Raw genomic sequence first — 56916 nt, 5'->3', positions numbered from 1 at the left:
AAAGTGGTCGAAGGCAAGACAGAGTTCCTGATTTCCAATATCGCTCTGCAGGCTGAACAACATAATCCCTTGATCCTCGATTGCACCCGTCTGGAACGTGTGGAATTTGGTGCCTCGGCGCAATTGCTGAATGGCCTTGCGCCTATCGCCAGCAAAGCTGGTATGAATATACGCTTTGAAGGCGTCAATTATCTGGTCATGATGTTGTTCAATGCCATGGGCCTGAAAAACATCGCCAGCATCATCCCCCGCAAGCATTAATAACCTGTAAGCAACTCGGTATTTCCTTGTCACAGGTGCTGCATGCACCATGTTTGATGACGCTTGCAATTCAGAAAAAACACCCCACTTTCAACAAAACAGGCAATTTGGCCTGCTTTCACTGCCCCTTACTGGCACTGGCCTATGGCTGTATCGCCTGGCAGGAATAGCACTATTTTCTGAGGTTCATATGGAACAATTTCACGGCACCACCATTTTGACGGTGCGACGCGGCAATCTGGTTGCCCTGGGCGGCGATGGTCAGGTAACTCTGGGCAATATCGTCATGAAGGGCACTGCCCGCAAGGTGCGCAAGCTGTATCACAACAAGGTACTGGCTGGTTTTGCTGGCGGTACGGCTGACGCTTTCACGCTAATAGAACGTTTTGAATCCAAGCTGGAAAAACACCAGGGCCATCTGATGCGCGCCTCGGTAGAACTAGCAAAAGACTGGCGCACTGACCGTATGCTGCGCCGCCTGGAAGCCATGCTGCTGGTGGCTGACAAGGATACGACACTGGTTATCACCGGTAATGGCGATGTACTGGAACCCAACCAGGGTATAGGCGCAATCGGCTCTGGTGGCACCTTCGCCCAGTCTGCAGCGATTGCCCTGTTTGAAAATACCGATTTGTCACCTGTCGACATCGTCAGGAAATCCCTGACTATTGCTGGCGAGTTGTGCATTTATACCAACTTGTCACACACCATAGAAACACTGGAATAAATTGGAATAATCATGAACATGACCCCGCAAGAGATCGTCTCTGAACTTGATAAACATGTGGTTGGCCAGTCCAAGGCCAAGCGCGCCGTTGCCATCGCCCTGCGTAACCGCTGGCGTCGTCAACAGGTGCAGGAACCGCTGCGCCATGAAATTACGCCCAAGAATATCCTGATGATAGGCCCGACAGGCGTTGGCAAAACCGAAATCGCCCGTCGCCTGGCCAAGCTGGCTGATGCGCCCTTTATCAAGATCGAAGCCACCAAATTCACTGAAGTTGGTTATGTAGGCCGCGATGTGGATACCATCATCCGCGACCTGGTCGATATCGGCATCAAGCAAACCCGCGAGACTGCTACCCGCAAGGTACGTGCCCGTGCCGAAGATGCGGCTGAAGACCGCATACTCGATATCCTGTTGCCGCCTGCGCGCGACTTTGGCTTCCAGCCTAGTGAAACCGAGACTGCAACGCCTGATAACACCACTCGCCAGACTTTCCGCAAGCGTCTGCGTGAAGGTGCGCTGGATGACAAGGAAGTTGAAATCGAAGTAGCCGAAGGCGTGACTCATATGGAAATCATGGCCCCACCTGGCATGGAAGAAATGACCGAGCAGATCAAGACTATGTTCTCGGGCATGGGCAATGGCCGCAAGAAATCACGCAAGCTGAAAATCAAGGAAGCAATGAAGTTCCTGATTGAAGAAGAAGCAGGCAAGCTGGTCAATGAAGAAGAACTGAAACAGGATGCGATCCGCAATGTAGAGCAAAACGGCATCGTCTTCCTCGATGAGATTGACAAGATCGCTTCACGTTCAGAAACTGGTGGCGCTGAAGTCTCACGAGCAGGTGTCCAGCGTGACTTGCTGCCACTGGTAGAAGGTACGACGGTGAATACCAAGTATGGCATGGTCAAGACTGACCATATCCTGTTCATTGCATCTGGCGCTTTCCACCTGGCCAAGCCGTCTGACCTGATCCCTGAGTTGCAGGGCCGTTTCCCTATCCGCGTGGAGCTGGAATCTTTGTCCATCGCTGATTTTGAACGTATTCTGACAGGCACAGATGCCTGCCTGACACGTCAATACCAGGCCTTGCTGGCAACAGAAGAAGTACAGATAGACTTCACGCCTGAAGGCGTAGAACGCCTGGCCGGTATCGCTTATTCTGTCAATGAAACGACAGAAAATATCGGCGCCCGTCGTCTCTACACCGTCATGGAAAAGCTGCTGGAAGAAATTTCCTTCGATGCCCACCAGAATAGCGGCAAGACTGTCACCATCGATGCTGCCTACGTCAATGAACGTCTGGAAGCCTTGTCGGTGAATGAAGATCTGTCACGCTACGTGCTGTAATTTGTAATATGTGAATCCGGGGTTCAAGATGGCTAACAAGGCACTGGCAACAAGACAACGCATGCAGTTTCGCGTTGAACCATCTCAAATCCCGGCCCATGGGAAGAATAATAAGGCAAGGAAAGTCTTGCCTGATTACCTGACTGCGAAAAGAAAACCCAAACCTCTATCTACACCTGCTACTGCCACCCAAAAACCGGACAGTCAGGAAGAAAATTAAAAACTCTCCAGGAACGCCCATGTTTGTTACCCCTGCTGCCAGCGATAAACCCGATTACCCCATGCTGGCGCGCCAGCTGGCCAGCGTACTAGAAGGTGAACGCAATCTCATCACCAATGCAGCCCAGTTTTCTGCCTTCATCTATAGCAGCATCACTGATTTGAACTGGGCAGGTTTTTACCTGTGCGCCCCAGCCAGCAAGCCGGATGCAGAGTTTCCCAATGATCTGTTGTTAGGGCCATTCCAGGGCAAGGTTGCCTGCACCCGCATCCCTTTCAAGCGTGGCGTATGTGGAACTGCGGCAGCGGAAAGACGTACCGTGCTGGTGGAAGACGTGCATGCATTCCCTGGCCATATCGCCTGTGATTCTGCCTCGAATTCTGAAATCGTCATCCCCTTGATCAAGGATGGTGAAATTTACGGTGTGTTTGATATCGACAGCCCGCGCCTGAAACGCTTTGATGCAGAAGACCAGTTGGGTCTGGAAAACCTTCTTGCCATCTTTACAGCAGCAACAGATTTAAAATAATAGCAATACCAGTGCCCTGTGGAATCAGCCAGAATGTGGCGAGGGGCAGACAAAGACCATGGCGCTCATGGTCTTTTTTGTTAAGCTATGTCAAAACTGCCTAATTCCTGTCTTTGCCCGCTCTTTGTCGTTCTACACTGAGTTTATTGAAACTGAGCAAAACTCAGAAGACCCAGGGAGATGGCATCATGGCAGGATGCAGACGCCGGAAAATGCTACACATGCACAGGCAGCCTTTGCGCAGGCGTGATGTACTGACACGCTTCATGGTCGACCTTGGCATCCATTATCTTGAAGTTATGGGCATTGCCAAGGCCATGCATTTTTTACGCAGGCACCATGTGCCTGATACTGTCATCACCCGCGTCTTGCATTCACCAGACTTTCGTCGGCGCTATTAAAACCTGTCTATGATCTTAAGCGCGAGCGCAATCGAAATTAAAGCGGGGTTCATGCGCTGCTCAAAATGCTCATGTACTAGAGTACATTCCGCTTTTTGCGCTGCGTTTTAGTTACGCTGACCCCGCTGACACTCGCTCGCTACAGATCATAAACAGGTTTTGGATCCATTAATGCGTTTCCTAATGTGTTTCCTGTTTTGCATCCCTGGCCAATAGACGACTGATCATTTCCTGCAGGGATATGCCGTCAAACAAGACGCCTGCCACTGCATCGGTAATCGGCATTTGTATGCTCTTGCTTTGCGCCAGGGTATGCACTGCCTGGGCACAGCGTACACCTTCGGCGACATGACCCAGCTCCTGGACGATAACATCCAGTGATTTACCCTGGGCCAGTGCCAGGCCTACTTTGCGGTTACGCGACAGGTCACCGGTACAGGTCAAAATCAAGTCACCTACACCTGTCAGGCCCATCAGGGTTTCTGAACGGCCACCGAGAGCCACACCCAGACGGCTGATTTCTGCCAGGCCACGGGTAATCAGTGCCGCACGCGCATTCAGGCCCAGGCCCAGGCCATCGGCCACGCCTGTGGCAATCGCCAGAATATTTTTGACAGCACCACCAACCTCGACACCAACAACGTCATCGCTGGAATACACACGCATGGCATTCACATGCAGGGCTTGTACTACCAGTTGACTGAGATCTTTCGATTTCGAGGCTATCGTCAGTGCACATGGCAGCCCCCTGGCGACTTCCTGCGCAAACGAGGGACCAGACAGAGCACCGAAAGCCACGCCCTGCCCCAGCACCTGTTCTGCCACCTGATGCGGCAATAACTGAGTGGACTCTTCAAAGCCCTTACACAGCCAGATGATGTTATTCGGCTGGTAGGCACGGCAGGCTTCCAGCGTGGGGCGCAAACCCGAAACGGAGGTGGCAATCACCAGCAAACCATCGGGGCCGGCAGCATGTGCCATGGCGGCAGCAAAATCAGCCGTGACTTGCAGGCTGTCAGGGAAAGGAAAGCCATGTAAATAATCATTATTTTGCCTTGCTGTCTGCATGGCAGACATGGCGGCCTGATTACGCCCCCACAGCAGGACATTATTTTTTGCTGCAAAGGCAATTGCCATTGCCGTGCCCCAGGCACCTGCACCCAATACACTGATATTCATGCTTATCCCTGACTCCTGCTTATCTGATATAACCGGGTAGATGTAAAAAAAGGACAGCAGGCTGTCCTTTTTTGCAAACTGTCATCTGCCTATACATTCAGTCCAGGCACTACAAACCCCAGACTTCATTGACTTTGACGAAACCAAGCTGGCCATCACGGTGTTTCACTTTGACCCAGCCAGCGACTGCAGGCTCGGCCATTTCCAGCAAGACATGCTTGTCGGCACTGAACACCAGGGCAGACGACTCATCTGCAGCTGCCCTGACCTTGGCATTGGCGGCACGAACGATGAGGCTGCGACGGGTGATCAAGTCTTTTGACTCGACCCAGCTCATGTCGCCGCTGACATCACGGACTTTACTCCATGCGCCGGAAGTAAATACTACTTCCACCGGCATGCCACGAGGTGCCACTGCCAGCTTACCGCCTTTGACAGACGGGGCATCGTACAGTATCACCGGTGAAGCACCGATAGCGCGAAACTCCAGAGCCTGTGCAGCACTACTCGCAAGCAGCGTCAATAACAGCAGAGGCAAGGGCGTCAGCAGGCGTCGCATGGATATCCTTCTCATGCCAATCCGGCGCTAGCCGGATCAGTATCAATTAATTACTGAATTGTCGTAGGCGCTTCAGTGTTGGCATTTGCCTGTTCAGCAGCAATTGTCAAACGTTGTGCATAGAAAGCTTCGAAATTGATTTCCGACAGGTGGATAGGAGGGAAACCAGCACGTGTGATCGCATCCGCTACGTTGGAACGCAGGTATGGATAAACGATGTTCGGGCAGCCGATACCCAGCAGAGGATCGAGTTGATCTTCAGGGATATTGCGCGCTTCGAAAATACCAGCTTGCTTGCCTTCAACCAGGAAAGCCACTTTTTCGCCGACTTTTGCAGTAACAGTCACTGTTACTGTGGCTTCGTAGATGCCATCTGCCAGTTTTTCAGAGCCGACATCAACGGACACTTCTATGCCAGGCGCTTCTTGTTCCAGGAAAATTGCTGGAGAATTAGGCTGTTCAAGCGACAAATCTTTCAGATAAACGCGTTGAATTTGGAATACGGGCTGCAGATTTTCGTCAGACATGTGAAACTTTCTAAAATTCTAAAAGATTAATAATGAACAGCGAGACTGGCAGATAAGGCCGTTTCCAGCCATTTCAAGATCGCAGCGCGCTATTGTAGCAAGTAGTCTGCAAAAACAGCAATTTACCTCGCAATGCCGTAGAAAATCCGGCAAAAACCTGCTTTTAATCAACTGGATTTAGCAAAGGGTCGAGTTTACCCGCCCTGTCGAGGGCAGAAATATCATCGAAACCACCTACGTGGGTGTCGCCTATATAGATTTGTGGCACGGTGCGGCGACCGGTTTTCTTCATCATCGCTTCGCGCACTCCCGGTTCGAGATCAACCCGGATTTTTTCAATCTCGTCCACACCCTTGGACTTCAACAGACGTTCAGCCATGGTGCAATAGGGGCAAACGGCTGTGGTATACATGATTACATGGGCTTTCATGGCGCTCTCCTGCTTCACTTTACGGTTGGCAAGCCTTGCGACTTCCAGGCATCTATACCACCATCGAGACTAAATACCTGAGCGAAACCAGCTTTGCTCAGCAGACCGGCAGCGCTGGAAGAACGTACGCCAGAAGCGCACACAGTAATGACAACATTGTTTTTTGACTTTTCTATCTCTTTCAGGCGATCGTTCAGCTCTGCCAGGGGGATATGTTTGGCATTTGGCAAGTGTCCTGCTGCAAATTCGTCTGCATTACGCACGTCCAGCACCAGGGTTTTACCTTGATTCATGTATTGTGTCGCTTGAAAATGCGATACTTTGGCACCACGTCTTTGTAAAGCAGGTATCAGCAATGCGCCGCCAGAGATGATGGCGAGACCTATCCAGAATATATTGTCAAGAATGAATTTCACAGGATTCCAGTAGTAAGAATGGTTATCAGAAGCGCGTCATTATAAAATAGATGGCGCAATCGCATACTAATTCACTTATTTCACCCTATTTTCAGCTTATTTCTCACCTTACTCTCACACTATTCACCTTCTAGCCCACTATGTACAAAATCGTTTTAATGCGCCACGGCGAATCTACCTGGAACCTGGACAACCGCTTTACCGGCTGGACAGATGTTGACCTGACTGCAAAAGGTGTGGCTGAAGCTACCCAGGCAGGCAAGCTGCTCAAAGAAGCCGGTCTGACTTTTGACCTGGCCTATACCTCGGTACTGAAACGTGCAGTTCGTACATTGTGGGGCACGCTCGATGAAATGGATTTGATGTGGTTGCCAGTGATCCATGACTGGCGTCTGAATGAACGACATTACGGCGCGCTGCAGGGCTTGAACAAGGCTGAGACAGCAGCAAAATATGGTGACGAGCAAGTGCTGGTATGGCGTCGCAGTTATGACACGCCACCTTTGCCACTGGCCGAAGATGATGAGCGCACATCCTTCAATGACCCGCGCTACGCAGGTCTGGAACGCAGCCAGATCCCGCTGACTGAATGCCTGAAAGACACTGTAGCCCGCGTCATCCCAGCCTGGGATGACAGCATTGCCCCGGCAATACGCTCTGGCAAACGCATCCTGATTTCTGCTCATGGCAACAGCCTGCGCGCCCTGATCAAAATGCTCGACGGTATCAGCGATGACGACATCGTCAACCTGAATATCCCGAATGGCCAGCCACTGGTGTATGAACTTGATGCTGACCTGAAGCCTATCAAACACTATTATCTGGGTGACCAGGAGGCGATTGCCGCAGCCCTGCAAGCTGTTGCCAGCCAGGGTAAGTCCAAATAATAAATATTGAATGCCATTTAATAAAACCAAGTCTTCAGGGTTTTTCATCGCGGCCTTGCTGAGCCTGTCACTGGCAGGTACAGCAACGCCTGCCATGGCCGCCAGCAATGCCCGCGCCCAGCAAAAAACCAAGGCAGAAGCTGACCGGGCTGAGTTGCAAAACCGCCTGAAAGCACTCAAGACCGATATCAATAAAACCGAAACGGCCAAGGACAATGCCAGCGATGCCCTGGCTGAATCTGAAAAATCCATTTCTGAAGCCAACCGTTCTTTGCGTGACTTACAGGCCGAACAGGCGCAGACTGAAGCGAAAGTAAAGCAACTGACAGAGCAGCAGCAAGCCCTTGCAGACAAGGTGGAAAAGCAAAAAACCCAGTTATCGAATTTTTTACGCCGCCAGTATATGCGCGGTGACAGCGACCGTATCAAATTGCTCTTGTCCGGTGATAACCCCAACCGTATCAACCGTGAGTTGCAGTACATGGGCTATGTTTCGCAAACCCAGGCCAAACTGATAGATGGCTTGCGTGTCAGCTTGCAGGCAGTGGAAAAAAATGCAGAAGACGCCAAAGAAGCCAAGGCTGAACTCGATGAAATAGCCGATGAAGAAAAAAGTCATAAGCTGGCACTGGAAAAAGAGAAAAAACGTCATGCCACATTAGTAAGTCAGTTGGCAGAAAAATTATATGTACAAAAAAAACAGGCTGATAGTCTTGAAAAAGATGAACAAAGACTCGCAAATCTGGTCTCACAATTAAATAAACTAATTGAAGAGCAGGCCAAGGCAGATGCAGCCAGGGCGGCACTGGAAGAAAAACAACGCCAGGAAAGAATTGCAGCAGCACAAAAAGAAAGAGCCAAACAGGCAGCGCAGGGCAAAAAGCCAGCGAAAATCACCAATCCCAATGCGATTGATGATGACGAACCACCAAAACAGGCTAGGGCCACGACCCCGCCTGCAGGTGAGTTTGACAAGCTTAAAGGGCAATTGCGCTTGCCGGTAAAAGGAGAAATCCTCGCCAGATTTGGTAGCAAACGTACTGATGGACCTAGCTGGAAAGGCATGTTCATCAAGGCCAATGAAGGTGCAGAAATCAAGACCATCGCCCCCGGCAAAATTATTTTTGCCGACTGGTGGAAGGGTTATGGAAATATGGTGATTGTTGACCATGGCGGCAGTTACTGGAGCCTGTATGGCAATAATCAGGCAGTATTGAAGCATGTCGGCGATGTGGTAAAAACCGGTGATGTCATTGCCAGTGCCGGAAACAGCGGCGGTAATGAAGAATCAGGTTTATACTTTGAAGTACGTCATCAGGGGCGTGTATTTGATCCCCTCAACTGGATCGTTAAATAGGTTTTAGGTGAATCACATGGGCAGCAAATTCAAGAATTTTGGCTTAATCGGCCTCGGTATGGTTGCCGGCGTGGCAGTTTCCATGCAGTTTTCCGCGGTAGCGCAAAAAGCCACGACGGGTAGTTCTCTGCCGGTAGAGGAATTGCGACAGCTCGCCGATGTCTTCGGCCTTATCAAGTCGGATTATGTCGAGCCGGTGGAAGACAATAAGCTGCTGACGGAAGCGATTTCCGGCATGGTGGCTTCACTGGACCCGCATTCTGCGTATCTGGACAAGAAATCATTTAAAGAATTAAAAGAAGGCACACAAGGCAAGTTTGTTGGCCTGGGTATCGAAGTCGGTATGGAAGATGGCTATGTCAAGATCATCTCCCCTATCGAAGATTCTCCTGCCTATCGTGCTGGCTTGAAGCCTGGTGATCTGATCACCCGTCTTGACTCCCAGCCAGTCAAAGGCTTGACGCTGGATGAAGCCGTCAAGCGCATGCGCGGCGAACCAAATACCAAGATCACCCTGACCATCGCCCGTAAAAGTGAAGACAAGCCCATCGTCGTCACGATTACCCGCGAACTGATCAAACAGCAAAGCGTCAAGGCCAAGATCGTTGAACCTGGTTATGCCTGGGTAAGAATCGCCCAGTTCCAGGAACCAACGGTCGAAGACATGGCCAAGAAAATCCAGACCCTGTATGCCCAGGACCCTGCCATCAAAGGCCTTGTGCTGGACTTACGCAATGACCCAGGTGGTGTCTTGCCAGGTGCTATCGGTGTTTCTGCCGCTTTCTTGCCGAAAGACGTACCGGTAGTGTCCACCAATGGCCAGTTGCCTGATTCCAAAGCCACTTTCTATGCCCGCCGTGAATACTATTCTGGCCGCACTTTGAGTGACCCACTGGCGAAATTGCCAGAAGCGATCAAGAACGTGCCCATGGTGGTTCTCATCAACACTGGTTCGGCTTCTGCTTCTGAAATCGTCGCAGGTGCCCTGCAGGATTACAAACGTGCCACCATCCTGGGCACACAAAGCTTTGGCAAGGGTTCGGTACAAACCATACGCCAGATTTCTGCTGATACCGCAGTCAAGCTGACTACGGCCCGTTATTACACGCCAAATGGTCGCTCTATACAGGCCAAGGGCATCGTCCCTGACCTGAATGTAGAAGAAACCGCCGATGGCGATGGCTTCAATGGCTTGCGCGCGCGCGAAGCTGATTTGCAAAAGCATCTGAGCAACGACAAGGAAAAAGAAGTTGCCCGCCCTAAAGTCGATGAAGTCGAAGAAGAGCAGCGTTTGATCGCCCTGGCGAAAAAGAGCAAGCCACTGGAATACGGTGGTGCAGAAGACTTCCAGCTGGCCCAGGCCCTGAATCACCTGAAAGGCTTGCCAGTAAAAATTACTGAAGCCAAGGTCGTCGATAAAGAAACCAAAGACGGCAAGGATGCTGACAAAGCCGGTAAAGCTGACAAGACTGAACACAAAACCGACAGCAAAAAGAAGTAAAACCCTGAATCAACTTTGATAAAAAGAAAAGGCCGCTCACATCAATAGCGGCCTTTTTTACGACGATGAACGATCAGCAACTCTTACGCTATTCCCGTCATATCCTGCTCGACCAGATAGGGATAGAAGGTCAGCAAAAAATCACCGAGGCGCGCGCCCTCATCATCGGTGCCGGTGGCCTGGGTTCACCGGCGGCGCTGTATCTGGCCAGTGCCGGCGTCGGTCATATTACCCTGGTCGACAATGACAGCGTAGACCTGACCAATCTGCAAAGACAGATCATGCATACCACGGCCGCCGTGGGCATGGCCAAGGTCAGCTCGGGCAAGCACACGCTGGAAGCCATCAACCCCGAAATAGCCATCATTGCACTGCAAGAGAGAGCGGCCGATGCGCGCCTGGAAGAACTGGTCAGCCAGGCCAGTATCGTTCTCGATTGCTGCGACAATTTTGCCACCCGCCATGCCGTCAATGCCGCCTGCGTCAAATTTGGCATACCGCTGGTATCTGGCGCGGCAATCAGCTTTGATGGCCAGATCAGTGTGTTTGACAGCCGCGATGCTGCGTCGCCCTGCTATGCCTGCCTGTTCCCGCCTGACCAGCCCTTTGAAGAAGTGCTGTGCTCCAGCATGGGCGTGTTTTCCCCTCTGGTGGGCATCATAGGCAGCATGCAGGCCGCCGAAGCCCTGAAAGTCATCATGGGCATAGGCCAGGCACTGAGCGGCCGCCTGCTCTTGCTGGATGCCTTGCGCATGGACTGGACCAGCATAGGCATCAGCAAAAACCAGCAATGCCTGGTTTGCGGACAGCAGCACCAGAATTAAGCATCAGAACCAAGCACTAAGACTAAACACTATTGCGATAAAACTCATCAAGGACAAAACATGTACACCCTGTATTACTGCCCCGGCACAGCCAGCATGGTCATACACCTGGCTTTATTGGAAATTGGTGCCGCGCATGAATTGAAACTGGTTGATGTAGAAAAGAAGCAGCAAAAAGATCCTGAGTACCTGCGCCTGAATCCGAATGGTGTCGTACCCACCCTGGTTATAGATGGCCGCCCTTATCTGGAATCAGCGGCCTTGCTGATGCTCTTGTCCGAACGCCATCCTGAAGCAGGGATGATACCAGCCGCAGGCACAGTGGAACGCGATCAATGGCGGCAATGGATCATCTTCATCAGCGGCAGCCTGCAATCCGCCTTCCGCGCCTGGTTTTATCCATCTGAACTGGGCTTTGAAGAACATAGCGAAGCAACCCGTGCAGCCCTGCAGCAACGTATCGCTGCCATCTGGGATCAACTGGACCTGCATCTGAGCAAGAACGGCCCCTACCTGCTGGGTGAGACATTTTCTGCGGTCGACTTGCAACTGACCATGCTGATGCGCTGGTCACGCAATATGCCGCGCCCGGCGACTGAATGGCCTGCCCTGAGCAAGCTGGCACAACTGATCACTGCCCGCCCCAGCTGGCAAAAAATGATGGAAATCGAAGCCCTGGATGTATGGCCGAAAGCCAGGAATTAATGCTTGAGAAGCTCATGCAAAAAATGGGGCTGAATTTATACAAGACGACACAGGCAGCCAGCACAGAACTGCCTGAAGTAACCATTGCCGAGCATCTTGGTGTGCGCACCCTGCATTTGTCCTCGGACGCCATACAGGGTGCCATGCGCATGGGCATGCCCGACCAGATAGAACTGGAATACGTACAGCAAATGATGATGTGGATGCTGTTTAAAACAGCACCGCAACACATAGTCCAGCTCGGCCTGGGTGCCGCATCGCTGACCAAGTTTTGCTACCGCAATTTTGCAGATGCCAGGGTGACAGCAGTCGAACTCAACCCCAGGGTCATCGCCACCTGCCACCAGCATTTCAAACTGCCAGTGAATGACAAACGCCTGCAAGTGCTGTGCATGAATGCGCTGGATTACGTCAACGACAGCGCCAACCACGGCAAGGCAGATGTCTTGCAGATTGATTTATATGACGCCGCTGCCGAAGCCCCGGCACTGAGCAGCACAGCCTTTTATCAGGCCTGCGCCGACACCCTCAATGAGGATGGCATGCTGACTGTCAACCTGTTTGGCAACCCACAGAATTACCGCGCCAACTGCAATGCCAATCTGGCCGCCCTGCAAGAAGCATTTGACGCCGTTGTCTGGCTGCCACTGGTACACGATGCCAATACCGTCGCGATCGCTTTCAAACAAGCCCCCGCCGTAGATTTTGAAGACTTGTATGAACGTGCAACGGCGATACGACTGGCCTATAAATTACCTGCGGCGAAATGGGTGAATGGTCTGAAAGCCTGGATGGCGGAACAAGCCTGAATCCTGAATATCATTTACATCATTCACTCTTCCACATGATGGCAACACACACACAGCTTGTTGCCATCAGGGTCGCGGAAATACGCGCCATAATAATTGGGGTGATAGTTCAGACGCAGGCCAGGCGGGCCTTCGCAGGTGCCACCGTTTGCCAGCGCCGCTTCATAGGCACGTCTTACTGTTGCGCGTGATGCCGCCAGCAAAGCCACCATCTGGCCATTGCCATGTTGTGCTGGTTCGCCATTGAAAGGCTTGCCAATGACGAACAGCGGGCGCGGCTGGTCAGCGGCCATCCAGCCTGCCCAGGGTTCAGCGGCGTCCTTGAATTTCAGGACCAGGCCCAGTTCATTCATCAGTGCAGAATAAAACGCATAAGATTTGTCGAAATCGTGTATACCTATGGATACATGGGAAATCATGGTTTTTCCTTCGCCGCTGTTACTACAGTTATTACTACATCTATTGCTGCGTCTGCTATTCTGCGTCTTCTATTGCGTGAAAATCCTGACCGGTATCTGTGCTTGCTCAGCAAGTGTTACAGCATGCTGCGTGCCGCGGGCGCAACCGGACTTGCCATAGTCAGCATGAAATGCCAGCACCATATCTATGCCTGTCGCCAGCATCCGGACATTCAAGCCCTTCCATCCCTCACCAGGAAAAGCGCGGTAATCAGCATTGGTCTTTTTCATGGCCTCAACAGCAAATCCAAATTCCAGTGCGACTACCTTGGCATGGGCGTCTATGCCCGGTGTATCGCCGGTAACGATGGTGGTATGCGCTGGCAGCCTGGAAAGTTCGCGGCGTATCGCTGCCTCGCTGTCCCACTTGGTGGCACCTGTGATTAATACTCTCATACTAAAAAGTTTAACACAGCCAGATCAGTGATTCTTTTTTGCCAGGCCCAAGTAAGTATCTATCACGCGCTGGTCATTCGCCAGTTCTGCGGCATCACCTTCGAGCGCAATCTGCCCTGTTTCCAGCACATAGGCATAGTCAGCCACCTGCAAGGCAGCGCGGGCGTTTTGTTCTACCAGTAAAATCGCGACGCCGGTTTGCTTGAGGCGCTGAATGATATGGAAAATTTCCTTGACGATCAGCGGCGCGAGACCCAGGCTGGGTTCATCCAGCATCAGCAATTGTGGCTTGGCCATGAGGGCGCGGCCTACTGCCAGCATCTGGCGTTCACCACCGGACAAGGTCCCTGCTTCCTGGGTACGTCTTTCCTTGAGGCGCGGGAACAGATCAAACACCACGTCGAGCTGGTCAGCATAGTTTTTTTCACCGGCCTGGTAGCGGCGATAACTGCCCAGCAAGAGATTGTCTTCCACCTTCATGCTGGCAAACAATTCGCGTTTTTCTGGCACTAGTGACATGCCCTGGGCGACGCGGTTTTCTATGCTGACACTGGCGAGGTTTTTATCAGCTAATAATATCTGGCCGCGCATGCTGCCTGTCGCCGGCAATGCGCCAGCGATGGCATTGAGCATGGTGGATTTGCCAGCTCCATTTGGACCAATGACGGTTACGATTTGCCCGGCACCTACACGTATATTGGCTGGCTGCAAAGCCTCTACCTTGCCGTAAAATACTTGCAGGTCTTTGGTGTACAGCAAAGCCGGTTCGGACAGGGATGTGTTTGCCAAAACCGCTGGAGTATTTTTTTGAATATCTACCGTCATCAGTCTATCCCACCCAGATAAGCTTCCAGCACTGCCGGATTTTGTTGTACTTCTTGTGGCAAGCCTTCGGCAATCTTGGTGCCAAACTCCATGACCACCAGTTGATCTGTCAGGTTCATGACGAAGTCCATGTCATGCTCGACCAGCAGGATGCTCATGCCTTCGGCACGCAGTTTGCGCAAGAGTTCGGCCAGTTCCTGTTTTTCTTTATAGCGCAAACCAGCGGCTGGCTCATCAAGTAACAGCAAACTAGGATCGCAACACAGCGCCCTGGCGATTTCCAAAATGCGTTGCTGGCCCAGTGCAAGGCTGCCTGCTTCTTCATTGATCAGATGCGCCAGGCCTACCCGCTCCAACTGCCTTTTCGCTTCTGCCAGCAAGGAATTTTCTACCTTACCGTCGCGGCGCAAAATACTGGCGATGACTTCCATGACATCACCACCCTTGGTACGCAGATGGCCGCCTATGGCGACGTTTTCCAATACTGTCATGCTCGCCAGCAAACGTACATGCTGGAAGCTGCGGCCTATGCCGAGCTTGACGATTTCACGCGATGGCAGGTTGGCGATATCCTGCAGTTTGCCGTCCTTATAAAAACGCACGGCACCGCTGGTTAGCGGCAGCACACCAGTGACCAGATTGAACATCGTCGATTTGCCTGCACCATTCGGTCCTATCAGGCCAACGATCTGGCCTGCGCTGACAGTGAACTGCATGTCATTGACAGCAACCAGGCCACCAAATTGCTTGCGGGCCTTGTCGATTTCAAGGATGACTGTATCGACTGCCGGTTTGGCGCGCACTGGCAATACCGCCGCATCTGTGGCGACCTGTATGCCTTTGTCTTCTGGTAGCCATTTGGCAAACAGACGCTTGCTAAAGCTGGCCAGATAAGGCCAGACACCGTCACGCGCACGTTGCAGCAGCAAGACCAGCAATACGCCAAACACGATGACTTCAAAATTGCCATTCGCGCCCAGCAATGCAGGCAGGATGCTTTGCAGTTTGTCTTTCAGCAGAGTAAGCAGGGCCGAACCCAGCAAGGCACCCCAGACATGGCCTGCCCCACCCACCACAGCCATGAACAGGTATTCGATGCCTTGATTCAAACCAAAAGGTGTAGGGTTGACTGCACGTTGCATATGCGCATACAGCCAGCCTGAAACACTGGCCAGCATGGCAGCGATAACAAAGATGATGACCTTCATGCGCGCTGTATTGACACCCATGGCTTCTGCCATGACACCGCCACCCTTGAGTGCACGGATGGCGCGGCCAGGGCGCGATTGCAACAGGTTCTGGATAGCGACGATGGATAGCAGCAGTATGATCCAGATCAGCGCAAACATGCTGCGTCCGCTATCGAGTTTATAGCCGGCGATTTGTATGGCTGGTATGCCATTGAGGCCATCGTATTTGCCAAGGAATTCCAGATTGCCGAACAGGAAAAACAGCGACAGGCCCCAGGCGATCGTACCCAGTGGCAGATAGTGACCAGACAGGCGCATGGTAATCAGACCTATCGCCAGCGCCGCCGCCATGGTCAGCACCAGGCCTGCCAGCAAACCAACCCAGGGGGAATAGCCCAGGGCAGTGCTCAGGTAAGCAGTTGAGTAAGCACCCAGACCGACGAAAGCTGCCTGGCCAAATGAGGTCATGCCACCTACCCCGGTCAGCAATACCAGGCCAAGCGCGACGATCGCATACAGGCCTATGTAGTTGGCCAGGGTAATCCAGAATTCAGGTACTGGTAATAGCGGGAACAGCAGGACCAGCGCCAGCAATACCCATTTACCGTGTTTGATGCCGTTGGTGATGAGTGTCTTCATTATTCTTCATCCTCATCATTATGTTTGCTGGACAGTGAGCGCCACAGCAAGACCGGGATAATCAGGGTAAATACGATAACCTCCTTATAGGCACTGGCCCAGTAAGATGAATACGATTCCAGCAAACCCACCAGCAGAGCACCCGCTGCCGCTACCGGATAAGACACCAGGCCACCGACGATGGCACCGACAAAGCCTTTCAGGCCTATCAAAAAGCCGCCGTCGTAATACACGGTCGTCATCGGGGCGATCAATACGCCACACAATGCACCCATGGCTGCGGCCAGGGTGAATGCCAGACGACCCGCCTGTATAGTACCGATACCCACCAGTTGCGCACCCAGACGATTGACCGCAGTAGCCCGCAAAGCCTTGCCAGACAGGCTGCGTTCAAAATAGAAATACAGGGCAGCTATCAACAGAGCAGAGACGGCAATCACCACCAGGCTTTGGCCAGATATCTGCATTGCACCCAGTTCAAAACGGGCATCGCTGAACGCGGTAGTGCGTGAACCCTCGGCACCGAACATGACCAGGCCCATGCCCGTCAGGGCAAAGTGCACACCAACAGAAACAATCAGCAAGACCAGGGTGCTGGCTTCTGCGAGGGGTTGATAAGCCAGGCGATAAATCATCGGCCCCATGGGTACGACTATTGCCAGCGCCAATAAGACTTGTGCAAACAAGGACCATTCCTGGACAGCGACATTACGCGCCAGCAACCAGACAGCCACAGGAAACAGCAGCAGCTTGCCAGCGGACAAAGCCAGCGCCCTGGCATTCACAGGCTGTTTGCTGCGCACCTGCAAATACACTTCCTTGCCCAGACACAACAAGCCAAAAGCCAGGAGCAGGCTGGCAGAGTGCGGGAATTTGCCAGACTGTATGGCAGCCAGGCTGAGGGCACCAAAGGCGACAAACTCGCCTTGCGGTATAAAGATGATCCGCGTGACGGAAAACACCAGCACCAGCGCCAATGCCAGCAAGGCATAGATGGCACCACTGGTAATACCATCCTGGGCGAGGATGGCGGCAATTGAAAAATCCATGTAAACCTGACTTTCTTGCGTACTAGTTCAAGCATGGCCCTCTATACTTTGGGCCGAACAAAAAGGGAGCCGCAGCTCCCTTGATCACTTCATCAATACATCAGTTAGCCTGACCGATCAACTTCCACTTGCCATTGACGATTTGTACCATGACACGAGAACGCTGGTCGAAGCCCAGATGGTCAGTGTCCGTCATATTCACGATGCCATGCGAGACTGGCAGGTTGACCGTATTTTCCAGCGCAGTACGCAAGGCAGCGCGGAATTCCTTGCTACCTGGCTGGGCCTTTTTCAAAGCCACTGTCGCTGCAGATTCCAGCAACAGGCTGGCGTCCCAGGCATGACCGCCAAAGGTGGAAACAGAACCCACACCATATTCTTTTTCATAGGCCTTGACATAGCGCATGGCAGATTTCTTGACTGGATTTTCGTTAGGCAATTGCTCAGCTACCAGCAGAGGGCCTGCTGGTAACCAGGTGCCTTCACAATCCTTGCCGCAAACGCGCAGGAAGTCATTATTGGCGACACCGTGAGTTTGATAAATTTTGCCCTTGTAGCCGCGCTCTTTCAGCGTTTTTTGTGGCAGGGCGGCTGGCGTACCAGCACCGGCGATCAGGACTGCATCAGGATTTGTCGCCAGGATTTTGAGGATCTGGCCAGTGACAGAAGTGTCACTGCGGGCAAAGCGTTCATTGGCAACTACCTTGAGTTTGCGCAATTCCGCAATCTTGGAGAATTCCTTGTACCAGCCTTCACCGTAGGCATCAGCAAAGCCTATGAAGGCGACTGTTTTTACGCCAGCATCATTCATGTGACCGGTGATCGCGGTAGACATATGCGAATCATTTTGCGGTGTCTTGAATACCCAGTAACGCTTGGAGTCGATAGGAGAAATAATGGCAGAAGACGCCGCCATGGATATCATCGGTGTTTCGCTTTCCGCTGCCACGTCTATCATGGCCAGGGAATTAGGCGTGATAGTAGAACCGATAAGGATATCGACCTTGTCTTCAGCAATCAGCTTGCGGGCATTTTTGACCGCTGTAGTGGTATCGGATGCATCATCGAGGACAATGTATTCAATCTTTTTGCCAGCGATTTCTTTTGGCAACAGGGCAAAGGTATTTTTTTCAGGGATGCCCAAAGAAGCTGCGGGGCCGGTAGCGGATACGTTGACGCCAACCTTGATCTGGGCATGGGCATTGCCTGCCAATACCAGCGATAACATGGCAGGCAAAGCCGCCAGTAAAAACCGTTTCTTCATGGGTAATCTCCTGTTTTGCAATTATCTGCTATTTATATTTGATGCATTAATAAACATGCAATTTACCAACCGAGCGGTCGGTTAATTTTTTCTCAGTGTAACCTTTCCTTCGTGCAGGCACAATATTTAAGCAAGATCAATTTTCTCGCCCAAGGTGGAATCCATCTTTATACTTCAGATAGGCAAGTTTAGTCAGCTTTGCTTGCATATGATTGAACAAATCAACAACACAATTCAACAATACAGCTCAGCACAATAGATCAACAACAAATGCACCACGCAGGGAATTGCACAGCATGATTTGCTCTGCTGCCCGCACATCTGCCAGCGTCAGGACTTGTTCTGTCAACTGGTAGCGTCTGTCTTCCAGCAAAATCGCCCGCATGATGCCAGGGAGCACACCGTCTTCCAGTGGCGGTGTCAGCCATCTGCCGTCCAGCTTCAGCAAGACTGTACTGCGCCCGCCTTCGGTCAAATGCCCGCGTTCGTTAAAAAACAACATGTCAAATGCGCCTTGCTGCTCAGCCGCCTGCCAGGCAGCGTCATATTGCTGACGCAAGCTGCTTTTGTGGCGCAGGAACAAATTGCGGCTATCACTGGCAGTGCTGGCCAGCATAACTTTGGGATGCTCTGGCATGGAACTCAGCACTGCAGTACGCACTTCCAGTTCACCATCCGGCTTTAATGCCAGGCGCAGCCTGTGTGGTGTGGCGGAAGGCAAGGCATCACAGACTTGCTGTAATGTTAATTTGATTTGCTCATGATCCCAGGCAAAGCCGAAATACTGCGCCGATGCATGCAGGCGCTGCAAATGTCGCGATTGATGACGGCAACCCTCCTCCAGCGTTGCATGCATGGTTTCAAACAATTCAAACTGCGGCAGCAAGCCAGTCAAAAAGCGCGCTTTTAAATGACACTCTGCATATTCTTCCTGCGCCACGCTGTCATAGACTATGCCTGCACCTACACCCAGCACGCCACGACGTACTGCAGGCTGCGCATCATGCTCAGGTGCCTGCAATTGCAGGGTACGTATCGGTACCGACAAACAAAAATCTCCCGGTGCGCCTGCCTGTGCTGGCGGATCAAACCAGCCTATGGCACCGGTGTAGAGGCCGCGCGGTCCGGTCTCCAGCTCACGGATGATTTGCATGGTGCGGTGTTTGGGTGCGCCAGTAATCGAGCCACACGGGAACAGGGCTGTCAGTATCTGCCCCAGGTCCAGGCCGTCCTGCAAGTCAGCTTCTACCGTCGAAGTCATTTGCAGTACGCTGGAAAAGCGGTTGACTTCAAAGAGTTTGGGAACCCTGACTGTGCCTGTCCTGGCAATGCGCCCGAGGTCATTGCGCAGCAAGTCAACAATCATTAGGTTTTCGGCGCGGTTTTTTGTGTCGGCAGCGAGTCCGGCTGCCAGAAGTTTATCCTGCTCAGCATCCCCAGTCGCGGCTGCCGTTCCCTTCATGGGGCGGGCCAGCAATTTGCCCTGCTGCTGACGCACGAATAATTCTGGTGAGAGCGAGACGATGGCCTCGCCACCGGGCAGGCAGATCAGTGCGCCATAGGGCACGGGTTGCCGCTGGCGCAAGCGGCTGTAAAGCGCTATTGGCGTGCCGTAACTGTCGAAATGCAAACGATAGGTGTAATTGACCTGATAGGTGTCGCCTGCGGCGATGTATTCCCTGACGCTGGCTATGCCAGCCTCAAACTGGCTGGCGTCGACACTGGCCTGTATGTTCGCTATGCCTGAAACTTCTTCTGCTGTTGTCTGCGACTGCAAAAATGCAGCGACTTGCTGGCTGTCCAGGATATGGCATTGCCTGAACAAAAGTATGCGTGACACCGCTGGCGCAGCGTGGGCGGTAATGCCTTGCAATTGCGCCCCGGTTTCATAGGACAGCAGGGCCAGGGCAAAGCTGCCTTGCTGCAAAGCCGCTTCGGCATCGCGCCACAAGGCTGGCCATTCCTGTGCGGTGCTGCAAACCAGCACGCTGTGCAAATCGCAGTAAAAACGCGATTGCGCCTCTTGCGCATGGGCGTCATCAAGCAGGGCAAAACACTCCCCAGGCTGAGGCAGGGAAAATGGCAAAACAGGGCTGTTGGAAAAATCTGACACGCGGATTCAGGCTAACATAGAGATGTGCGGCAGTTTACTCGCAGATGCAAGATTCTGCATAAAGTATGCAGGCATTGAATTCAGGCACTTTTTTTTATGACATCATACTGGCAGATAGGTATAGTTGCTCATATTCACATAGCTCATCATGCTGATATTTATATTCAGCAGTTTCCACAGGGTAATTCGCAATATTTCTCATGCAAAACACTTATTTCAGGCTACCGATGGCAAAGCGTATTTTCCGCCAGAATTTGCTGGGCATGGCTGGTGCACTGCTAGCTGCCTTGGTATTGGGTCTGATCTTGTCTGCCTGCCTGCAGCAAAAAAACCTGCGTGCAGAAGCCTTGTACAAGGCAGATATCCTGGCAAGTAATCTCGCCGATGCGATGATCGCCAATGACATGCGGCAATTACAAAGCCTGCTGCTGAATGCCACCAATACCCCGGATATGCAGACCGCCAATGTCTACGACAAAAATGGCCAGCCACTGCTGGCCTGGACTGCCCAGGGACAATTGATCAAGACCAGTGGCGTGCCAGCCGCGACTTTGCTCAGGCATCATGATGTGAATTTTCATGCAGGCAATTTCACCGCCAACAGCCCGGTGCTGAGTGGCACTACGCTGATCGGACAGGTGCAATTGCAACTCAGTACCTGGCCCTGGTATCAGCACATACTCTTGTTTTTATTGATCGCCGGTTTTCTGTCCATCTTTATTACCGCGCTGGCAGCTTACTGGCTGACCAACAAGCAATTGCGTTCCATGCAACCCATCATGGAATTAAGCGTGATGGCAGAAAAAGTCGCGACCCTGGGTGATTACAGCCTGCGCGCACCGCAAGACCCGGAACATGAACTGGGTAGCCTGAACATGCATTTCAATCTCATGCTGGCCCGCATGGAAGCCTGGGAAAATGATATGCAAAGCGAAGCCAAAGAGAGGCGCGAAGCAGACAGCCGTCTGGCTATCCTGAACAATCACGACAGCCTGACCAAACTGCCCAACCGCCATTACTTCCACAGGTTGCTCAGCAATTGCCTCGAAGATGCGGTCGCCAATAATGAAATGGCAGCCTTGATGTTCATCGATCTGGATCACTTCAAGCGGCTCAGTGAAAGTTTTGGTTACGATGCCGGCGACCTCATCCTGGCAACCATGGCCAACCGCCTGTGTGGTGTCTTGCGCAGCACCGATACCCTGTGCCGTGTAGATGGTGATGAATTCGCCGCCATCATGCCCAATGTAGGCAGCGTGGAAGTGGTGCAGCATCTGGCAGAAAGACTGGTACAAGCCATCAACCAGCCCATGACTTTGCGCGGCCAGCAAATCCTGCTAAGCGCCAGCATAGGTATAGCCTGCTGTCCTTTGCATGCGAAAGAACAGCGGCTATTCCTGCATCATGCCGATATCGCCCTGAAAGCCGCTAAAACCAGTGGCCGCAATACCTGGCGTTTATATAGCAATGATCTGCCAAAAACTTCGCATGCAGTGCAGCTCAGCATTTGACAGATCAGCATCTGAAAGATCAATACGCGATATGCAGGCGACGATATAAAAAGCTCAGCACAAACAGCGGGCCTACCAGCAGGAAACGTATGTCTTCAAAGAAAGACGGTTTCTTGCCTTCTATCTTGTGACCTATGAACTGACCTATCCAGGCAATCACGAAAATGCCCAGGGATATCTGCCACATCAGGTGTTGCGGTAGTTGTGAGAGTATCCACAGCATCGTGCCCGACATGGCCAGCATGCCAAAGGCAAACGGTACTGAGAGTGTCATGTAGTAAATCAGCGACACTACCGTGGCAGCAAGGGCAGCCAGTGGGTGGACCGCCCAGATCAGTCCCAGAAAGGACAGCACGATGACAGGTACACAGACAAAGTGGATCAGTTCATTGGTGGGGTTCAGATGGCTTTCACTGTATTTCGCCAGCAGTTGCTCTATCTGTCTGGAATTGCTTTGTTGCATGAGGGTCTCCTGAGTATTGTTATATACCCAGAGTAATCCATCAAATGGCTTCCTGCTTGAACGCAATCGCCATCCTGTGCAATTCTGAGGGCGCTACCCCCATCATGCTGCGGAAAGTACGGCTCATATGCGCCAGATCGGCAAAGCCGGATGCATGGGCAGCAGCAGTCATATTATTGCCCTGGGCTACCGCCGCCACCGCCTCCACCATGCGCGACCATAGCAGATAGCGCGACAGCGACATGCCGGTTTGCTGGCGGAATAAATGGGTGAAACGGCTTTCAGATAAATGCACTAGCCTGGCCAGGCTCTCGCCATCGCAATCTGCGCCATGGCTACCGGCAATGGCTTCCAGCGCACTGGCAATGCGGTGATCAAGTGGCGCGCCTGTCTGGCTTTGTGGCAGGGCACAGGCTTGCCAGGTTTGCCGTATATGCAGTGCAGCGGCCATGTCCAGGGACTGATGGCGGTTGTCAGCCAGGCTGCTTGCCAGCGTCTGGAATGCAGGATGATCAGCAAAGGCAGCCTGTAAATCCGTCCCATTCAATTTTACCGCCTCAGGCATTTCCAGGAACAGATGCGCCAGCATGCCGCCATCGCTGTCTATCTGATGCGCATCATGCGGCGCAAAGCTGGCGCTACGGGTTTCTGTCCAGTCGTGATCTGCCTGCAGGCGGGCGCGGAACGGGCGCTCCAGCCCAAAGCTGAGTTGCAGGGCGTAATGGGTATGCAGGGATGAGTCTATGCCCGGTGAAATCACCAGGGCGGCTCCACGCCATAGAAATAAACGTCCGGGTTGCTGAGGCAGCTTCATCAGTAGCTTCAAAATCCTGTGTAAACAAAACACGGACTATGATGCGTCAGCCAGCGATGAAGTGCAATCGGGTCTGATTGATTAGCGCAACAGCAAGGCGACATGCATGGTCGCCTGCTCGGTCGGCAGTAATTTGAAGCCTGTCTTGGCAAAGCGTAACCAGCGGCCCATGACAAAACTGCACAAAAGGCTGGCACGTGCCTGCGCTTCTTCTTCGGCAAAATGGCCCTGGCTGGCAGCCAGGCGCAAAGACTGACGGAAAGCCATTTCCATGCGTTCTGCCAGCTGGTTCATGCGTAATTGCAGGCGTTCATCTTCATTGACAAGAGCATCACCGATCAGCACGCGCGTCATGCCGGGATTGCGCTCGGCAAAATTGAGCAACATCATGATGATGGACTGTGCTTGCACCATGCCATCTTCCTGGCTTTCATTGATCTGGTTGATGAGACCAAAGATCGAAGCTTCGATGAATTCGATCAGGCCTTCAAACATTTGCGCCTTGCTGGCGAAATGGCGGTAGAGCGCGGCCTCAGACACGGCTACCTTGGCGGCCAGCGCAGCGGTCGTGACCTTTTCACCTTTGGGATGCTCAAGCATCGCCGCCAGCGTCTGGAGTATTTGTAGTTTACGTTCGCCGGGTTTGGTACTGGCCATAGAGTGTCAAATAGTGGATTCAAAAAAGGATGCAGCAATACCGTCACACCCGGGGCGAGATTCTAAAGACCAGCAGCCCAGTACGCAATCCCCTTCACATTTTGTCTGTACGCTATATCAGGCGCGCAGACGATGAATATGACGGGCGAGTTGTATGACAGATTTTACTTTGACGTCGGCACAGGCAGCAGCTCTTTTACGCTGATGGGCAGGAGTATACCCTGTGACCCAGGCAGTGCGCAGACCTTCTTGCTTTGCAGCAAGCAAATTCTCCACACTATCTTCCACCAGGATACAGTCTCTAGCCTGCTTGCCGTAGGTCGCCAGCAACTTGCGCAAATACGGGCGTGAAGGCTTGGGCTGCAATTGCCCGTGCACACGCATGGCCTCCACCGGGATATGCGCATCAAAATGCTTGTGCAAACCCATGTGCCGGAGTACCCGGCCTGAATACACGCGCGGCGCATTGGTCAGCAAAATCTTTTTACCTGGCAGGCGGCGCAAAAGTTTTTTCAAACCGCGCTCATACCTGATCATCGCACTGAGGTCATCAAAATGATGCACCTCTTGCAAAAATTCATCTGCCCTGACGCCATGATGCCTGACCATGCCCAGCATGGTGACGCCATAGCGGGCATAGTATTGCTGGCGTATGGCATTCACGCTCTCAGCATCTGCCGGTTTGCCGTCCCGCCCCAGCACACGCGCCAGGAAAGCATTCATGTTCTGGCTGATGACAGGGAAAATCGCATGTGAAGCATTGTGCAGCGTATTGTCCAGATCAAACAGCCACAAGGGCTCGGAACGCCTAGGCATGCAGGCGCTCCACCAACTGATATTGATTCATCAATGGCTGCGTATCATGGTGCCGAAGGCTTGTTCGGTCAGCACTTCCAGCAACAGTGAATGCTCAATACGGCCATCAATGATGTGAACGGTATTCACGCCGGATTTAGCAGCATCGAGTGCCGATGAAATTTTTGGCAACATGCCGCCAGAGATAGTACCGTCAGCGAACATTTCATCAATTTCACGGGCCGACAAGTCAGTCACCAGATTGCCCTGTTTGTCGAGTACACCAGGGATATTGGTCATCATGATGAGCTTTTCAGCTTTCAGAATTTCGGCAATCTTGCCTGCGACCAGATCGGCATTGATGTTGTAAGCCTGGCCATCTGAACCAAAACCGATAGGGGAAATGATAGGGATGAAGGCATCATCCTGCAGAGCTTTAACAACAGCCGGGTTGATGGCATCGATCTCACCAACAAAACCGATGTCCAGCATGGCACCCGGGTTTTCACGGTCTGGCATCATCATCTTGCGGGCGCGGATCAGGCCGCCATCTTTACCAGTCAGGCCCACGGCCTGGCCACCGTAGTGGTTGATGAGCATGACGATATCTTGCTGGACTTCACCACCGAGTACCCATTCAACGACTTCCATGGTTTCTTCATCGGTGATGCGCATACCCTGGATAAAGGTACCCTGCTTGCCCATTTTTTTGAGGGCATTATCAATTTGCGGGCCGCCACCATGCACCACAACCGGGTTCATGCCTACTAGTTTGAGCAAAATGACATCACGGGCAAAGCCGTGCTTCAGGCGTTCTTCTGTCATGGCATTGCCGCCGTATTTGACGACGATGGTTTTGCCATGGAATTTACGGATATAAGGCAGGGCTTCCGCCAGAATTTCAGCCTTGATGGCTGGTTCCACACCTGCCAACCGGTCTTCCGGTGCAAGTTCTTCTGTCGTGTTTGCGTTCAAATCGCTCATAATGACGGTATATCCTGAAGGTATGATAGTGGGTTATTTCATCAAGCCTGAATTTTACAGGATTTGAGCCCAAAGCTTTTCCAATTCCGTCACCAGACTTATGACATCGATCACAGATTTGCATCAACAACTGGAAAACCTGCGTCCAGGGCTGTATCGCTTTGCACAATTGCAACTGCGCAATGAGTGCGCTGCAGAAGATGCAGTGCAAGAAACTTTGCTGGCCGTGCTGGAAAAACCAGACAGCTTTGCTGGCAATTCATCCTTGCGCACTTATGTGACCGGCATACTGAAGTTCAAGATCATCGACCATTTGCGCTCTTTAAAAAGAGAAAAGCCACTGGAAACCAGGGATGATGAATCTGAAGATGATTTAATAGACAGTTTATTTAATGCCAATGGCCATGCCCTCAGCACGCCATCCAGCTGGGGCGCACCAGAAGCCACATTGCAGCAAAAGGATTTTTTTCGTGTACTTGAGCTTTGCCTGGAAAACCTGCCTGCCAAAACAGCAAGGGTTTTCATGATGCGCGAGTGGCTGGAACTGGAAACCGAAGAAATTTGTAAGGAATTGGACTTGAGCACGTCTAACCTGTGGGTAGTGCTGTATCGCGCCCGCCTGCGTTTGCGCGAATGCCTGGATTTGAACTGGTTTGGATTGAAGACCTGAGAGAGAGGAAAAACATGCCATTATTTTTAGCTTGCAAACAGGCACACCAGCTCATCTCGGAAGGTATGGACCGCCCACTGAGCCTGCCAGAACGTGCCCAATTGAAAATGCATCTGGCGATTTGCCATTATTGCACCGGTTTCAACGGGCAAATGTCTTTCTTGCGCCAGGCCATGCGGCAGTCAGCCATACAGGGTTTGCCAGAAAGGGGAACAGAAGAGCAACGGCCGTCATCCCCTGCGAAAGGTGATGCATGAGCATCTGCCCACGTTGCCAGCGTGAATTTACTTGTGCCATGGCAGATAATACCGGCCAGGCATGCTGGTGCACTGCCCTGCCGCCAATCGCTTTTAAAAAATTACCTGATGGCGAGTTGAAAGTCGATGCCAGTTGCTTTTGTCCGCATTGCCTGCCACAGTGGAAGGCAGAACGTGAAGCAGAATACCAGCTTAACAACAGTTCGCAGCCCGCTGCTTAGCTAACAGGCTCAGCAGGGGTCGCAACGCCAATTTGACAATTCAGTTACCATAGGCTTTTTACATCCCGGTTTTCAGCATGTCCAACGATACGCCCTTAGCTTACAAAGCTGTCAATATCCCCGTCTCGCAGCGCATACGTGAACGCATCACGGCCAGCAAGACGCGTTTTCACGCGAATGACAATATTGCCCGTTTCATTGAAGCAGGCGAGATGGATGAATTGCAGGCCGAAGTTGAAGAAAAGCTGCGTGCCGTGCTGGAAAGCCTGGTCATCGATACCGAGAGTGACCATAACACCCAGGATACTGGCCGCCGTGTCGCCAAGATGTTCATACAGGAAGTGTTCAAGGGCCGTTATGTGCCCATGCCTCCAGTCACCGAATTCCCGAATGCCTCGCATTTGAATGAACTGATGATCATCGGCCCTATCACCGTTCGCAGTGCCTGCTCACATCATCTGTGCCCGATTATTGGCAAGGTGTGGATAGGTGTCATGCCGAACGAACATTCCAATCTGATAGGCTTGTCGAAATATGCCCGCATTGCAGAATGGGTCATGAGCCGCCCACAGATACAGGAAGAAGCAGTAGTGCAACTGGCCGACACCCTGCAAGAAAAAATGCAGCCAGATGGCCTGGCAGTCGTCATGGAAGCTGACCATTTTTGCATGCATTGGCGAGGTGTGAAAGACATGGGTGCTGCCATGATTAATAGTGTGATGCACGGTTCTTTTTTGAAGGATGCGAACCTGCGCCGTGAATTCTTATCTCTGATCAAACGCTAACCAGGACTTGCCATGCTAGTACGCTTACTTTACGCCAGCCGCGCAGTGGATGAAAAAATGTGCGACATCGTACAATCCATCGTCAGCCAGTCACGTCAGCATAATCCGCAACATGGCATTACCGGTGTACTTTGCCACAGCGACCAGGTCTTCATGCAAGTGCTGGAAGGTGGCCGGGAAGCCGTCAATACCTTGTACAGCCATATCCTGCGCGACGAGCGTCATACTGATGTGATGCTGCTTGATTACGAAGAAATCCTGGAACGCCGTTATGCAGGCTGGACCATGGGCCAGGCCAATATGAGCAAGATCAATCCTTCGATCTTGTTGAAATATTCACCCTTGCCTGTACTCGACCCGCACCGCATGTCAGGCAAGATATTGCTGGCCCTCATTGATGAATTGATGGCGACTGCGTCAGTCGTGGGACGGACCTGAGGCAGATATTTACTCCTGCCCAAGTTTCACTGGTGGATGCGTCGCTCAGGTTCATGCCTGTGCAAAAACTTTGTCAAAGAATCAGGCGGGGAACTGATGCCCATGCCTTCCAGAATTTGTCCCACGCAACCGCGGTGATAGCCACCATGGGTAATCACGTGCAACAACATCTCTTCGCGAGTCATTGTTCCCTGATCTCCGTCCGTGAAGGCAAATTGCACGGACTGCTTCATGCGCTCAACGCTGAGTCCAGATACAAAATCCAGATACCAGTTGTCAGTCTCGCTGACAATCTCGCGTAACGCCGATAAATCCGGTATCTTTTCTGAATTTGTCGATGTAAAACCGGCAGCGCCGGTTCCGCTCAGATGTCCCTTGAATATCCTGTCCACGACATTGACATGATCAAGTGTGTGCAGCATAGCTAGGTATTCGTCCGGATAACGTTGAGCATCAAATCTGGCGAGAGCGGCATGCACTTCCACATTCGCCCAGGCCTTGTAACTGAAGAGTGAAACCAGAATACCATCCATATACACGAGACTCCTTCGCGACTGTTTGGGATTATGCTGCTAATGATGTGATGAACTGATTATGCAGGAGCAAGCTGCTGTGATGCATTACTATCAAACGCTGCCACCTGCATTAATTCAGCAGTATGAAAACCGAACATATTGGCGACGACGGGGCCAGGAAAATGTTGCATGCTCTCGTTATATTGCAGGACGCAATCATTGTAGGCTTGCCGGGCAAAACTGATCTTGTTTTCAGTATCATTTAATTCCCCGCTCAGTCTTTGCATATTTGGATTAGCCTGCAAATCCGGGCATGCATCGACAATGGCGAACATTCTGCCCAGACTCACGGTCAGTCTGTCTTCCGCTGCTGCCAGATGTAGTATCGCGATACCTAGCAGAGGATGAAAACTGGCCATGGAATTTGCCGTGACAGCTTCATTCAGGGCGGCAATCACGGCTTCCAGCGCATCGCGCTCCTGCGACATGTAACCCTTGGCAACTTCAACCATATTGGGTATCAGTTCATAACGACGCTTGAACTGTATATCCATTTGCGAAAATGCATATTTAATGCGCCTGCGTGAATTGAGCAGGCGTTTTTGTATGCCCAGCACCCAGAATGCCAGTATTGCAAAGATGACCGCTAAAACGATCATGGCAATCATGATGTCTCCAGAAAAAACAAAACCGGCAAACTATTGCCGGTCATGCTGGTTTAATTATCGCTCGGAGGATTCTTGCTTGGCGTAGACTGGAAAGTCTTCAATTCTTCTTCGCTGATGTATTCAAATACTTTCACTACTTTGCGTACACCATTGATGCTGCTGGCAAGATCTGCCGCACGGTTGCCTTCAGCCTGGGTGACCCGGCCCATGAGGAAGACCACGGCACCTTCAGTAACCACTTTGAAAGCGGTAGCAGAAACGTCCTTGGCATCGACAAAAGTAGCCTTGACCTTGGTGGTGATCAGCGCATCGTTGGAGCGCGAAGTATAGTTGGATACCGGTGCAATAATGAGTTCATTGGCCACCGAGACTACGCCGTCAATCGCGCGTATTTCACGCTCTGCAAGTGCCTTGGCATTGTCATCGACCACTTCACCAGTCAGCAGGACACGGCGGTTAAAGGAGTTGACATCGACGTGACCATGTTTTCCCAGCAAGCCTGGCAGGCGTGCCTCGCCCTTGATGACGATGGCCTTGTCATCAGTTTGCGCACCAAATGTACGGCGGTCAGTGGCGGCAAATGTACCGATCACGGCACTGCCTACTACCATCTCCACACAGCCTTGCAGGCTCAGGGCAGCAGCACAGCACAGGCTGATGGCAGCCACGGGCCTGGTCATTTTGCTCAAGGACTTCTTAATCATCAGCGTCACCTCCGAATAATGCGGCATCTATGCCGTCACACAAACAATGTATGGTCAATAAATGAACTTCCTGTATGCGTGCTGTCCTGTCATGCGGTACGCAGATATGGACATCGGCTTCAGTCAGGATATTCGTGATTTCTCCACCGCCCTTGCCAGTCAGCGCCACGACACGCATGTCCCGCTCCAGCGCAGCGTTAATAGCATTTACCACGCTCAGCGAATTGCCGGACGTGGATAAGGCTAGCAAGATATCGCCAGACTGGCCAAATGCCTGTACTTGCTTGGAAAACACTTCATTGAAACTGTAGTCATTGGCGACTGCAGTCAGAATCGAAGTATCTGTCGTCAGCGCCATTGCCGGTAAAGGCAGGCGTTCACGCTCGAAGCGCCCTACCAGCTCGGCGGCAAAATGCTGGCAGTCAGCAGCAGAACCGCCGTTCCCGCAGGCGAGTATCTTGTTGCCATTAGACAGCGCCGAGAACATGAGTTCCACGGCGTCTGAAATAGGCTGGGCCAGCTCGGTGCCAGCCCGCATCTTTAATTCTGCACTTTCCTGGAAGTGCGCCAATATGCGTTGATTTGTCATAATGCTTACTTAGTCTGATTGCGTCAGATTATACGGCAGGCCGGGCATTAGTGGACTCAAACAGTCCGTGAGCTTGCAATTTCATCCAGCGACAATAACATTCTTTAGCCACTTGATCTCTTCACCATCTATGGCCACCAGATCAAAACGACAAGCGGGCTGGGTCTTTTTTGTTAACAGATAAACCTGGGCGGCATGTACCATGCGTCTTTGCTTGGCTGGTGTGACGCTGGCAATGGCTCCGCCAAACTGCATGGAACTGCGTTTTCTGACTTCGACGAAGACCAGCACAGCCCCATCCTGCATGATGAGGTCGATTTCGCCACCTTTACACAGAAAATTCTGTTGTATCAGTTTCAAGCCTGCTTTTTGCAAATGCGCCAGCGCCAAGCTTTCTGCCTCGTCACCGCTACGGCGACGGCTGGTACGCTGGTCTGCTCCTGCATTGCTATCTGGCGTTTCTGAAGTCTTTGCGAGTCTCATTGGCGTACAATCTCGGCTAATTCATTTGCTTACTATGCATACTACATAAAGGAACAGGCATGAGCGCCACCGACAACGCACTGTTCACGAGTGCCACTGTTATTGAGGCAGTGACCCGGCAAAATTATCCGGCTGCGACATTATATGTAGTCGCCACCCCCATAGGGAATGTTGCCGATATCTCTCTGCGTGCCTTGCACTTGCTGTCACTGGCAGATGCCATCGCCTGCGAAGATACCCGCAATACTGCACAGTTGCTATCACGCTATGGTATCAGCAAACCCCTGATCGCTGCCCATCAGCATAATGAGCGCGAAGTGGCGGAAAAAATACTGGCCCGCCTGCAAGCGGGTGAGCGCATAGCCCTGGTGTCTGACGCTGGTACGCCCGGGGTGTCTGACCCTGGTGCCAAGATAGTCGATGCCGTCAAGCTGGCGGGCATGCCGGTCACGCCTTTGCCGGGTGCCTCGGCCGCCATCAGCGCCCTGTCAGCCAGCGGCCTGATACATGACCGTTTTTATTTTGTTGGCTTCCTGCCAGCCAAAGCGGGGCAGCGCGACAGCATCTTGCGGGAAGTACAAGCCATACCCGCCAGCCTGATTTTTTATGAAGCACCGCACCGTATCATCGAAGCAGTGGCCGCCATGCGCGTGATATTTGGCGATGCGCGGCGCATCGTGCTGGCGCGTGAAGTCAGCAAACTGTTTGAAGAAATCCACCGCTGCACCCTGGCAGAAGCAGAAAGCTGGCTGGCAGCTGACAGCCACAGGGAGAAAGGCGAATACGTGATCCTTATCGAAGCTGCACCCGCAGCTGCCGATGAGCAGGAACTGGAAGCGCGCCGGGTCTTGCAGATATTACTGGAAGAATGCTCAGTCAAACAGGCGGCTGGGCTGGCAGCGCAACTGACAGGGCAAAAGAAAAATGCCCTGTATCAAATGGCGCTGGAAATGAAACAGGCAGATGAGGAATAAAGCGAAAAATAGAGCCTAGCGCTGCACGACCAGGGGTTTGCCAACACCAAGATCGGTGGCCTGGACTATCGCTGCGCTTGCCTCAGTACGGTTGGCAAAGGGACCGCTGACCAGTCGGTACAGACTGCCTTGCTGCACAATATCAAAACCGGGCAGCTTGCTGGTAGCGCGGCTTTTCAAGTGATTCATGATGGCTTCAGCATTGGCGCGTATCGCGTAGGCACCAAATTGTATGTAGTAGCCGGGGGTTGCTGCTGATGCTGCATTTGCCGCGTTGTTGGCTACGTCTTTGGCAACATTATTGGCTGCCGCCGTAGTGGCTGCAGTTGTTACTGGCTGGGTAAATTTTTCTACTGGTTTGTTGTCCTGTGCGGCCAGCAATTCTTCCATGGTCATGCTTGCTTGATTACTGCGTATGACGGGCATTTCTCGCGCTGGCACCGGACTGCTGACTGCCACTGAGGCGACTGCAGCAGGTACTACGGCCACCGCTGTTTCCTGGCGCACTGGTTGAACCGGCTGGTTTTTGCGGTTCTCTGCCATTCTTTCTATATCGGCAGGCAATAAACGTTCAACTTCAATCTGGCTGCTGCCTTTGCCGATGACATCCAGTTTCAGTGCTGCGGTATAAGACAAATCGATGATGCGGCTGGCATGGAAAGGGCCACGGTCATTGATGCGCACGATGATTTGCTTGCCATTGCTGATGTTGGTGACGCGCGCGTAAGACGGTATAGGCAAGATGGGATGGGCTGCGGTAATTTTGTACATATCGTACAGCTCACCGGATGAAGTTTTTTGCCCATGGAATTTCTTGCCATACCAGCTCCCGACGCCGCGCTGTATGAAAGGCGTGGTGCTATCTGCTATGGGCGTATAGGTTTTGCCAAAGATGACATAAGGCTTGTTACCCGAACGCGAATAATTTTCCAGCGTAGGGATGGGGTCGACCGTATTTTCCAGCCCTTCGGGGATATTCTCTCCCGGGCCATCATCCTTGTAATAAGCACCCTTGCCAGAATTTGCCTTGGGCAGGGATGCTGTCTGACCACCAGTAGTAGATTTAGTGCCGGATGCGGGGCGGGGATGGTCTGCCGTGCTGGTATTTTGCTTGGGTGCACTACCACAGGCTGCCAGTAAAACACCGCTGGCCGCCAGCAGGGGCAAACGCCAGTAATTAATAGCCTTGGCAGACCTCGCAGACATGCGCAATCTCATGTCTGTACCAGTTTACGATTACGCTGTACGCTCATCATGATTCCCAATCCCATACCCAATGTCACCAGTGCGGTGCCGCCATAACTCATGAATGGCAGGGGCACGCCGACTACCGGTACTATGCCTATCACCATGCCCATATTCACGAAAGCATAGGTAAAGAATATCATAGTTATAGAACCGGCCATCAAACGGGCGAACAGGGTGGGTGCATTGGCAGCGATCATCAGGCAGCGCAGGATCAGTAAAAAGTACAGGCTGACCAGGATGACATTGCCGACAAAACCAAATTCTTCAGAGAACACTGCAAAGATAAAATCCGTCGTATGTTCAGGGATGAATTCCAGATGGGCCTGTGTGCCTTTCAGGTAACCCTTGCCGTGCAAGCCACCAGAACCAACCGCAATGGTGGACTGGATGATGTGAAAGCCCTTGCCGAGCGGATCGCGGTTGGGGTCCAGCATGGTCAATACCCGGTCGCGCTGGTAGTCATGCAACATATATGGCCAGACTACCGTAGGGATAATGATGGCTGCCGCCGTGGTCAATGAAATCAGAAATTTCCAGGATAAGCCAGCCAGAAAAACCACAGTAAAACCAGCGGCAGTCACCAGCATGGCAGTACCCAGATCCGGCTGCTTGGCGATCAGTGCTGCAGGTATGCCAAGAATGACCGCGCCGATGACAAAGTCACGCCAGCGCAAGGCACCTTCACGTTTCTGGAAATACCAGGCCAGCATGAGCGGCGTGGCAATCTTCATCATCTCTGAAGGCTGCATGTCTATACCCACATGCAGCCAGCGGCGTGAGCCTTTTTTGACCAGACCAAATATGGCGACGGCGATCAACAGGGCCACACCAAAGGTATATATAGGGATGGCAAAGCGCATCAGGGTCTGAGGCGGGATATTCGCCATCACCCACATGATAAAGAAAGACACCAGAATATTCCGGATCTGGCCTTCGACGCGCCCAGGAAAATCCATGCCTGCAGAGTACAGGGTCATGATACCTATCGACATGATCAGAAAAACCAGGATCGCCAGGGTCGCATCAAAGACAAAAATATGCGAACGGATGAAATGCCAGTTAATGCCATTTTTTTGCATATTCAATCCTTGTTGCCTGTTGTTTCGCCACCAGGCTTGGGACCAGGTTCAGGCTCAGCCGGTGCCTTGACCTCTGCATCAGAACGGTACAAGGCCATATCACTCTGTGGCTTGGGCTGTGGTGGTACTTCTTTGCTGTCCTTATCCTTTGGACGCTTGCCCAGCAAATAATAGTCCAGTGCCTTGCGCACGATAGGCGCAGCCGCCTCGGAACCAAAGCCGCCATTTTCTACAATGATGGCAATCGCTATCTTGGGTTTGTCTGCTGGTGCAAAAGCAGTATACAGGGAGTGATCAATATGCCGCGCCGCCATGGTTTTGGCATTATATTTTTCACCTTTTTTGATACCCACAACCTGTGCCGTACCCGTCTTACCACCAGAAATATACTCAGTTCCCTGAAACACTTTGGCAGAGGTACCTTCCTTGGTGACACCAACCATGGCATTTTTGATGAAATCTATATTTTCCTGTTTGAGAGGAATACGGGCCGTTTCCTTGGGAACAGTCAGCACCCTTGCCCTGGTTTGCGGGTCTTCCGTCATCTTGACCAGATGCGGCTTCATGATGATGCCGTTATTCGCCAGTGTCGCCATGGCATGTGCCATTTGCAAAGGCGTGAACGTATTTTGTCCCTGCCCAATACCCAGGGAAATGGTATCACCCAGTACCCAGCGTTTTTGCTCAGGCTTCTTGAAGGCCGTGCGTTTCCAGGCAGTCGATGGCAACAAACCGGAGCGTTCATGTTCCAGGTCGATACCGGTTTTTTGCCCGAAGCCAAAAGGTGCCATGAAATCATGCATGACATCCACCGTCAGTTCATTGGCCAGCATGTAATAGTAGGTATCGCAGGATTGCACGATGGAACGGTACATATCGACCATGCCGTGCCCACCGACTTTATCGTCCTTGAAAGTATGATTACCAAAAGTAAAATAACCAGGATCAGCAATGGCTTGCGAGGTGGTGCGCTTGCCCAGTTCCAGCGCAGCCAGGGCCATGAAAGGTTTGTAAGTCGATCCTGGTGGGTAAGCACCTGTCAATGGACGGTTCAGCAGAGGTTTGTCTTCAGAGGTGTTCAGTTCATTCCAGCTTTGCTGATCTATGCCCTCGACAAACAGATTGGGATCATAGGTAGGTTTGGATACAAAGGCCAGTACGTCACCGGTCTCAGGTTCTATCGCCACCAATGCGCCGCGCCTGTCACCAAAAGCTTCTTCTATGACTTTTTGCAACTCTATGTCGACCGACAAAATCAGGTTCTTGCCCGAGGTTGGTGCTGAGCGCGACAGTACACGCACTGCCCGGCCACCGGCGGCAACTTCGACTTCTTCAAAGCCGGTATTGCCGTGCAATACCTTTTCGTAACTTTTTTCCAGGCCTTCCTTGCCTATGTAATCTGTGCCATTGTAATTGGCAGCGTCTTCCATCTCATCAATGGCCTCGGCATCCTTGGGACTGATACGGCCTATGTAACCGATGACATGCGAAGCCGAATCACCCTGGGGATATTGACGGAACAAGCGCGCCTGAATATCGACACCCGGAAAGCGAAAACGTTGCGCAGTAAATCTGGCAACTTCTTCATCCGTCAGACGGGTTCGTATGGGCAGGCTCTCAAAGCTCTTGGAATCTTCCAGTAATTTGCGAAAACGCTTGCGATGCTTGGGCTGTATATCCACCAGCACGGCCAGCTCATCAATGAGGACATCCATGTCCTTGCGGATTTTTGAAGGCGTGATTTCCAGCGTAAAAGCAGAATAATTGCGTGCCAGGATAATGCCATTCCTGTCGGTGATAAGGCCGCGATTGGGTACAACGGGCACTATGTCGATACGGTTTTCATCAGCCAGCAGGGCATAGTCATTATGCTTGATGATTTGCAACCAGACGAAACGGGACACCAGCGCGGCAAAACACAGGAACACGAATACGCCGATAAAAATCAGGCGCATGCGGAAGTGATGCAGTTCGCGTTCTGTATTCTTTAATTCTGTCATAGTGAAAAGCTTGAAACTGGCAGCAATCGGGACAGCAGCTTAGATAGGACGAGTATGGTCTTTATCTTTGGCCCGCCTTTGTGGTGCCAGCAGTAACACTGTGGCAACTGGCCACAGCACGGTGGTCACCAGGCTGACGGTAAAATAGGCCCAGCCGGGGAAATGCGCATCCGGTGCCACCAGCATGCGTACGGCAAGCTGCACCAGTTGGGCAAACATGAACAAGGGGAACACGTGCAAAGACTGTGTCAGCGGATGAAACCACAACACGCGCCTGTGTATCATGATGGCGAAGTAGGATAACAGAGTATAAGCAAGGGCATTTTCACCCATGTAGATGGAGTCATGTACATCCATCAGCAAACCCATGGCAAATGCCACACCTATGCCTACCTTGCGCGGCTGGTGTATGGTCCAGAATACCAGCACCAGGGCAACGAAATCAGGCACACCTATCCAGCCACCCCAGGGCAGGAAGTTAAAGAAAAAGGCGATCGCAAAACTGACTGCGATAAATGCAGGATTAACTGGCAATAATATGTAATGCGGACTATTCATTTGGTAGGCTCCTTACCAGTTGCGGTCGGTGCTTCCTTAGGCTGCGTTTCTTTTACTGGATTATCCCTGGCCGGCAAATCTTTCATGGGCTGGTCCACGGGTTTGACTTCGGATGCTGGCGCTGCCGCATCACGGGTCACCTTGCGATTGAGCTTTTCTTTCTTGGCGCGCACATCTTCAGTGTCCGGACGTGACAAATTATCCGTCGACACCAGCAAGACCAGTAATTGCTTGTTGCGGTCTATGCCTGCTGTCGGCATGCAGAGTATGTTTTCGAAGGTGGTGTTGGCCTTGTTTTCCACCTGTACAACCTTGGCGACTGCCAGGCCAGGTGGATAAATACCATCTATGCCAGAGGTAACCAGTTGATCGCCATTTTGTATGTCGGCATTGGAAGTCAGGCGCATGTCAAGGTAACTGGACTGACCACGGCCATAAGCTACGCTGCGCAAGCCATTACGCAGGATTTGTACGGGGATGGCCTGGTTTTTATCGGTCAGCAAAGTGACTTCTGCCGTCAGCGGGAAGACCCGGGTCACCTGGCCAACCACGCCCTGGTCATCAATCACAGGCTGCGACAAGCTGATACCATGTTTAATGCCGCGATCTATGATGACCTTGCGACTGGCGGGGTCACGCGCATCGTAAATGATTTCTGCCATGACAGACTTGACTTGCAGACGCTCACGGGCGTCCAGCAATTTGCGCAAGTGGGTGTTTTCTGCCATCAGTTGCCCGGTCTGCTGCAGGGTATTGGCATTCTGGGTCTGCTGACGTTTTAACTGGGTATTTTCGTTTTCCAGTGTATTGACCGAGACAAAATAATCAGAGGCACGCTTGATCGCATCACGCGGCATGACAGCCACCATTTGTACCGGATACAGCACACTGCCCAATATTTGCCTGACCAGGGTCAGGGATTTCAGGCGGGCATCAACAACCAGTAGAAAAATCGCCAGGACGGCAAAGAAAACCACTCTGACGCGCGCAGAGGCGCCTTGTTTGAAGAGTGGTGGTGGGCTGTAATCCATACTTTACCGGTGTTTCTCAATGAACAGCGCAACAAGCATATAAATTGCAATCAAATCAGCGGTGCTTCAGTAGCCAGGACTGATGCACGCCTCATCAAATACGGGATTGACAACCAACATCAATGCTGGCTGCCATATCCCACGATGGTCCGGTGCTTAACTCTTATTATTCGTAAGAAAAGATCGAACCCAGCTTATCCATGCGTTCCAGTGCCATGCCAGAGCCACGGACTACGCAAGTCAGCGGGTCTTCGGCAACGATGACTGGCAAGCCTGTTTCTTCCATCAGCAGACGGTCGAGATCACGTAAGAGTGCGCCACCACCAGTCAGCATCATGCCTTTTTCAGCAATGTCGGCACCCAGTTCTGGCGGCGTTTGTTCCAGCGCGTTTTTGACGGCAGAGACGATGTTGTTCAGCGGATCTGTCAGCGCTTCCAGGATTTCATTGCTGGAAATTGTGAATGAACGCGGGATGCCTTCGGACAGGTTGCGTCCCTTGACTTCCATTTCCTTGACTTCTGAACCAGGGAAAGCCGAGCCGATGGCTTTTTTGATTGCTTCAGCCGTTTGCTCGCCGATCAGCATGCCGTAATTGCGGCGGATATAGTTGACAATGGCTTCGTCAAACTTGTCACCACCAACGCGGACAGAGCCTTTATAGACCATGCCCCCAAGGGAAATGATACCGACTTCAGTCGTACCACCACCGATATCGACCACCATGGAACCGGTAGCTTCAGACACTGGCAAGCCAGCACCTATCGCGGCGGCCATAGGTTCTTCAATCAGGTACACCTGAGAAGCACCGGCACCCAGTGCAGATTCACGGATCGCACGACGTTCTACCTGGGTAGAACCGCAAGGTACGCAAATGATGATACGTGGGGATGGTTTGAAGAACTTGGTGTCATGCACCATGCGGATGAATTGCTTGAGCATTTGCTCAGTGACGGTAAAGTCGGCAATCACGCCGTCTTTCATGGGGCGTATGGCTTCAATATTGCCTGGCACCTTGCCCAGCATCTGCTTGGCTTCCTTACCTACTGCCTGGATTGTTTTCTTGCCGTTAGGTCCGCCTTCCTGGCGGATGGCAACTACGGATGGCTCATCGAGCACGATACCCTGGCTACGTACATAAATCAGCGTGTTGGCTGTTCCCAGATCGATCGCCAGATCATTTGAAAAATAACTACGTAAAAAACCAAACATGTATTGTCCTGTGTTTAACTGATTGTGGGCTGAGCCCGCTCTATTGGGCTGCGCTACCGAATTTTTTAACCCTACCGTTTTCACCGGGAACCAGCCAAGCACCTCATATCCAAGCACAATAAGCATGTTAGGGGATTTAGCAAGCCATTTAGGGCATTAACCCGCCATTCTACCTTATAATCTGTTTAAATTTATTTGATACCAACACCTAAATTACGCTTTTGGTGGTATATCGAATTATGTATTGATTGACACTTTTTCGCGCAAAAATGCGCCCCTGAACTATGTCACTGACACTTGAAGATGTGAAAAGAATTGCCAATTTGGCAAAAATAGAAACCTCTGCAGCAGAAGAAGTTTCCACTCTGGATAAACTGAACGGTATTTTCTCTCTGGTAGAGCAATTAAAGGCCGTGGACACTACTGGTGTAGCTCCTCTCAGCCACCCTATCGCCGCCCTGCTGCCAGAAATGGCTTTGCGCCTGCGTGAAGACGTTGTCAGCGAAAGCAATCATCGCGAAGATTACCAAAAACCAGCGCCAGCGACACAAGACGGCTTGTATCTCGTCCCACAGGTTATTGAATAAGCAATAGAGTCCTCATGCATACCAAAACAATTTCGCAATTATCCGCCCTGCTGCAAAGCAAGCAGGTATCCGCCACCGAACTTGCCCAGCATTATCTGAACCGTATTGCTGCCAGTGACCTGAATGCCTTCCTGCATGTCAATCCTGAATGGACCCTGCAACAGGCTGCTGCAGCCGATGCACGTCTGGCCAGTGGTAATGCCGGTGTCTTGACTGGCGTACCTATCGCTCACAAAGATATTTTCGTGACACGCGACTGGCGCTCAACTGCCGGTTCACGCATGCTGGAAAATTATGTCAGTCCCTTTGACGCCACCGTGGTTGATCTGTTCAACAAGGCTGGCACGGTCACGCTGGGCAAATTGAATTGCGACGAATTCGCCATGGGTTCATCGAATGAAAATTCTTATTTTGGTGCGGTGAAAAACCCCTGGGACCAGACTGCCGTACCCGGTGGTTCTTCAGGTGGCTCAGCAGCTGCAATTGCCGCACGCCTGGCACCGGCGGTGACTGCAACTGATACCGGCGGCTCTATCCGTCAACCGGCATCGTTTTGTGGCGTCACTGGTATCAAGCCTACTTATGGCAGCGTATCCCGTTATGGCATGATCGCTTTTGCTTCTTCGCTGGACCAGGGTGGCCCTATCGCCCAGACCGCAGAAGACTGTGGCATCTTGCTGAATGCGATGACAGGTTTTGATGAGAGAGACTCTACTTCGCTGGAACGCAAGAAAGAAGATTTCAACCGTGACCTGAGCAAGTCTTTGCAAGGCTTGCGTATCGGTGTGCCAAAAGAATTTTTCTCTGACGGCCTGGCTGCGGATGTGGAACAGGCAGTACGTGCTGCGCTTGCTGAATATGAAAAGCTGGGCGCGACACTGGTAGAAATCTCGCTGCCAAAAACCGAGCTGTCCATCCCTGTGTATTATGTGATTGCACCGGCAGAAGCCTCTTCAAATCTGAGCCGCTTTGATGGTGTGCGTTATGGTCACCGTGCGGCCGATTACAAAGACTTGAATGAGATGTACAAGAAGTCACGAGCCGAAGGTTTTGGTGCTGAAGTCAAGCGCCGTATCCTGGTCGGTGCCTATGTACTGTCGCACGGTTACTACGATGCCTATTATTTGCAGGCACAGAGAATCCGTCGCCTGATCGCACAAGACTTTGCTGCTGCATTTGAGAAATGCGATGTCATCATGGGGCCGGTAGCGCCGACCGTGGCATGGGACCTGGGCTCCAAGGCAGATGATCCCGTCGCTAATTACCTGGCTGATATTTTCACTTTATCGACCAGCCTGGCTGGCTTGCCTGGCATGTCCATCCCTTGCGGTTTTGGTCAGGGTGAGAAAAATGCCAAGCGCCCGGTAGGCTTGCAAATTATCGGCAATTATTTTGATGAAGCAAAATTGCTGAATGTGGCACACCAATTCCAGCAAGCAACTGACTGGCATACGCGCAGCCCAGTATGAGCTTGAAAATCTTCCTGGGCGCAGCCATGTGCTTGATATGTGGGACTTTGTCGGCACAGACATTGAACACACATATTGCCTGTGCGCAAACGCTGCAGGAAGATGCTGATGGTGAGCGCCTGATCTACAGTGACCAGGCACGCATGCAATTGAACGGCACGCAGATCACTGAGTTTCAATGGGAGTCCTCAGTATTTCGCAGCAATCGCGGACATGAATGCAGCATAGATACTGAAGATGGCCTGGAAGCAGAATTGACAGACAAAGGCTGGCGCATACGACTCAAAAATGCGCAGTCTGCAAGACAGAAGCGTGGCTATGATGTAGAGCGTGGCTCGCAATGCAGCATACGTCTGGAACGTGAAGGCGATACGCTGCATGTCAAGCCTACGTGCTCTGCACTATGTGGCTCGCGCAGGAATTTTTCAGAGCTGACGGTGAATACCAAAACCGGGCTTTGTACCTACGAGTAATGAAATGAATTGATGTGCTGCCTGTTCTACAGATGAGCAGGTACGACAAGTTAAAGATAAGACGAGGAAATATTATGCAATGGGAAGTCGTTATCGGTTTTGAGACGCATGCGCAACTCAAGACCAACTCAAAAATTTTCAGCGGCTCTTCAATCCAGTTTGGTGCCGAAGCAAATACCCAGGCCAGCCCGGTTGACCTGGCCCTGCCTGGCGTGTTGCCAGTCATGAATAAAGGCGCGGTAGAAAAAGCCATACAGTTTGGCCTGGCCGTTGGTGCGCTGGTCGCACCGGAATCCATCTTTGCCCGCAAAAATTACTTCTACCCTGACCTGCCTAAGGGCTATCAGATCAGCCAGTTTGAAATCCCGGTGGTACAAGGTGGTTTCGTTCCTTGCGTTTTTGAAAAAGATGGCAAAACCGAATTCAGGAACATAGAACTGACACGTGCCCATCTGGAAGAAGATGCTGGTAAGTCCACGCATGGTGCAGCCCAGGGCATGACAGGTATAGACCTGAACCGTGCAGGCACGCCTTTGCTGGAAATCGTTACTGAGCCTGTTATGCGTAGCGCGGCCGAGGCAGTTGGCTACGCAAAAGCACTGCATTCGCTGGTGACCTGGCTGGATATTTGTGACGGCAATATGCAGGAAGGTTCTTTCCGTTGCGATGCCAACGTTTCTGTGCGACCAGTCGGCCAAAAAGAATTTGGCACGCGTTGCGAAATCAAGAATCTGAACTCTTTCCGTTTCCTGGAAGAAGCGATCAATATCGAAGTACGTCGCCAGATAGATTTGATAGAAGATGGCGGCAAAGTCATTCAGGAAACACGCCTGTATGACCCGGACAAAAAAGAAACCCGCTCCATGCGCAGCAAGGAAGATTCGATGGATTATCGTTACTTCCCTGACCCCGATCTGCCGCCATTGAAAATCAGCCGCGAATGGGTAGAGCAAGTACGCGCCACCATGCCCGAACTGCCATCTGCCATGCGCCAGCGCTTCATTGAGCAACTGGGTTTGCCTGAATATGATGCGACTATCCTGACGCAATCCAAAGGCATGGCTACTTATTTTGAAGCAGTAGTGACTGCAGCGGGTGCGGCACAAGCCAAACCTGCGGCCAACTGGATGATGGGTGATGTGTCAGCCACCCTGAACCGTGAAGGCCTGGATATCAATGCTATCCCGGTCACATCTGCGCAACTGGCTGTATTGTTGCAGCGTATTGCTGACGGCACGATTTCCAACAAAATTGCCAAGGAAGTGTTTACAGCCATGTGGCAAGCACCATCTGATGATGCAAACCTCGCAGATCAGGTGATTGAAGCTAAAGGCTTGAAGCAAATCTCTGATGTTGGCGCTTTGGAAAAAATCATCGACGAAGTCATGGCTGCAAACCAGCAGTCTGTCGATGAATACCGTGCAGGTAAAGAAAAGGCATTCAACTCCCTGGTCGGTCAGGCCATGAAAGCCACCAAGGGTAAAGGCAACCCTGCCCAGGTCAATGAATTATTGAAGAAAAAACTGGCAGGCTGATTTTTCTCTCGCTCAAAAAAAACGGCACAGGCTTTTTAGCCTGTGCCGTTTTTTATATGTGCAAGATTTAATTGATCGGGGAGAAGTATCCCGCCACAGTTTGTAAATCTTCAACATTGACAGTACCAGCAGCTACACGTAATTTCAAAAAGCTGATCAGGTAATTATATTTTGCCTGCGCCAGATCACGTCTTGCAGCAACCAGTTGTTGCTCGGCACTGAGCACATCCAGATTGATACGCACGCCACCTTTGACACTCTGCTTGGTCGCTTCTACCAGCAAGCTGGAAGAATTAACTGACTTTTGCAAAGCAGCTATCTTGGTCGCACTACTTTGCAAGGCATTATGCTGCCTGCGCAATTCTATTCCTATGCGGCTGCGTGTCGAATCCAGCTCAGCTCTGGCCTTATCGCGATTGGCTACCGATTGATTAGTGATCGCATTGACGTAACCACCAGAATAAATAGGTATCACCAGTTGCACACCTATGCTTTTTACCGTTTGATCCTGGCTGTAATTGGTGACACTATCTGAGACTGAACGGTTATAACTGGCATTCAGTTCCAGCCTTGGCGCATGGCCAGCCTTGCTTTTACTGATTTCATGCTCTGCCACTTCCAGCGAATACTTGGCTGCGGTGATCTCTGGATTATTTTCAGTCGCGACCGTCATCCATTCTTCGAAGGTATTCAAGGCAGCTGGAGCCAGCTGAAAGTCAGCGCGCAAGCTATCAAGCTGATTGGATTCCAGACCAGTAATTGCTGCTAAAGTATTACGCAAATTGGTCACGTTATCGCCAGCTTCCAGGACTTGCGCTTCGGCCACGTCAAGCTTGGCCTGTGTTTCCAGCATATCTGTTTTAGTGCCTTCGCCTTTTTCAAACATGCGCTCATTGATGCGCTTTTGCTCTGCCAGGGCATCGCGCTGGGCACGGTACAAATCCAGCTGGTCTTCTGCAAATTTGGTATCAGCGTAAGCAGTTACCAGACGTATCATCAAATCCTTGCTACGCGCAGAAAAGATCGCATCGCTATAATTGGTTTGCGCTATACCCTGTTTGTAACGTGCTGTCGTATCCAGATTGAACAGGACCTGACGCAATGAGAGTGTATTGGTTAAGCTTGTATACTCATACTCATTGATAGTCGGTTTGCCACCCGTAAACAAACCCGGTGGCCCTATAGTATCGGCCTTGTTTTTACCTGTTCCGTAATTGAACTGTATGCTGGGCAGCAGGCCGGCACGACCGATTTTCCTGAACTCCTGGCCGGCGATATTTTCAGAAACGGCAGAACGGTAAGTCGGGTCGTTCAACAAGGCCGCTTCATAAGCCTGCAACAAACCTATGGCCGAAGCCTGGCCTGCTGAAGCCAGCAAAATACTTGTGGCAGAGGCGATCAGGCTAAGGCGTTTCCATGATTTTTTCATGATTAATCCTCAGTCATTGCGGAGTGGGCACGGTCAATAATTGGCTTGAGCAAGTAGTTCATCATGGTGCGGCCACCCGTGCTGACAAATAATTCAACTGGCATACCTGGACGTACTTGCAGGTTGGCGAGCAGCTTCTTGCCCTCAGGCGCTACTTCTGCGCGGACTTTATAAAATGCCTGACCAGTTCTTTCATCCAGAGTACGGTCAGCCGATACCTGGGTTATGACACCTGGTATATGTGGCGTGGTATTGGTGTTAAATGCAGAGAAGATCAGCTCGGTTTTCAAACCTGGATGTACTTTGTCGACCAGATTTACTGGCAGCATGGCTTCCACGATCAGCGCGTCATCCTGAGGAACCAGTTCCATCAGTTTGAAACCACTAGGCACAACAGCACCTTTGGTGAATACATTCAAACCGACGATAGTACCTGCCACCGGTGCTTTGACCATGACATTATTCAAATCAAAATCCAGTGCCGTCAGGCGATTTTGCAAGGCTTCTGCTTCTTTTTGCGTGTCAGACAATTGCGAACGGATTTCTTTTTGATAGTCTTGTTGGCGCTGGGATTTACGCAAGCCCAGTTCCATGATCTGGCGTGAAACGCGGCCCATATTGCCCAGATCTTCAGAAATACTACCGTTCACCTGTGCATAAGTACGTTCCAGATCCAGCAGGCGATTGCGGGCAATATAACCTTCCTTGGCCAGGTCACGCATACCATCCAGTTGTTCCTTGAGGAATTGCTGTTGCTGCTTCTTGCTGACCATGGATTCTTCCAGGCCCTTCAGTTGCGACTTCAGGCCGGCAATATTTTCATCCACCGCACCCAGTTCACTTTGTATGGAAATCTGGCGTGTAGTGAACAATTGCTGTTGCAACAAAATCGTGTTGGCGACGCGGCTATCACTTTTCGCGGCTTCCAGTTCTTTAGGGAAGCTGATGGATTTAGCATTGACGCGTTCTGCCATCAAACGGGCTTCGACTGCCTGGGAAGTGAATAATTGTACCCTGGTGATTTCAGCCGCTGACTTGGCATTGACATTGTTCATTTTCAGCAGGACTTGACCAGCTTTGACAACATCACCATCCTTGACCAGGATTTCATCGACAGTACCGCCAGTCTGATGCTGTATGACTTTGCGGCTGGAGGCAACAGCGACATTGCCACTCATAGGTACGCCCTTATCCAGTTTGGCAGTAAATGCCCACAACAGGAAACCAAACACGCCGACCAGGATGATGCCCCAGCCAAGGCGGGCATAGCTGCGCGCGTCTGTATTGACTTCCAGTATTTCTACATTGTGGGTAGTCACGTCCGTGACATCACCTTTTTTGACTAATGCATTTTTCATGATTATTCCTCTTCTGCAGCGGTAGCATTAATTCTTGCCTGTGTATCTGCTGGTGGCTCTGAAGCTGCTGATTGCAAACCGCCTTGTGCTGATGCTTGCTGGGCTGCCTGTTGTGCTGCCGCAGCCTGTTGGGCTTGCTGCATTTGCTGTTGATTTGCCTGATTCAGGGCAGCCAATACCTGGTCGCGCGGACCGAAAGCCTGAGCTACGCCATCGCGCAACAACAAGAGCTTGGTAGTGGCACCCAGGATAGTGGTGCGATGAGTGATCAGGACGATGGTTTTGCCACGCTGACGCAAATCGTTGACAGCCAGTACCAGAGCTTGCTCACCAGCATCATCCAGATTTGAATTTGGTTCATCCAGCACCAGCAGGGACGGATCGTCATACATGGCACGTGCCAGACCGATACGTTGCTTTTGACCACCAGACAAACCAGCACCACCATCACCCAGACGCGTGTCATAGCCTTGTGGGAAATGCAAAATCAACTCATGCACACCTGCACGCTTGGCAGCCAGAATGACTTTTTCAGAATCAACTTCACCAAAACGGGCAATGTTTTCTGCCACTGTGCCGCCAAACAATTCTATGTCTTGTGGGAGATAACCGATACTGGGTCCAAGCTGGTCTTTATTCCATTGGTAGATATCTGCACCATCCAGACGCACTTTACCCACTGCGGCAGGCCAGACGCCAACCAGCAAACGAGCCAATGTCGATTTACCCGAACCTGAAGGACCAATCACACCAAGCACATCACCTGGTTGCAAAGCCATGGACAAGCCTTTGACTACCACAACGGTGGAACCCGGAGGCGCTGCTGTAACACCTTCAACAGTCAGTGCACCCAATGGTTTTGGCAAATCCATACCAGCTTGACGCGGCGGATTACTCGCCAGCAATTCATTCAAGCGACCATAGGCGCCTTTAACTGTACTCCATTGCTTCCAGACGCCGATCAGTTGGTCGATAGGACCAGTCGCCTTGCCCAACAAGATAGAACCAGCAATCATCATACCTGGCGACATCTTGCCTTCAATAACCAGCAAAGCACCGAAACCAAGCACCAGAGACTGTACCGACACACGTACAAATTTACTCAATGCTGTAATAATGCCGGACTTCTCGCTGGCTTCTGCCTGCAATTGCAGGAAACGACCATGCAGTTTGAACCAACGCGACATCAGGTTAGGCAGCATGCCCATGGCTTCAATCACTTCTGCGTTACGCAGATTATTGGTGGCCAGATTGCTGGAAACGATAGCCATGGTATTGGCTTCAGTCAGCGGCTTTTTGGAAACCACTTCATTGGCATAAGCCAAAATCACCATGACGATTACTGCAGCCAGCGCAAACAAGCCCAGGTAAGTGTCAAACATGAAGATCACGGCCAGATAGAAGGGGAACCATGGCGCATCGAAGAAGGCAAACAAGCCAGCACCTGTGAGGAACTGGCGAATCTGTGTCAGATCCTGCAAAGCCTGGCCAGCATTACCACCGCCACGCTTCAGGTTTTGCTCGAACGCAGCGGTGTAAATACGCTTGTTCATTTGCATGTCGAGCTTGGCACCCAAACGTATCAGGACAAAACTACGGATATATTCAAGCGCACTCATCAGGGCATACGCGCCCAGCATCAACAATGTCAACATCAACAAGGTGATTTCGTTGCGGCTTTGCAAAACACGATCGTAAACCTGTAACATGTACAGGGAAGGTGCTAACATCAACAGGTTGATGATGGCACTGAAAATGCCAACGGTTCTGAAGGCACTTTTAAAGGTCATCAAGACCTGTGCAATTTCAGTTTGTGGAAGTTTTAATTTCGAGATCATTTGTATTCTTTGCACACTGAAGTGCTAAAAACATCGCAATATAAAAGGTGGCCGCTTGATGGATGCAGTTGAACGTGAAAATCATTTGCATTTTTAAGGCAAGGCGGCATTATCCCTGTTCACAACTCAATTAAATGTGACGTACATCACATTTTTCGAAAGCGTAACACAAGTTTTACGCTTTTAAAACGTGTTTCGTGTATCAATTCCTGCTGATTTTGCATACTCCCACCTGTATGTAAAAAAATACGTCTTTTAAGTGGCGTAGCTATTGAAATTATTCGATACTCCCCCATCTGACTTGCAATTTGAAATTTTCGCAAATGCTGGATTTATGCAATTAGCAATTATTTACTTGCAAATTAAATATTAAATACGCGCTTAGAAAGAAAGATGCTCACATCATCTGCGTGTGAACCAGGGACCGTTTGCAAGTAATGCGACTTTACTGCGGTCTGAGAGCAGCGATGGCGTGACTTGTTTTGATTGAGATGGACGTCTGCATGCACCAGCCCAGGCAAGCTGGCATAAAAAAAACGCCCCGCAATATCCGTTGCGGGGCGCCGAGTTCTTAATGGTCTTGCTGGCTACAGTGTCATTTTAACTCAATTACGACAGTGTTTACAAGCGAGTCTGTTGATATCTCATTTTGAATGTTAACTTTTGTTTCTTCAGCAAGTGTCTGCACCCATTCCAGTTGGGCTGGCAAACAAACTCTTTGCAAATCATAAAATTCACAGGCAAAACGGCGGGCATTCTCTCCTAAACGCTGCCTTTCTTCAGGCTGATCAAGTAAATCACAAACCTCTTGAGTCAGGGCTGCAACATCAAAAAAATCGACCAGCCTGCCAGTTTCATTCTGGCGTATTGCTTCATGCAGGGGCTGGGTATTTGAGGCAACGATGGCACATCCTGCACTCATGGCTTCCAGCAAACTCCAGGAAAGTACAAAGGGGTAAGTCAGATATACGTGTACACGCGACAATTGCAGCAAGGGGATGAAGTGCTGGTAAGGAATATTGCCCAGGAAGTGGATGCGCTTCAGTGCGCTTTCTGGCAGTTGCGTAATAACTTCGCTGAGGAAAATTTCTTTCCAAGACTTGCCGGTGGCTGACTTGGCGCCATAGCTGACATCATCGCCGCCTACAATCAGTACCCGTGCATTTGGCCGTTGCGCCAATATCTGTGGCAGGGCACGCATGAAAATATGGTAACCGCGATAGGGTTCCAGATTGCGATTCACAAAGGTGATGACTTCGTCATCACGCGTCAGTGTAAGGTCACCGCCCAGATTCAAGGCGACGCCTGGATTGGGAGCGATCATGTCGGTATTGATACCGTCATGGATGACACTGATGCGCTCGCGAAATGCGCTGGGAAAAGTGCTTGCCTGCCAGTGTGTCGGTGAAATGGCGGCATCGGCCATTTCTATATGCAAAAGATTATTGATATTCTTCAATTGTATCTTGCAAGCCTGTTCTATGTTATCAGACGAGAACTCAGGATCAAAGCCAACGTCGGCCCCGCTTGCATGGTAAAAGAATTCAGCATAGATACCCAGTTTGGCTTTGGGCCAGACTGATTTCAGGAACAGGCTTTCACCCCAACCCGGATGAGCGATGATGACGTCGGGCACAAAACCCTGTTCGCGCAATTGAAGGGCAGCGCGCATGGCCGCTTCGCCCCGGATGACTTTCGGTTCGCTATCCGCCAGCCAGGGATGCGTTTCGGCACTGGTGCCACGCGCCACCTGGTAAGAAAACACCTTCACACCATTCCATAGCGCAGGCGGATTTTTTTGCATGCTCAACGCCACAACTTCATTGCCACCGTCTGCTGCCAGCGCGGGTGCCAGATGTACGAACTGGCCTGGAAAATTTTGGTGAACGAACAGGATTTTCATAGAACAAATTGGCTAGAAATACAAACAAATGGAATTGCTACAGTATAAACGTTATTCCGGTCTGGCGATGCATGCTTATGCTACCCTTGAGATCAAGGTTCAGGATGTGATCAGATGATGGGAAAACGCCTGCAAGATGCCGTCAGGGCGTAAATGGTGGGCATCGATATGCCATTGTTGATTGGATTTACCTGCTCCATTATCAGTCAAAGTGAACACATCGAGAAAATCCATCCCCATTTGCATGGCCTGTTGCTTCAGGCTGGTATTGAACAGAGATAAAAATCGTCCAAATTGCTGGAACTCTGCCTGCGTGAGTGCGCTTTCATCCAGATTATGTGCGGGCACGCCACTGACGATAACCTTCAGCTTGCGTGCCCTTGCCTGCGTGGCAACCACGTTCAGATATGCTGCTATGGTATCGTGTACGCGTTGCTCCAGACTGATATCTGCAGATTTTTTGCTGGCCTTATAAATACCGCCGTCAATGCGACAATCAATTTCACCTATAGTGATGAAGACACTGGAAGCTTCAGGCAAGGCAAGCAAATAATTGATCAATGCTTGCTGGTAGTGATTGCTACTGACATGGCCAGCACGCCATTGTGTACATCCCTCTATCCACAGGCCTTTGCATTGCAGATGCTGCCCGCCATATGCAAGCACCAGATTATGCGCCGATAACATATGACTTTCACCAATGACGTATAACACGCCTTGTGCCTGGGGGGTATCTACCTGCTGCCTGTAAGCCTGCCACCATTGAAGTATTTTCAGCATGAAAACACAGTAAATCAAAGAACCCTGGTCTTTGATCAGTTGATTGGTCAGCATGCTTTTTGCCTCATGCAGCAGCGCTTCAACATGTTCCGGGCTGCCAAAGACATAGTGCAAAATTGCCAGTTGCAAAGCCGCATTTTGTCTTGGAAAACCAGTGGTGGGTAGTGCCAGCACTTTGGAATAATGCTGTACGGCCTCATTCAGGTGACCTGTGATTTTATAGAGATTGGCCAGGCAGCCCTGCAATTCGGGATTGTCTGGCGCGATGCTCAAGCCTTGCTGATAGCTTTGGAATGCTTCTTGCAGTTTTTCCAGCTTCAATAATGCATTGCCACGATTATTCCACGCCTGAAAATGACTGGCGTTAGCCTTCAGCACTTGCTCGTAATCCTGGATAGCTAACTGGTACTTACCCATATCCAAATACAGATTGCCGCGATTGAAATACGCATCCGGAAAATCAGGCTGTTTCTGCAAAGCCTGCGTATAGCAAGCCAGGGCTTCTGCCTCCCGCCTCAAGGCACTCAAAGCATTACCCTTGTTATTGAGCACTTCTGCAAAATCTGGCATGGACACTAAAAAATGGTCATAGCTGGCGATAGCTTCAGCATGACGTTCCAGATCCAGCAAAACATTGCCGATTGAGGCATGAATAATGACATGTGCTGGATTGATGGCAGCCGCCGATGCCATCAAGTCCAGGGCTTGCTGCAATTCGCCCTTGCCTCGCTTGATCATACCCAGAAATTGCAAGGCTTCGAAATGCCTGGCATTGATGGACAGTATTTGCAGATAAATTGCTTCTGCTTCAGGCAATTGCCCGCTTTGATGCAAGGCCAGTGCCTGCTGCAATAATTCCGTAGCTTGACTGTCAGAATTTATACTATTGCCTGTCACCGCCAACCGGGCTTGCGTCTTCTTTTTATGCATACTGCACCAGTCAGCATTATCTCAATTGCGCAAGTACCAAACTTTGCACTTCTTCCGCAGATCGTTTACTTTTACTGCCGACAGCCCATAAATCAAAAAGGGATGGCCTGGCTGCTGCAACGACTGTTTGGAAACCTGCTTCGGCCAGAGTATTCATCAACACTTTTTGTGTAAAGCCACAACGATGCGCCATATACAAATTGCCTTTTTCCATGGCTGCCCGGTGACCATACATGATGTCCAGAGGAGCAATCGGGCCTGCTGGTGAGATGTACGCTGGCTCTAATAATTTATCTTCAGCAACCAGCTTGCAGACTGAGACCATATCAGGGCAGGTGACAACGAAAATGCCATCATCCTTGAGCACACGCAAAATTTCTTTCAGTGCCACTGGCACTTCATGCGGATAGAGATGCTCGATATTGTGCGAAGAATACACGGCGTCAATAGAACCCGATTCTACGGCGCTCATATCTGTCAGAGTGCCTTGTATGTCTGGCTTGACTGAGGGATCAATATCAAAACGTATTTCCTGCCACTCATCTGACTGGAAATAGGGTGTGGTTCCAGCCTTGCTTTGCGGGCCGCAGCCTACGTGTAGTAATTTCAAAGTATTCACCTTGTAGTTTGATACAAAAGAAAATGGGGCATAACAGCCCCATTTTCCATTCACATGCTAATGCGCGTCAAATACAAATTTATTGAACCTGGTCTGGACGTGAAGAAGCCAGTGCCACTTTAGGCAAGTGGCGGAAAGAAGCCCAGTGCAATTCCAGCAAAGTCATCAAGCCACTACGTACCCAGCGCGCGAGTGTTGCGTCGTCAAGTGCCAATACTTTTTCGCGGTCAACAATACGGAAACCACCGATCAGGTGTACCTCATTACCTTCACGGAAGTTGAGGTCTTTTGCTACCAGTACGCCTGCAGTTTCCAGTTCATTGAGGATGACACGACCTTCACGCAGGTTTTTTTCATAGCTGTTCAGCAGTTCCAGCACTTTCGCGAAATGCGGATTGAATTCTGCTTTATCAGTAAATACAGGTTCGCCTTCTTTGGTATTGAACTGTGGCGCGTCCATATCAGCCGCCAACAGGTATTCATCCGTGTCACCGATGCGGCCCAGGATGAAAGGATAGCGACGTACATGCACTGGCACGTAGGTGTCCGTCCATTCATTTTTGTCGTTCAGGAATACATTACGCTCTCTCAGGCCCAATATGGCAATCGCATTCAACGGACCAGATTTCGTGAACAGGATAGGATAGCATTCTGCTGCTTCAGGGATTTCTGTCGGCGCCAAAGGAGCAGTGGTCAGACCGCGGGCAAAAGAAAAATCTGGTGCTGGTTGAAAGCGCAAAGAGCCATGCAGGTTCTTGTCCAGGGTTTGAGCATTTTGAAACATAGTAAAAACTCCAATAACTAGAAAAAGCCCATTTCCATTGATGGCATGGGTTAAGCGCCAGGCTTAGATAACATTTAATCGCACATCATTATTTTGATCTTACGTGACCATTCCAATTGAAATATAGGCGTTTCGATCAAAATCAAGTGCAGTATTGTATCAGCAGGATTATCTGATGGCGCTTTTTTCAGCACAAGACAGTGGCAGGAAGCCATCGTTTTTTCATTTGATGATGACTTAGCCCGATAGCTCACAGAAAACAGAGTTTCTCATGATAGAGCCAGATATGTAGTTAACAGCAAGGTTGACGAAGTCATGTCAGCATTCTTGCGCATTGCAACTCACGGCAATTTGCGCCAGATATGCAAGTAACCTGGTATGGCTTGCAGATTTTCCATTCTGATGGTTTGTGGCAAACATTGCAGAATGGCAAAACCATGCGTCAGAGCCAGTTTCTTCAGGTAGCTTGATTGATGCGCATAACGGCCTGTGCCGCGCAAGACATAGCCAGGGCTATCAGGATCGGATGACAATGTCTCTTCAGCAGCCTCTACAGAAAATGCAAATAAACCATCTTCAAGCATTAAACGCTGAATTTGGTGAATGATATGCTCAAGTTGCCCTATATAGACAAAAACATCGGCAGCAGTGACCACTTCATAACTGGCACTCGCTTCCTGACTACACATACCGAGTAAATCGGCCTTGATCAGCCTGTGATATAACTGCCTGGCCTGGGCTTTCAATAACATTTTTTCTGATAAATCCACACCAACCAGTTGCGTAGCCAGTGGCGCAAGTTCTTTTGCTACCAGACCAGTGCCACAACCGAGATCCAGTATACGCCACGCAACGGTATTTCCTATACTCAGTTGCCTGAGCTGCTTACCAATGACTGTGGGTATCTGATATTCAAGTACCTCCTGCAAATGCTGGTCAAAACGTTCTGCATAGTCATCGAATACCTTGCTGACATAAGTAACAGGCGCTTGCGTGCTGACTTGCCCGCTTAGCACACTGATGAAATGCAAGGCATTTCCTTGCTGCGGGTCCAGGGCTACGGCACGCTGATAACTGTGCAATGCTTGTTCCTTCTGCCCTGCGTCTTTATAAATATTGCCCAGGGTATTATGAATCTCGGCCATATTCTGGAGCAAGGCTGCCGCGCGCTCTGCGCATTGTATGGCCACATCCAGCTCCTTGCGCTTTTGATAAATCAGCGCCAGATTATTCCATGGTTCGGCCAACGCAGGATTCAGGATGGTCGCATGTCTATAGGCCAGTATTGCCTCGTCTGACCTGTTCATATCCTTATAGACATTGCCTATATTGCTATGCGCCTCAGCATAATCGGATTTGAGAGCGCAGGCTTGTTGAAAGCACTGCAAGGCTTCATTGAGCAAACCAGATTCCCGCAATGCAGAGCCCAGATTATTCAGGGCATAGAAATTCCGTGGGTTATTTTTCAACGAGAGCTGAATGAATTGTATGGCCTGTGCGTAATCTGCCTGCTGGTGAGCAGTCACTCCAAATAAATGCAAGGCATCTGCGTGATCAGGCTGCAATGCCAGTATCTGTTGATAAAATTTCCTGGCGGCGTCCAGCTGACCACTTTGATGCATCGCCAGCCCCTGCTCCATCCAGCTCGCAAGCTGGCTTTGCAGCGCTTGCTTTTGTTTTTCTGCTGCTGCATGTGCAGCTTCATCTGCAGCCATACAGCATTGCTTGTATTTTTTCCCACTTCCGCAGGTGCAGGGATCATTCCGACTCAGTTTTTTCATGGGCATTACACAAGTGGGTAAAAATAAGTGCACTGGATTTGTCGCTAGCCATGCTAACAAAAACTAGCCAGGAATGAGGAATTTAACAGTAAATCTTTAGGGCAAACAGTCATTATCGACAGATATAAAAACCTATAAAAAAACCCACCGCTTTGCAGAGGTGGGTTTTTTATTTTTAACAACAGGGAGGATGTTCTCTCCCTGCTGCATGGGTAGCAAGCTACCCATTTTCCTGCATTGCTTACTGAATTAAGCGATGAAGTCGCCAGCGACGATGGAACCTGCGCCAGTGATTTTAACGATAAAGTCAGTTGCGTCAACTGTACCTACAGTGCCACCGATGTTTTGGAAAGCATATGTACCAGCTGCTGTACCTGCGGCTACAGTGATAACGTAAGCCTGAGTATTCGCTGCCAGAGCCGCGCCAGCTGCAGTTGCTGCTGTAGCGATTGCTGCTGCCAGAGTTGCTGTGTCAGCAGTAGCGATAGACAACAGGTTCAATGTTGTTGCTGCTGTGCCAGTTTTGAACACGTCAGCGCCTGCAACTTTGAAGTTTGCCACTGTATCGATGCTGGCCAGAACAGAACCAGTAGTGATAGTTTCAGCACCAGTTGCAGTTGTAGACAGGTTGATAGTATCAGCACCAGTACCGCCGGTTACTGTTACTGCTGTAGCAGCTGTACCCAACAGATTAACTGTTTGGCCGCCTGTACCCAGAACAACTACGTCGCCAGTTGCGCCTTTAGCGTAGTTCAGAGTTACACCAGCACCGTTTTCGTTAGTGAAAGTGTAGCCAGTTGCTGCAGAGCCAGTTACGTTCAGTGTTTCAACGCCAGTTACCAGAGCAGAGATATTCAAGTTAGCACCGATAGCACCGATGTTCAGTGTATCTGTACCCAAGCCGCCGTCCAGAGTTGTTGCACCGGCGATTTGTGTTGCTGTGTAGTTGAATGTATCTGCACCTGTGCCACCAACAACGCTCACTGTGTTAGTACCAGCAGTGAAAGTGTTAGTACCATTAGCCAGTGTGAAGCGTTCCAGCGCTGCGTTAGCAACGATAGTACCAGCTGTCGTCAGAGCGATAGTTTCTGTGTTGCCTGCAGTTACAGTGCCTGTGAAGCCATTGTATTGCGCTGCTGACATGGTGTACACGCCAGTTGCTGCCAATGTCAGGTTTTCGAAGCCTGTCACGTTTGCACCGCCGATGTTAGCGCCAGCTGCCAATACCAGAGTATCTGTACCTGCACCTGCACTGAAAGTACCAGTGTAGTTGAACGCACCCAGTGTCAACTGGTTATTACCGATACCGAGATTTACATTGCCTGCTGCGAAAGAAGTACCAGCACCAGTTACGTCAAGCACATCATTACCTGTGCCGCCGTTCACTGTAGTGATACCTGTTGTAGCTGCAGCGATAGAGATAGCGGTGTTAGCACCGTTTGCCAGATTCAGAGTCTTGATGTTGGTGATAGTACCGCCAGTTGTACCGTTACCGACAGCAACAGCACCTGCATCGCTCAGAGTGATGACATCTGTGTCAGCAGCATTACCGTTGACAGTTGTACCGCTCAGAGTTGCAATCACGCCTGTGAAGTTGTCGTTCACGTTCAATGTGCTATTGAATGTTTGGCCAGCTACCAGTGCTGTTGGGGACAATGCTGTACCGCCACCATTGACTGGGTTAGTACCAACTACACCTGTTGTTACTGTTGCGCCACCAGACAGGGACACTGCATTGGATGTTGTCGTGTTGTTCACGCCACCACCAGTTGCATTGGAAGAAGATGTTGTGTCGATAACCAATGTGCCGCTAGTAACAGCGATCAGGGACAGATCGATGTTGTTTACACCAGCGATATCATCAACGATAGTCAGTTGATGTGGAACATTGCCAGTGAAAGTGATGACTGGTGTGCTCAGGGACAGAGCAGCACGGGCAGCAACCAGAGCAGCGTACTGAGAAGCAGTGATTACAACAGCAGAGTTTGCTGTGATGTTTTCGATGTTGGACAGTTGTGCACCAGCCAGGTTGATCGCACCGTAAGTTACCAGTGTATCGTTACCAGCACCCAGATTGATCGTGTCTGTGACAACGCGAGCAACTGCATTGGCTGTGGACTGTGCATTCAGGTTCACACCGTTTTCTGTCGTGTTGTAAGT

At 51.0% G+C, this 56916-nt stretch carries 60 protein-coding genes (1 of these 60 only partly in view); 23 read left to right on the top strand and 37 right to left on the bottom strand.

Annotated features, from left to right (window positions below):
- From DFR42_RS17550 to DFR42_RS17530, 6 genes are all read left to right on the top strand, one after another.
- Positions 1–261 carry the end of an STAS domain-containing protein gene (locus DFR42_RS17550; RefSeq protein WP_110256327.1) on the top strand. Its footprint begins 1131 nt before the window's first position, so the window shows 261 of its 1392 coding nt (coding positions 1132–1392); the start codon falls outside the window, past its left edge; its stop codon occupies positions 259–261.
- A gap of 190 nt (positions 262–451) precedes the next feature.
- Positions 452–988 carry an ATP-dependent protease subunit HslV gene (gene hslV, locus DFR42_RS17545; protein WP_110256572.1) on the top strand — a complete coding sequence of 179 codons (537 nt, stop codon included), beginning with the start codon at positions 452–454 and terminating at the stop codon, positions 986–988.
- A gap of 12 nt (positions 989–1000) precedes the next feature.
- Positions 1001–2338, top strand: coding sequence for an ATP-dependent protease ATPase subunit HslU (hslU, locus tag DFR42_RS17540; RefSeq protein ID WP_110256326.1), 1338 nt, complete (start codon positions 1001–1003; stop codon positions 2336–2338).
- 28 nt (positions 2339–2366) lie between these two features.
- A complete protein-coding gene (locus tag DFR42_RS29015; RefSeq protein WP_146218881.1) occupies positions 2367–2558 on the top strand; it encodes a hypothetical protein in 192 nt (63 codons plus the stop codon).
- Between the two features lie 19 nt (positions 2559–2577).
- Positions 2578–3087: a GAF domain-containing protein gene (locus tag DFR42_RS17535; protein ID WP_110256325.1), complete on the top strand. Its 510-nt coding sequence runs from the start codon at positions 2578–2580 to the stop codon at positions 3085–3087.
- Between the two features lie 188 nt (positions 3088–3275).
- Positions 3276–3488, top strand: a complete 213-nt coding sequence (locus DFR42_RS17530; RefSeq protein WP_170133568.1) for a hypothetical protein — start codon at positions 3276–3278, stop codon at positions 3486–3488.
- Positions 3489–3668: 180 nt separating this feature from the next.
- On the opposite strand, the gene DFR42_RS17525 is transcribed toward DFR42_RS17530, so the two are convergent.
- The 5 genes from DFR42_RS17525 to DFR42_RS17505 form a co-directional block, all read right to left on the bottom strand.
- Positions 3669–4667, bottom strand: coding sequence for an NAD(P)H-dependent glycerol-3-phosphate dehydrogenase (locus tag DFR42_RS17525; RefSeq protein ID WP_110256323.1), 999 nt, complete (start codon positions 4665–4667; stop codon positions 3669–3671).
- Positions 4668–4776: 109 nt separating this feature from the next.
- Positions 4777–5226, bottom strand: a complete 450-nt coding sequence (locus tag DFR42_RS17520; protein ID WP_110256322.1) for an SH3 domain-containing protein — start codon at positions 5224–5226, stop codon at positions 4777–4779.
- 50 nt (positions 5227–5276) lie between these two features.
- Positions 5277–5753 (bottom strand): protein-export chaperone SecB, encoded by a 477-nt coding sequence (gene secB / locus DFR42_RS17515; protein ID WP_110256321.1) that lies wholly within the window; start codon positions 5751–5753, stop codon positions 5277–5279.
- A gap of 163 nt (positions 5754–5916) precedes the next feature.
- Complete coding sequence (gene grxC, locus DFR42_RS17510) at positions 5917–6183, bottom strand: glutaredoxin 3 (protein WP_110256320.1); 267 nt, start codon at positions 6181–6183, stop codon at positions 5917–5919.
- Positions 6184–6197: 14 nt separating this feature from the next.
- Positions 6198–6599, bottom strand: coding sequence for a rhodanese-like domain-containing protein (locus DFR42_RS17505; RefSeq protein WP_110256319.1), 402 nt, complete (start codon positions 6597–6599; stop codon positions 6198–6200).
- A gap of 140 nt (positions 6600–6739) precedes the next feature.
- On the opposite strand from DFR42_RS17505, the gene gpmA reads away from it, so the two are divergent.
- The 6 genes from gpmA (at position 6740) to DFR42_RS17475 (ending at position 12682) form a co-directional block, all read left to right on the top strand.
- Entirely contained in the window at positions 6740–7486 is a 747-nt protein-coding gene (gpmA, locus tag DFR42_RS17500) for a 2,3-diphosphoglycerate-dependent phosphoglycerate mutase (RefSeq protein ID WP_110256318.1), read from the top strand.
- A 10-nt stretch (positions 7487–7496) separates the two neighbouring features.
- Positions 7497–8843, top strand: coding sequence for a murein hydrolase activator EnvC family protein (locus tag DFR42_RS17495; protein ID WP_110256317.1), 1347 nt, complete (start codon positions 7497–7499; stop codon positions 8841–8843).
- Between the two features lie 16 nt (positions 8844–8859).
- Complete coding sequence (locus tag DFR42_RS17490) at positions 8860–10344, top strand: S41 family peptidase (protein ID WP_110256316.1); 1485 nt, start codon at positions 8860–8862, stop codon at positions 10342–10344.
- Between the two features lie 65 nt (positions 10345–10409).
- Positions 10410–11168: a HesA/MoeB/ThiF family protein gene (locus DFR42_RS17485; RefSeq protein WP_110256315.1), complete on the top strand. Its 759-nt coding sequence runs from the start codon at positions 10410–10412 to the stop codon at positions 11166–11168.
- A 60-nt stretch (positions 11169–11228) separates the two neighbouring features.
- Positions 11229–11873: a glutathione S-transferase family protein gene (locus DFR42_RS17480; RefSeq protein ID WP_110256314.1), complete on the top strand. Its 645-nt coding sequence runs from the start codon at positions 11229–11231 to the stop codon at positions 11871–11873.
- 14 nt (positions 11874–11887) lie between these two features.
- Entirely contained in the window at positions 11888–12682 is a 795-nt protein-coding gene (locus tag DFR42_RS17475) for a spermine/spermidine synthase domain-containing protein (RefSeq protein ID WP_342766852.1), read from the top strand.
- A 23-nt stretch (positions 12683–12705) separates the two neighbouring features.
- Here DFR42_RS17475 and DFR42_RS17470 read toward each other — a convergent pair whose 3' ends face one another.
- The 7 genes from DFR42_RS17470 to pabB all read right to left on the bottom strand — a co-directional run bounded on the left by DFR42_RS17470 (position 12706) and on the right by pabB (position 20616).
- A complete protein-coding gene (locus tag DFR42_RS17470; RefSeq protein WP_110256313.1) occupies positions 12706–13101 on the bottom strand; it encodes a VOC family protein in 396 nt (131 codons plus the stop codon).
- Between the two features lie 69 nt (positions 13102–13170).
- Positions 13171–13536, bottom strand: coding sequence for an SLOG family protein (locus tag DFR42_RS17465; RefSeq protein ID WP_110256312.1), 366 nt, complete (start codon positions 13534–13536; stop codon positions 13171–13173).
- A gap of 24 nt (positions 13537–13560) precedes the next feature.
- A complete protein-coding gene (locus DFR42_RS17460; protein ID WP_110256311.1) occupies positions 13561–14361 on the bottom strand; it encodes an ABC transporter ATP-binding protein in 801 nt (266 codons plus the stop codon).
- Positions 14361–16190, bottom strand: coding sequence for a branched-chain amino acid ABC transporter ATP-binding protein/permease (locus tag DFR42_RS17455; RefSeq protein WP_110256310.1), 1830 nt, complete (start codon positions 16188–16190; stop codon positions 14361–14363). Before DFR42_RS17455 ends, DFR42_RS17460 begins: the two co-directional genes overlap by 1 nt.
- Complete coding sequence (locus tag DFR42_RS17450) at positions 16190–17239, bottom strand: branched-chain amino acid ABC transporter permease (protein WP_110256309.1); 1050 nt, start codon at positions 17237–17239, stop codon at positions 16190–16192. The genes DFR42_RS17455 and DFR42_RS17450 overlap by 1 nt, the downstream gene beginning before the upstream one ends.
- 100 nt (positions 17240–17339) lie before the next feature.
- Positions 17340–18503 carry an ABC transporter substrate-binding protein gene (locus DFR42_RS17445; RefSeq protein ID WP_110256308.1) on the bottom strand — a complete coding sequence of 388 codons (1164 nt, stop codon included), beginning with the start codon at positions 18501–18503 and terminating at the stop codon, positions 17340–17342.
- A 247-nt stretch (positions 18504–18750) separates the two neighbouring features.
- Positions 18751–20616 carry an aminodeoxychorismate synthase component I gene (gene pabB / locus DFR42_RS17440; protein ID WP_245937003.1) on the bottom strand — a complete coding sequence of 622 codons (1866 nt, stop codon included), beginning with the start codon at positions 20614–20616 and terminating at the stop codon, positions 18751–18753.
- Positions 20617–20843: 227 nt separating this feature from the next.
- Between pabB and DFR42_RS17435 the strand changes: the two genes are divergently transcribed.
- Entirely contained in the window at positions 20844–22127 is a 1284-nt protein-coding gene (locus tag DFR42_RS17435) for a sensor domain-containing diguanylate cyclase (protein WP_170133567.1), read from the top strand.
- A gap of 19 nt (positions 22128–22146) precedes the next feature.
- Here the strand turns inward: DFR42_RS17435 and DFR42_RS17430 are convergent, their stop codons facing one another.
- From DFR42_RS17430 to argB, 5 genes are all read right to left on the bottom strand, one after another.
- On the bottom strand, positions 22147–22590 hold the full coding sequence (locus DFR42_RS17430; protein WP_110256306.1) for an Mpo1 family 2-hydroxy fatty acid dioxygenase: 444 nt from the start codon (positions 22588–22590) through the stop codon (positions 22147–22149).
- Between the two features lie 40 nt (positions 22591–22630).
- On the bottom strand, positions 22631–23404 hold the full coding sequence (locus DFR42_RS17425) for a helix-turn-helix transcriptional regulator (protein WP_110256305.1): 774 nt from the start codon (positions 23402–23404) through the stop codon (positions 22631–22633).
- Positions 23405–23485: 81 nt separating this feature from the next.
- Positions 23486–24061 carry a nucleoid occlusion factor SlmA gene (slmA, locus tag DFR42_RS17420; RefSeq protein WP_110256304.1) on the bottom strand — a complete coding sequence of 192 codons (576 nt, stop codon included), beginning with the start codon at positions 24059–24061 and terminating at the stop codon, positions 23486–23488.
- A 117-nt stretch (positions 24062–24178) separates the two neighbouring features.
- On the bottom strand, positions 24179–24877 hold the full coding sequence (locus tag DFR42_RS17415) for a pyrimidine 5'-nucleotidase (protein ID WP_110256303.1): 699 nt from the start codon (positions 24875–24877) through the stop codon (positions 24179–24181).
- A 30-nt stretch (positions 24878–24907) separates the two neighbouring features.
- The gene (gene argB, locus DFR42_RS17410) at positions 24908–25840 is read right to left on the bottom strand and encodes an acetylglutamate kinase (protein ID WP_245937002.1); all 933 of its coding nucleotides are present in this window, start codon (positions 25838–25840) and stop codon (positions 24908–24910) included.
- A gap of 100 nt (positions 25841–25940) precedes the next feature.
- Between argB and DFR42_RS17405 the strand changes: the two genes are divergently transcribed.
- The 5 genes from DFR42_RS17405 to DFR42_RS17385 all read left to right on the top strand — a co-directional run bounded on the left by DFR42_RS17405 (position 25941) and on the right by DFR42_RS17385 (position 28211).
- Complete coding sequence (locus tag DFR42_RS17405) at positions 25941–26510, top strand: sigma-70 family RNA polymerase sigma factor (protein ID WP_110256302.1); 570 nt, start codon at positions 25941–25943, stop codon at positions 26508–26510.
- Between the two features lie 14 nt (positions 26511–26524).
- On the top strand, positions 26525–26767 hold the full coding sequence (locus DFR42_RS17400) for a zf-HC2 domain-containing protein (protein WP_110256301.1): 243 nt from the start codon (positions 26525–26527) through the stop codon (positions 26765–26767).
- The gene (locus DFR42_RS17395) at positions 26764–26988 is read left to right on the top strand and encodes a cysteine-rich CWC family protein (RefSeq protein WP_110256300.1); all 225 of its coding nucleotides are present in this window, start codon (positions 26764–26766) and stop codon (positions 26986–26988) included. Before DFR42_RS17400 ends, DFR42_RS17395 begins: the two co-directional genes overlap by 4 nt.
- Positions 26989–27065: 77 nt before the next feature.
- The gene (folE, locus tag DFR42_RS17390) at positions 27066–27773 is read left to right on the top strand and encodes a GTP cyclohydrolase I (RefSeq protein WP_110256299.1); all 708 of its coding nucleotides are present in this window, start codon (positions 27066–27068) and stop codon (positions 27771–27773) included.
- A 12-nt stretch (positions 27774–27785) separates the two neighbouring features.
- Positions 27786–28211, top strand: coding sequence for a BLUF domain-containing protein (locus DFR42_RS17385; RefSeq protein WP_110256298.1), 426 nt, complete (start codon positions 27786–27788; stop codon positions 28209–28211).
- A 26-nt stretch (positions 28212–28237) separates the two neighbouring features.
- Here DFR42_RS17385 and DFR42_RS17380 read toward each other — a convergent pair whose 3' ends face one another.
- The 5 genes from DFR42_RS17380 to DFR42_RS17360 form a co-directional block, all read right to left on the bottom strand.
- The gene (locus DFR42_RS17380) at positions 28238–28744 is read right to left on the bottom strand and encodes a DinB family protein (protein ID WP_110256297.1); all 507 of its coding nucleotides are present in this window, start codon (positions 28742–28744) and stop codon (positions 28238–28240) included.
- 59 nt (positions 28745–28803) lie between these two features.
- Positions 28804–29394, bottom strand: coding sequence for a LemA family protein (locus DFR42_RS17375; RefSeq protein ID WP_110256296.1), 591 nt, complete (start codon positions 29392–29394; stop codon positions 28804–28806).
- A 50-nt stretch (positions 29395–29444) separates the two neighbouring features.
- The gene (locus DFR42_RS17370) at positions 29445–30098 is read right to left on the bottom strand and encodes a BON domain-containing protein (protein WP_110256295.1); all 654 of its coding nucleotides are present in this window, start codon (positions 30096–30098) and stop codon (positions 29445–29447) included.
- The gene (locus DFR42_RS17365) at positions 30091–30687 is read right to left on the bottom strand and encodes a phosphoheptose isomerase (protein ID WP_110256294.1); all 597 of its coding nucleotides are present in this window, start codon (positions 30685–30687) and stop codon (positions 30091–30093) included. Before DFR42_RS17365 ends, DFR42_RS17370 begins: the two co-directional genes overlap by 8 nt.
- 81 nt (positions 30688–30768) lie before the next feature.
- Entirely contained in the window at positions 30769–31170 is a 402-nt protein-coding gene (locus DFR42_RS17360) for a YraN family protein (protein WP_110256293.1), read from the bottom strand.
- Positions 31171–31229: 59 nt separating this feature from the next.
- Here DFR42_RS17360 and rsmI point away from each other — a divergent pair, with 59 nt between their 5' ends.
- A complete protein-coding gene (gene rsmI / locus DFR42_RS17355; RefSeq protein WP_110256292.1) occupies positions 31230–32144 on the top strand; it encodes a 16S rRNA (cytidine(1402)-2'-O)-methyltransferase in 915 nt (304 codons plus the stop codon).
- Positions 32145–32159: 15 nt separating this feature from the next.
- Here rsmI and DFR42_RS17350 read toward each other — a convergent pair whose 3' ends face one another.
- The 6 genes from DFR42_RS17350 to DFR42_RS17325 all read right to left on the bottom strand — a co-directional run bounded on the left by DFR42_RS17350 (position 32160) and on the right by DFR42_RS17325 (position 39270).
- Complete coding sequence (locus DFR42_RS17350; RefSeq protein WP_110256291.1) at positions 32160–33350, bottom strand: septal ring lytic transglycosylase RlpA family protein; 1191 nt, start codon at positions 33348–33350, stop codon at positions 32160–32162.
- 8 nt (positions 33351–33358) lie between these two features.
- Positions 33359–34471, bottom strand: a complete 1113-nt coding sequence (rodA, locus tag DFR42_RS17345; RefSeq protein WP_211324341.1) for a rod shape-determining protein RodA — start codon at positions 34469–34471, stop codon at positions 33359–33361.
- A 2-nt stretch (positions 34472–34473) separates the two neighbouring features.
- Positions 34474–36471 carry a penicillin-binding protein 2 gene (gene mrdA / locus DFR42_RS17340; RefSeq protein WP_110256289.1) on the bottom strand — a complete coding sequence of 666 codons (1998 nt, stop codon included), beginning with the start codon at positions 36469–36471 and terminating at the stop codon, positions 34474–34476.
- A gap of 39 nt (positions 36472–36510) precedes the next feature.
- A complete protein-coding gene (gene mreD, locus DFR42_RS17335) occupies positions 36511–37029 on the bottom strand; it encodes a rod shape-determining protein MreD (RefSeq protein ID WP_110256288.1) in 519 nt (172 codons plus the stop codon).
- The gene (gene mreC, locus DFR42_RS17330; protein WP_110256287.1) at positions 37026–38060 is read right to left on the bottom strand and encodes a rod shape-determining protein MreC; all 1035 of its coding nucleotides are present in this window, start codon (positions 38058–38060) and stop codon (positions 37026–37028) included. Before mreC ends, mreD begins: the two co-directional genes overlap by 4 nt.
- 166 nt (positions 38061–38226) lie before the next feature.
- On the bottom strand, positions 38227–39270 hold the full coding sequence (locus DFR42_RS17325; protein WP_110256286.1) for a rod shape-determining protein: 1044 nt from the start codon (positions 39268–39270) through the stop codon (positions 38227–38229).
- A 284-nt stretch (positions 39271–39554) separates the two neighbouring features.
- On the opposite strand from DFR42_RS17325, the gene gatC reads away from it, so the two are divergent.
- Genes gatC through gatB form a run of 4 tightly spaced genes read left to right on the top strand, consistent with a single transcriptional unit; the run spans position 39555 to position 43334 of the window.
- The gene (gatC, locus tag DFR42_RS17320; protein WP_110256285.1) at positions 39555–39857 is read left to right on the top strand and encodes an Asp-tRNA(Asn)/Glu-tRNA(Gln) amidotransferase subunit GatC; all 303 of its coding nucleotides are present in this window, start codon (positions 39555–39557) and stop codon (positions 39855–39857) included.
- A 14-nt stretch (positions 39858–39871) separates the two neighbouring features.
- Complete coding sequence (gene gatA, locus DFR42_RS17315; RefSeq protein WP_110256284.1) at positions 39872–41326, top strand: Asp-tRNA(Asn)/Glu-tRNA(Gln) amidotransferase subunit GatA; 1455 nt, start codon at positions 39872–39874, stop codon at positions 41324–41326.
- Complete coding sequence (locus tag DFR42_RS17310; RefSeq protein WP_110256283.1) at positions 41323–41799, top strand: hypothetical protein; 477 nt, start codon at positions 41323–41325, stop codon at positions 41797–41799. Before gatA ends, DFR42_RS17310 begins: the two co-directional genes overlap by 4 nt.
- Positions 41800–41831: 32 nt before the next feature.
- Positions 41832–43334, top strand: a complete 1503-nt coding sequence (gene gatB / locus DFR42_RS17305) for an Asp-tRNA(Asn)/Glu-tRNA(Gln) amidotransferase subunit GatB (protein WP_110256282.1) — start codon at positions 41832–41834, stop codon at positions 43332–43334.
- Between the two features lie 67 nt (positions 43335–43401).
- Here the strand turns inward: gatB and DFR42_RS17300 are convergent, their stop codons facing one another.
- From DFR42_RS17300 to DFR42_RS29265, 9 genes are all read right to left on the bottom strand, one after another.
- Positions 43402–44763, bottom strand: a complete 1362-nt coding sequence (locus DFR42_RS17300; RefSeq protein ID WP_110256281.1) for a TolC family outer membrane protein — start codon at positions 44761–44763, stop codon at positions 43402–43404.
- Between the two features lie 2 nt (positions 44764–44765).
- Positions 44766–46121 carry an HlyD family type I secretion periplasmic adaptor subunit gene (locus DFR42_RS17295; protein WP_110256280.1) on the bottom strand — a complete coding sequence of 452 codons (1356 nt, stop codon included), beginning with the start codon at positions 46119–46121 and terminating at the stop codon, positions 44766–44768.
- 2 nt (positions 46122–46123) lie between these two features.
- On the bottom strand, positions 46124–47959 hold the full coding sequence (locus tag DFR42_RS17290; protein ID WP_110256279.1) for a type I secretion system permease/ATPase: 1836 nt from the start codon (positions 47957–47959) through the stop codon (positions 46124–46126).
- A gap of 595 nt (positions 47960–48554) precedes the next feature.
- Complete coding sequence (locus DFR42_RS17285) at positions 48555–49862, bottom strand: glycosyltransferase family 4 protein (RefSeq protein ID WP_110256278.1); 1308 nt, start codon at positions 49860–49862, stop codon at positions 48555–48557.
- Positions 49863–49961: 99 nt separating this feature from the next.
- Positions 49962–51572 (bottom strand): tetratricopeptide repeat protein, encoded by a 1611-nt coding sequence (locus tag DFR42_RS17280; RefSeq protein ID WP_110256277.1) that lies wholly within the window; start codon positions 51570–51572, stop codon positions 49962–49964.
- A 16-nt stretch (positions 51573–51588) separates the two neighbouring features.
- Entirely contained in the window at positions 51589–52191 is a 603-nt protein-coding gene (locus tag DFR42_RS17275; protein ID WP_425450887.1) for a class I SAM-dependent methyltransferase, read from the bottom strand.
- A gap of 79 nt (positions 52192–52270) precedes the next feature.
- Positions 52271–52975: a SapC family protein gene (locus DFR42_RS17270; RefSeq protein ID WP_110256276.1), complete on the bottom strand. Its 705-nt coding sequence runs from the start codon at positions 52973–52975 to the stop codon at positions 52271–52273.
- A 341-nt stretch (positions 52976–53316) separates the two neighbouring features.
- Positions 53317–54756, bottom strand: coding sequence for a tetratricopeptide repeat protein (locus tag DFR42_RS17265; RefSeq protein WP_170133566.1), 1440 nt, complete (start codon positions 54754–54756; stop codon positions 53317–53319).
- Between the two features lie 249 nt (positions 54757–55005).
- Positions 55006–56916 (bottom strand): beta strand repeat-containing protein (locus DFR42_RS29265; protein ID WP_425450886.1); only part of this gene is annotated, 1911 nt, incomplete at its 5' end.

Origin of the sequence: Undibacterium pigrum, assembly GCF_003201815.1 — a bacterium.
GTDB lineage: Bacteria > Pseudomonadota > Gammaproteobacteria > Burkholderiales > Burkholderiaceae_D > Undibacterium > Undibacterium pigrum.
Note: the sequence above shows the minus strand (reverse complement) of the source record. Positions and strands in the feature narration are given on the sequence as shown.

Excerpts from the sequence above, each read along its gene's own strand:
- DFR42_RS17395 (WP_110256300.1), top strand. The coding sequence starts at position 26,764 with ATGAGCATCTGCCCACGTTGCCAGCGTGAATTTACTTGTGCCATGGCA.
- DFR42_RS17310 (WP_110256283.1), top strand. The coding sequence starts at position 41,323 with ATGAGCTTGAAAATCTTCCTGGGCGCAGCCATGTGCTTGATATGTGGG.
- DFR42_RS17400 (WP_110256301.1), top strand. The coding sequence starts at position 26,525 with ATGCCATTATTTTTAGCTTGCAAACAGGCACACCAGCTCATCTCGGAA.
- DFR42_RS17365 (WP_110256294.1), bottom strand. The coding sequence starts at position 30,687 with ATGACAAATCAACGCATATTGGCGCACTTCCAGGAAAGTGCAGAATTA.
- rodA (WP_211324341.1), bottom strand. The coding sequence starts at position 34,471 with ATGCAAAAAAATGGCATTAACTGGCATTTCATCCGTTCGCATATTTTT.
- DFR42_RS17455 (WP_110256310.1), bottom strand. The coding sequence starts at position 16,190 with ATGAAGACACTCATCACCAACGGCATCAAACACGGTAAATGGGTATTG.
- hslU (WP_110256326.1), top strand. The coding sequence starts at position 1,001 with ATGAACATGACCCCGCAAGAGATCGTCTCTGAACTTGATAAACATGTG.
- mrdA (WP_110256289.1), bottom strand. The coding sequence starts at position 36,471 with ATGACAGAATTAAAGAATACAGAACGCGAACTGCATCACTTCCGCATG.
- DFR42_RS17525 (WP_110256323.1), bottom strand. The coding sequence starts at position 4,667 with ATGAATATCAGTGTATTGGGTGCAGGTGCCTGGGGCACGGCAATGGCA.
- DFR42_RS17435 (WP_170133567.1), top strand. The coding sequence starts at position 20,844 with ATGGCAAAGCGTATTTTCCGCCAGAATTTGCTGGGCATGGCTGGTGCA.
- mreD (WP_110256288.1), bottom strand. The coding sequence starts at position 37,029 with ATGAATAGTCCGCATTACATATTATTGCCAGTTAATCCTGCATTTATC.
- gatA (WP_110256284.1), top strand. The coding sequence starts at position 39,872 with ATGCATACCAAAACAATTTCGCAATTATCCGCCCTGCTGCAAAGCAAG.
- DFR42_RS17415 (WP_110256303.1), bottom strand. The coding sequence starts at position 24,877 with ATGCCTAGGCGTTCCGAGCCCTTGTGGCTGTTTGATCTGGACAATACG.
- DFR42_RS17535 (WP_110256325.1), top strand. The coding sequence starts at position 2,578 with ATGTTTGTTACCCCTGCTGCCAGCGATAAACCCGATTACCCCATGCTG.
- DFR42_RS17360 (WP_110256293.1), bottom strand. The coding sequence starts at position 31,170 with ATGAGACTCGCAAAGACTTCAGAAACGCCAGATAGCAATGCAGGAGCA.
- DFR42_RS17375 (WP_110256296.1), bottom strand. The coding sequence starts at position 29,394 with ATGATTGCCATGATCGTTTTAGCGGTCATCTTTGCAATACTGGCATTC.
- DFR42_RS29015 (WP_146218881.1), top strand. The coding sequence starts at position 2,367 with ATGGCTAACAAGGCACTGGCAACAAGACAACGCATGCAGTTTCGCGTT.
- rsmI (WP_110256292.1), top strand. The coding sequence starts at position 31,230 with ATGAGCGCCACCGACAACGCACTGTTCACGAGTGCCACTGTTATTGAG.
- DFR42_RS17485 (WP_110256315.1), top strand. The coding sequence starts at position 10,410 with ATGAACGATCAGCAACTCTTACGCTATTCCCGTCATATCCTGCTCGAC.
- DFR42_RS17380 (WP_110256297.1), bottom strand. The coding sequence starts at position 28,744 with ATGGATGGTATTCTGGTTTCACTCTTCAGTTACAAGGCCTGGGCGAAT.
- folE (WP_110256299.1), top strand. The coding sequence starts at position 27,066 with ATGTCCAACGATACGCCCTTAGCTTACAAAGCTGTCAATATCCCCGTC.
- DFR42_RS17325 (WP_110256286.1), bottom strand. The coding sequence starts at position 39,270 with ATGTTTGGTTTTTTACGTAGTTATTTTTCAAATGATCTGGCGATCGAT.
- DFR42_RS17295 (WP_110256280.1), bottom strand. The coding sequence starts at position 46,121 with ATGAAAAATGCATTAGTCAAAAAAGGTGATGTCACGGACGTGACTACC.
- DFR42_RS17405 (WP_110256302.1), top strand. The coding sequence starts at position 25,941 with ATGACATCGATCACAGATTTGCATCAACAACTGGAAAACCTGCGTCCA.
- DFR42_RS17285 (WP_110256278.1), bottom strand. The coding sequence starts at position 49,862 with ATGAAAATCCTGTTCGTTCACCAAAATTTTCCAGGCCAGTTCGTACAT.
- DFR42_RS17490 (WP_110256316.1), top strand. The coding sequence starts at position 8,860 with ATGGGCAGCAAATTCAAGAATTTTGGCTTAATCGGCCTCGGTATGGTT.
- slmA (WP_110256304.1), bottom strand. The coding sequence starts at position 24,061 with ATGGCCAGTACCAAACCCGGCGAACGTAAACTACAAATACTCCAGACG.
- DFR42_RS17480 (WP_110256314.1), top strand. The coding sequence starts at position 11,229 with ATGTACACCCTGTATTACTGCCCCGGCACAGCCAGCATGGTCATACAC.
- DFR42_RS17520 (WP_110256322.1), bottom strand. The coding sequence starts at position 5,226 with ATGCGACGCCTGCTGACGCCCTTGCCTCTGCTGTTATTGACGCTGCTT.
- DFR42_RS17425 (WP_110256305.1), bottom strand. The coding sequence starts at position 23,404 with ATGAAGCTGCCTCAGCAACCCGGACGTTTATTTCTATGGCGTGGAGCC.
- DFR42_RS17445 (WP_110256308.1), bottom strand. The coding sequence starts at position 18,503 with ATGAAGAAACGGTTTTTACTGGCGGCTTTGCCTGCCATGTTATCGCTG.
- DFR42_RS17450 (WP_110256309.1), bottom strand. The coding sequence starts at position 17,239 with ATGGATTTTTCAATTGCCGCCATCCTCGCCCAGGATGGTATTACCAGT.
- DFR42_RS17430 (WP_110256306.1), bottom strand. The coding sequence starts at position 22,590 with ATGCAACAAAGCAATTCCAGACAGATAGAGCAACTGCTGGCGAAATAC.
- DFR42_RS17370 (WP_110256295.1), bottom strand. The coding sequence starts at position 30,098 with ATGATTAAGAAGTCCTTGAGCAAAATGACCAGGCCCGTGGCTGCCATC.
- DFR42_RS17350 (WP_110256291.1), bottom strand. The coding sequence starts at position 33,350 with ATGTCTGCGAGGTCTGCCAAGGCTATTAATTACTGGCGTTTGCCCCTG.
- DFR42_RS17530 (WP_170133568.1), top strand. The coding sequence starts at position 3,276 with ATGGCAGGATGCAGACGCCGGAAAATGCTACACATGCACAGGCAGCCT.
- grxC (WP_110256320.1), bottom strand. The coding sequence starts at position 6,183 with ATGAAAGCCCATGTAATCATGTATACCACAGCCGTTTGCCCCTATTGC.
- DFR42_RS17475 (WP_342766852.1), top strand. The coding sequence starts at position 11,888 with ATGCAAAAAATGGGGCTGAATTTATACAAGACGACACAGGCAGCCAGC.
- DFR42_RS17470 (WP_110256313.1), bottom strand. The coding sequence starts at position 13,101 with ATGATTTCCCATGTATCCATAGGTATACACGATTTCGACAAATCTTAT.
- mreC (WP_110256287.1), bottom strand. The coding sequence starts at position 38,060 with ATGGATTACAGCCCACCACCACTCTTCAAACAAGGCGCCTCTGCGCGC.
- DFR42_RS17280 (WP_110256277.1), bottom strand. The coding sequence starts at position 51,572 with ATGCATAAAAAGAAGACGCAAGCCCGGTTGGCGGTGACAGGCAATAGT.
- argB (WP_245937002.1), bottom strand. The coding sequence starts at position 25,840 with ATGAGCGATTTGAACGCAAACACGACAGAAGAACTTGCACCGGAAGAC.
- DFR42_RS17465 (WP_110256312.1), bottom strand. The coding sequence starts at position 13,536 with ATGAGAGTATTAATCACAGGTGCCACCAAGTGGGACAGCGAGGCAGCG.
- DFR42_RS17265 (WP_170133566.1), bottom strand. The coding sequence starts at position 54,756 with ATGAAAAAACTGAGTCGGAATGATCCCTGCACCTGCGGAAGTGGGAAA.
- DFR42_RS17300 (WP_110256281.1), bottom strand. The coding sequence starts at position 44,763 with ATGAAAAAATCATGGAAACGCCTTAGCCTGATCGCCTCTGCCACAAGT.
- DFR42_RS17385 (WP_110256298.1), top strand. The coding sequence starts at position 27,786 with ATGCTAGTACGCTTACTTTACGCCAGCCGCGCAGTGGATGAAAAAATG.
- gatC (WP_110256285.1), top strand. The coding sequence starts at position 39,555 with ATGTCACTGACACTTGAAGATGTGAAAAGAATTGCCAATTTGGCAAAA.
- DFR42_RS17290 (WP_110256279.1), bottom strand. The coding sequence starts at position 47,959 with ATGATCTCGAAATTAAAACTTCCACAAACTGAAATTGCACAGGTCTTG.
- hslV (WP_110256572.1), top strand. The coding sequence starts at position 452 with ATGGAACAATTTCACGGCACCACCATTTTGACGGTGCGACGCGGCAAT.
- DFR42_RS17460 (WP_110256311.1), bottom strand. The coding sequence starts at position 14,361 with ATGACGGTAGATATTCAAAAAAATACTCCAGCGGTTTTGGCAAACACA.
- DFR42_RS17270 (WP_110256276.1), bottom strand. The coding sequence starts at position 52,975 with ATGTTTCAAAATGCTCAAACCCTGGACAAGAACCTGCATGGCTCTTTG.
- DFR42_RS17495 (WP_110256317.1), top strand. The coding sequence starts at position 7,497 with ATGCCATTTAATAAAACCAAGTCTTCAGGGTTTTTCATCGCGGCCTTG.
- gpmA (WP_110256318.1), top strand. The coding sequence starts at position 6,740 with ATGTACAAAATCGTTTTAATGCGCCACGGCGAATCTACCTGGAACCTG.
- secB (WP_110256321.1), bottom strand. The coding sequence starts at position 5,753 with ATGTCTGACGAAAATCTGCAGCCCGTATTCCAAATTCAACGCGTTTAT.
- gatB (WP_110256282.1), top strand. The coding sequence starts at position 41,832 with ATGAGCAGGTACGACAAGTTAAAGATAAGACGAGGAAATATTATGCAA.